At 72.1% G+C, this 54,795-nt stretch carries 57 protein-coding genes (1 of these 57 cut by a window edge); 27 read left to right on the top strand and 30 right to left on the bottom strand.

The annotated features are described in order from the left end of the window. Positions 1-279 precede the first annotated feature (279 nt). The gene (locus ACFY0I_RS17405; RefSeq protein WP_388896029.1) at positions 280-951 is read left to right on the top strand and encodes a DUF461 domain-containing protein; all 672 of its coding nucleotides are present in this window, start codon (positions 280-282) and stop codon (positions 949-951) included. A gap of 151 nt (positions 952-1,102) precedes the next feature. Here the strand turns inward: ACFY0I_RS17405 and ACFY0I_RS17410 are convergent, their stop codons facing one another. Both ACFY0I_RS17410 and ACFY0I_RS17415 read right to left on the bottom strand, forming a co-directional pair. Next, positions 1,103-1,783 carry a response regulator transcription factor gene (locus tag ACFY0I_RS17410; protein ID WP_037795450.1) on the bottom strand — a complete coding sequence of 227 codons (681 nt, stop codon included), beginning with the start codon at positions 1,781-1,783 and terminating at the stop codon, positions 1,103-1,105. Further along, positions 1,780-3,018 (bottom strand): sensor histidine kinase, encoded by a 1,239-nt coding sequence (locus ACFY0I_RS17415; RefSeq protein WP_388896031.1) that lies wholly within the window; start codon positions 3,016-3,018, stop codon positions 1,780-1,782. The genes ACFY0I_RS17410 and ACFY0I_RS17415 overlap by 4 nt, the downstream gene beginning before the upstream one ends. 197 nt (positions 3,019-3,215) lie before the next feature. Between ACFY0I_RS17415 and phoU the strand changes: the two genes are divergently transcribed. Beyond that, entirely contained in the window at positions 3,216-3,893 is a 678-nt protein-coding gene (gene phoU / locus ACFY0I_RS17420; RefSeq protein WP_042813786.1) for a phosphate signaling complex protein PhoU, read from the top strand. 158 nt (positions 3,894-4,051) lie between these two features. After that, a complete protein-coding gene (locus tag ACFY0I_RS17425; protein WP_167344738.1) occupies positions 4,052-4,201 on the top strand; it encodes a hypothetical protein in 150 nt (49 codons plus the stop codon). Positions 4,202-4,351: 150 nt separating this feature from the next. Here ACFY0I_RS17425 and ACFY0I_RS17430 read toward each other — a convergent pair whose 3' ends face one another. Together ACFY0I_RS17430 and ACFY0I_RS17435 are read right to left on the bottom strand one after the other, a co-directional pair. After that, positions 4,352-4,819 (bottom strand): hypothetical protein, encoded by a 468-nt coding sequence (locus ACFY0I_RS17430; RefSeq protein WP_388896033.1) that lies wholly within the window; start codon positions 4,817-4,819, stop codon positions 4,352-4,354. Between the two features lie 224 nt (positions 4,820-5,043). Continuing rightward, complete coding sequence (locus tag ACFY0I_RS17435; RefSeq protein WP_281203648.1) at positions 5,044-5,805, bottom strand: phosphoglyceromutase; 762 nt, start codon at positions 5,803-5,805, stop codon at positions 5,044-5,046. A 153-nt stretch (positions 5,806-5,958) separates the two neighbouring features. On the opposite strand from ACFY0I_RS17435, the gene ACFY0I_RS17440 reads away from it, so the two are divergent. Then, positions 5,959-7,362: an MDR family MFS transporter gene (locus ACFY0I_RS17440; protein ID WP_388896035.1), complete on the top strand. Its 1,404-nt coding sequence runs from the start codon at positions 5,959-5,961 to the stop codon at positions 7,360-7,362. Positions 7,363-7,413: 51 nt separating this feature from the next. Here the strand turns inward: ACFY0I_RS17440 and ACFY0I_RS17445 are convergent, their stop codons facing one another. Together ACFY0I_RS17445 and mshA are read right to left on the bottom strand one after the other, a co-directional pair. Then, positions 7,414-7,908 carry a YbjN domain-containing protein gene (locus tag ACFY0I_RS17445; RefSeq protein ID WP_388896038.1) on the bottom strand — a complete coding sequence of 165 codons (495 nt, stop codon included), beginning with the start codon at positions 7,906-7,908 and terminating at the stop codon, positions 7,414-7,416. Beyond that, on the bottom strand, positions 7,901-9,283 hold the full coding sequence (gene mshA / locus ACFY0I_RS17450; RefSeq protein WP_388896040.1) for a D-inositol-3-phosphate glycosyltransferase: 1,383 nt from the start codon (positions 9,281-9,283) through the stop codon (positions 7,901-7,903). The genes ACFY0I_RS17445 and mshA overlap by 8 nt, the downstream gene beginning before the upstream one ends. A 217-nt stretch (positions 9,284-9,500) precedes the next feature. Here mshA and ACFY0I_RS17455 point away from each other — a divergent pair, with 217 nt between their 5' ends. The 3 genes from ACFY0I_RS17455 to ACFY0I_RS17465 all read left to right on the top strand — a co-directional run bounded on the left by ACFY0I_RS17455 (position 9,501) and on the right by ACFY0I_RS17465 (position 13,415). After that, on the top strand, positions 9,501-10,313 hold the full coding sequence (locus ACFY0I_RS17455; protein ID WP_388896042.1) for a class I SAM-dependent methyltransferase: 813 nt from the start codon (positions 9,501-9,503) through the stop codon (positions 10,311-10,313). Between the two features lie 240 nt (positions 10,314-10,553). Then, positions 10,554-11,681, top strand: a complete 1,128-nt coding sequence (locus ACFY0I_RS17460; RefSeq protein WP_388896045.1) for an NlpC/P60 family protein — start codon at positions 10,554-10,556, stop codon at positions 11,679-11,681. A gap of 390 nt (positions 11,682-12,071) precedes the next feature. Then, positions 12,072-13,415, top strand: a complete 1,344-nt coding sequence (locus ACFY0I_RS17465) for a PP2C family protein-serine/threonine phosphatase (protein WP_388896048.1) — start codon at positions 12,072-12,074, stop codon at positions 13,413-13,415. 87 nt (positions 13,416-13,502) lie between these two features. Here ACFY0I_RS17465 and ACFY0I_RS17470 read toward each other — a convergent pair whose 3' ends face one another. The 3 genes from ACFY0I_RS17470 to ACFY0I_RS17480 form a co-directional block, all read right to left on the bottom strand. Continuing rightward, positions 13,503-13,841 (bottom strand): DUF2516 family protein, encoded by a 339-nt coding sequence (locus ACFY0I_RS17470; RefSeq protein ID WP_388896050.1) that lies wholly within the window; start codon positions 13,839-13,841, stop codon positions 13,503-13,505. Between the two features lie 115 nt (positions 13,842-13,956). Next, a complete protein-coding gene (locus tag ACFY0I_RS17475; protein ID WP_388896052.1) occupies positions 13,957-14,595 on the bottom strand; it encodes a hypothetical protein in 639 nt (212 codons plus the stop codon). Positions 14,596-14,618: 23 nt separating this feature from the next. Beyond that, positions 14,619-15,053, bottom strand: a complete 435-nt coding sequence (locus ACFY0I_RS17480; protein WP_388896055.1) for a helix-turn-helix domain-containing protein — start codon at positions 15,051-15,053, stop codon at positions 14,619-14,621. Between the two features lie 96 nt (positions 15,054-15,149). Between ACFY0I_RS17480 and ACFY0I_RS17485 the strand changes: the two genes are divergently transcribed. Together ACFY0I_RS17485 and ACFY0I_RS17490 are read left to right on the top strand one after the other, a co-directional pair. Then, the gene (locus ACFY0I_RS17485; protein ID WP_388896058.1) at positions 15,150-15,587 is read left to right on the top strand and encodes a helix-turn-helix transcriptional regulator; all 438 of its coding nucleotides are present in this window, start codon (positions 15,150-15,152) and stop codon (positions 15,585-15,587) included. A gap of 10 nt (positions 15,588-15,597) precedes the next feature. After that, complete coding sequence (locus tag ACFY0I_RS17490) at positions 15,598-16,014, top strand: VOC family protein (protein WP_385578154.1); 417 nt, start codon at positions 15,598-15,600, stop codon at positions 16,012-16,014. 207 nt (positions 16,015-16,221) lie between these two features. Here the strand turns inward: ACFY0I_RS17490 and ACFY0I_RS17495 are convergent, their stop codons facing one another. Further along, a complete protein-coding gene (locus ACFY0I_RS17495; RefSeq protein ID WP_388896061.1) occupies positions 16,222-16,581 on the bottom strand; it encodes a winged helix-turn-helix transcriptional regulator in 360 nt (119 codons plus the stop codon). Positions 16,582-16,638: 57 nt separating this feature from the next. Here ACFY0I_RS17495 and ACFY0I_RS17500 point away from each other — a divergent pair, with 57 nt between their 5' ends. Then, positions 16,639-17,538, top strand: coding sequence for an NAD(P)-dependent oxidoreductase (locus ACFY0I_RS17500; RefSeq protein ID WP_388896064.1), 900 nt, complete (start codon positions 16,639-16,641; stop codon positions 17,536-17,538). A 65-nt stretch (positions 17,539-17,603) separates the two neighbouring features. Here ACFY0I_RS17500 and ACFY0I_RS17505 read toward each other — a convergent pair whose 3' ends face one another. The 4 genes from ACFY0I_RS17505 to ACFY0I_RS17520 all read right to left on the bottom strand — a co-directional run bounded on the left by ACFY0I_RS17505 (position 17,604) and on the right by ACFY0I_RS17520 (position 21,465). After that, the gene (locus tag ACFY0I_RS17505) at positions 17,604-18,503 is read right to left on the bottom strand and encodes a sigma-70 family RNA polymerase sigma factor (RefSeq protein ID WP_388896067.1); all 900 of its coding nucleotides are present in this window, start codon (positions 18,501-18,503) and stop codon (positions 17,604-17,606) included. A gap of 134 nt (positions 18,504-18,637) precedes the next feature. Then, on the bottom strand, positions 18,638-19,408 hold the full coding sequence (locus ACFY0I_RS17510; protein ID WP_388896069.1) for a putative protein N(5)-glutamine methyltransferase: 771 nt from the start codon (positions 19,406-19,408) through the stop codon (positions 18,638-18,640). 95 nt (positions 19,409-19,503) lie between these two features. Beyond that, positions 19,504-20,748: a GNAT family N-acetyltransferase gene (locus ACFY0I_RS17515; protein WP_388896071.1), complete on the bottom strand. Its 1,245-nt coding sequence runs from the start codon at positions 20,746-20,748 to the stop codon at positions 19,504-19,506. Positions 20,749-20,880: 132 nt separating this feature from the next. Beyond that, positions 20,881-21,465 carry an AmfC protein gene (locus ACFY0I_RS17520; protein ID WP_388896074.1) on the bottom strand — a complete coding sequence of 195 codons (585 nt, stop codon included), beginning with the start codon at positions 21,463-21,465 and terminating at the stop codon, positions 20,881-20,883. A 131-nt stretch (positions 21,466-21,596) separates the two neighbouring features. On the opposite strand from ACFY0I_RS17520, the gene dtd reads away from it, so the two are divergent. Further along, positions 21,597-22,022 carry a D-aminoacyl-tRNA deacylase gene (gene dtd, locus ACFY0I_RS17525; protein WP_388896077.1) on the top strand — a complete coding sequence of 142 codons (426 nt, stop codon included), beginning with the start codon at positions 21,597-21,599 and terminating at the stop codon, positions 22,020-22,022. A 29-nt stretch (positions 22,023-22,051) separates the two neighbouring features. Here the strand turns inward: dtd and ACFY0I_RS17530 are convergent, their stop codons facing one another. The 13 genes from ACFY0I_RS17530 to ACFY0I_RS17590 all read right to left on the bottom strand — a co-directional run bounded on the left by ACFY0I_RS17530 (position 22,052) and on the right by ACFY0I_RS17590 (position 32,228). Continuing rightward, positions 22,052-23,020, bottom strand: coding sequence for a YgfZ/GcvT domain-containing protein (locus ACFY0I_RS17530; RefSeq protein ID WP_388896079.1), 969 nt, complete (start codon positions 23,018-23,020; stop codon positions 22,052-22,054). Positions 23,021-23,072: 52 nt separating this feature from the next. Continuing rightward, on the bottom strand, positions 23,073-23,522 hold the full coding sequence (locus ACFY0I_RS17535; protein WP_388896081.1) for a Fur family transcriptional regulator: 450 nt from the start codon (positions 23,520-23,522) through the stop codon (positions 23,073-23,075). A gap of 107 nt (positions 23,523-23,629) precedes the next feature. Continuing rightward, positions 23,630-24,202, bottom strand: coding sequence for an FABP family protein (locus tag ACFY0I_RS17540; RefSeq protein WP_281203667.1), 573 nt, complete (start codon positions 24,200-24,202; stop codon positions 23,630-23,632). A 267-nt stretch (positions 24,203-24,469) separates the two neighbouring features. Further along, on the bottom strand, positions 24,470-25,375 hold the full coding sequence (locus ACFY0I_RS17545; RefSeq protein WP_388896084.1) for a hypothetical protein: 906 nt from the start codon (positions 25,373-25,375) through the stop codon (positions 24,470-24,472). Further along, on the bottom strand, positions 25,372-26,226 hold the full coding sequence (locus ACFY0I_RS17550; protein WP_388896087.1) for a hypothetical protein: 855 nt from the start codon (positions 26,224-26,226) through the stop codon (positions 25,372-25,374). The genes ACFY0I_RS17545 and ACFY0I_RS17550 overlap by 4 nt, the downstream gene beginning before the upstream one ends. Beyond that, positions 26,223-26,981 (bottom strand): hypothetical protein, encoded by a 759-nt coding sequence (locus ACFY0I_RS17555; RefSeq protein WP_388896089.1) that lies wholly within the window; start codon positions 26,979-26,981, stop codon positions 26,223-26,225. Before ACFY0I_RS17555 ends, ACFY0I_RS17550 begins: the two co-directional genes overlap by 4 nt. A 196-nt stretch (positions 26,982-27,177) precedes the next feature. Beyond that, on the bottom strand, positions 27,178-27,441 hold the full coding sequence (locus tag ACFY0I_RS17560; protein ID WP_388896092.1) for a DUF3099 domain-containing protein: 264 nt from the start codon (positions 27,439-27,441) through the stop codon (positions 27,178-27,180). 143 nt (positions 27,442-27,584) lie between these two features. After that, entirely contained in the window at positions 27,585-27,875 is a 291-nt protein-coding gene (locus ACFY0I_RS17565) for a DUF1416 domain-containing protein (protein WP_388896095.1), read from the bottom strand. 67 nt (positions 27,876-27,942) lie between these two features. Continuing rightward, positions 27,943-28,788 carry a sulfurtransferase gene (locus ACFY0I_RS17570; protein WP_388896097.1) on the bottom strand — a complete coding sequence of 282 codons (846 nt, stop codon included), beginning with the start codon at positions 28,786-28,788 and terminating at the stop codon, positions 27,943-27,945. Positions 28,789-28,978: 190 nt separating this feature from the next. Then, the gene (locus ACFY0I_RS17575; RefSeq protein ID WP_353962230.1) at positions 28,979-29,068 is read right to left on the bottom strand and encodes an Ms5788A family Cys-rich leader peptide; all 90 of its coding nucleotides are present in this window, start codon (positions 29,066-29,068) and stop codon (positions 28,979-28,981) included. Positions 29,069-29,223: 155 nt separating this feature from the next. Beyond that, a complete protein-coding gene (locus tag ACFY0I_RS17580; RefSeq protein WP_388896100.1) occupies positions 29,224-29,937 on the bottom strand; it encodes a DUF2993 domain-containing protein in 714 nt (237 codons plus the stop codon). Between the two features lie 100 nt (positions 29,938-30,037). Next, entirely contained in the window at positions 30,038-31,963 is a 1,926-nt protein-coding gene (locus tag ACFY0I_RS17585) for a hypothetical protein (protein ID WP_388896103.1), read from the bottom strand. A 10-nt stretch (positions 31,964-31,973) separates the two neighbouring features. Then, entirely contained in the window at positions 31,974-32,228 is a 255-nt protein-coding gene (locus ACFY0I_RS17590; protein WP_164325115.1) for a MoaD/ThiS family protein, read from the bottom strand. Between the two features lie 463 nt (positions 32,229-32,691). On the opposite strand from ACFY0I_RS17590, the gene ACFY0I_RS17595 reads away from it, so the two are divergent. The 5 genes from ACFY0I_RS17595 to ACFY0I_RS17615 all read left to right on the top strand — a co-directional run bounded on the left by ACFY0I_RS17595 (position 32,692) and on the right by ACFY0I_RS17615 (position 38,263). Next, complete coding sequence (locus ACFY0I_RS17595) at positions 32,692-33,507, top strand: winged helix-turn-helix domain-containing protein (RefSeq protein ID WP_388896106.1); 816 nt, start codon at positions 32,692-32,694, stop codon at positions 33,505-33,507. A 24-nt stretch (positions 33,508-33,531) separates the two neighbouring features. Then, positions 33,532-34,554, top strand: a complete 1,023-nt coding sequence (locus ACFY0I_RS17600; RefSeq protein ID WP_388896109.1) for a LacI family DNA-binding transcriptional regulator — start codon at positions 33,532-33,534, stop codon at positions 34,552-34,554. 161 nt (positions 34,555-34,715) lie between these two features. Further along, on the top strand, positions 34,716-35,930 hold the full coding sequence (locus tag ACFY0I_RS17605) for a S1C family serine protease (protein ID WP_388896112.1): 1,215 nt from the start codon (positions 34,716-34,718) through the stop codon (positions 35,928-35,930). Positions 35,931-36,095: 165 nt separating this feature from the next. Further along, on the top strand, positions 36,096-36,833 hold the full coding sequence (locus ACFY0I_RS17610) for a response regulator transcription factor (RefSeq protein WP_388896115.1): 738 nt from the start codon (positions 36,096-36,098) through the stop codon (positions 36,831-36,833). Continuing rightward, positions 36,830-38,263: a sensor histidine kinase gene (locus ACFY0I_RS17615; RefSeq protein WP_388896118.1), complete on the top strand. Its 1,434-nt coding sequence runs from the start codon at positions 36,830-36,832 to the stop codon at positions 38,261-38,263. Before ACFY0I_RS17610 ends, ACFY0I_RS17615 begins: the two co-directional genes overlap by 4 nt. On the opposite strand, the gene ACFY0I_RS17620 is transcribed toward ACFY0I_RS17615, so the two are convergent. Together ACFY0I_RS17620 and ACFY0I_RS17625 are read right to left on the bottom strand one after the other, a co-directional pair. Next, positions 38,243-39,127 (bottom strand): phosphatidylinositol-specific phospholipase C, encoded by an 885-nt coding sequence (locus ACFY0I_RS17620; protein ID WP_388896121.1) that lies wholly within the window; start codon positions 39,125-39,127, stop codon positions 38,243-38,245. The genes ACFY0I_RS17615 and ACFY0I_RS17620 overlap by 21 nt on opposite strands. Before the next feature lie 60 nt (positions 39,128-39,187). After that, on the bottom strand, positions 39,188-39,775 hold the full coding sequence (locus ACFY0I_RS17625; RefSeq protein ID WP_388896124.1) for a TetR/AcrR family transcriptional regulator: 588 nt from the start codon (positions 39,773-39,775) through the stop codon (positions 39,188-39,190). A gap of 121 nt (positions 39,776-39,896) precedes the next feature. On the opposite strand from ACFY0I_RS17625, the gene ACFY0I_RS17630 reads away from it, so the two are divergent. Beyond that, a complete protein-coding gene (locus tag ACFY0I_RS17630) occupies positions 39,897-40,682 on the top strand; it encodes an alpha/beta fold hydrolase (RefSeq protein ID WP_388896127.1) in 786 nt (261 codons plus the stop codon). Between the two features lie 80 nt (positions 40,683-40,762). Here the strand turns inward: ACFY0I_RS17630 and ACFY0I_RS17635 are convergent, their stop codons facing one another. Continuing rightward, on the bottom strand, positions 40,763-42,580 hold the full coding sequence (locus ACFY0I_RS17635) for a bifunctional metallophosphatase/5'-nucleotidase (protein ID WP_388896130.1): 1,818 nt from the start codon (positions 42,578-42,580) through the stop codon (positions 40,763-40,765). A 183-nt stretch (positions 42,581-42,763) separates the two neighbouring features. On the opposite strand from ACFY0I_RS17635, the gene mshD reads away from it, so the two are divergent. The 10 genes from mshD to ACFY0I_RS17685 all read left to right on the top strand — a co-directional run. Continuing rightward, positions 42,764-43,690, top strand: coding sequence for a mycothiol synthase (gene mshD, locus ACFY0I_RS17640; protein WP_388896133.1), 927 nt, complete (start codon positions 42,764-42,766; stop codon positions 43,688-43,690). 233 nt (positions 43,691-43,923) lie between these two features. Next, entirely contained in the window at positions 43,924-46,176 is a 2,253-nt protein-coding gene (locus ACFY0I_RS17645) for an RNA degradosome polyphosphate kinase (RefSeq protein WP_388896136.1), read from the top strand. Then, positions 46,157-47,101: a CHAD domain-containing protein gene (locus ACFY0I_RS17650; protein ID WP_388896139.1), complete on the top strand. Its 945-nt coding sequence runs from the start codon at positions 46,157-46,159 to the stop codon at positions 47,099-47,101. The genes ACFY0I_RS17645 and ACFY0I_RS17650 overlap by 20 nt, the downstream gene beginning before the upstream one ends. A gap of 137 nt (positions 47,102-47,238) precedes the next feature. Then, positions 47,239-48,210, top strand: coding sequence for a hypothetical protein (locus ACFY0I_RS17655; RefSeq protein ID WP_388896142.1), 972 nt, complete (start codon positions 47,239-47,241; stop codon positions 48,208-48,210). Positions 48,211-48,659: 449 nt separating this feature from the next. Continuing rightward, entirely contained in the window at positions 48,660-49,838 is a 1,179-nt protein-coding gene (locus ACFY0I_RS17660) for a conjugal transfer protein (RefSeq protein ID WP_388896145.1), read from the top strand. 86 nt (positions 49,839-49,924) lie between these two features. Further along, a complete protein-coding gene (locus ACFY0I_RS17665; protein WP_388896147.1) occupies positions 49,925-50,182 on the top strand; it encodes a TcpD family membrane protein in 258 nt (85 codons plus the stop codon). Beyond that, positions 50,182-50,751 carry a hypothetical protein gene (locus ACFY0I_RS17670; protein WP_388896150.1) on the top strand — a complete coding sequence of 190 codons (570 nt, stop codon included), beginning with the start codon at positions 50,182-50,184 and terminating at the stop codon, positions 50,749-50,751. Before ACFY0I_RS17665 ends, ACFY0I_RS17670 begins: the two co-directional genes overlap by 1 nt. Then, positions 50,748-53,303 carry an ATP-binding protein gene (locus ACFY0I_RS17675; RefSeq protein ID WP_388896152.1) on the top strand — a complete coding sequence of 852 codons (2,556 nt, stop codon included), beginning with the start codon at positions 50,748-50,750 and terminating at the stop codon, positions 53,301-53,303. The genes ACFY0I_RS17670 and ACFY0I_RS17675 overlap by 4 nt, the downstream gene beginning before the upstream one ends. Next, a complete protein-coding gene (locus ACFY0I_RS17680) occupies positions 53,300-53,839 on the top strand; it encodes a hypothetical protein (RefSeq protein WP_388896155.1) in 540 nt (179 codons plus the stop codon). The genes ACFY0I_RS17675 and ACFY0I_RS17680 overlap by 4 nt, the downstream gene beginning before the upstream one ends. A 61-nt stretch (positions 53,840-53,900) precedes the next feature. Continuing rightward, positions 53,901-54,795, top strand: the start of a protein-coding gene (locus ACFY0I_RS17685; RefSeq protein WP_388896157.1) for a hypothetical protein. The gene runs 1,106 nt beyond the window's last position; the window shows 895 of its 2,001 coding nt (coding positions 1-895); it begins with the start codon at positions 53,901-53,903; the stop codon falls past the right edge of the window.

Raw genomic sequence — 54,795 nt, forward strand, 5'->3', positions numbered from 1 at the left:
GCCACCCGTACGGAGCGGGTTCCGGCCCAATCCGAAATTGATCACGGAGCCACGTTCGACGGAATCCCGGAATTGATCACCGGGCGGCCCGCCGGCGATATCCGGAATGCAAGATCGCCGGAGCCGTCCAGGGCGGTACGCCCGCTGCGGAGGGTCGGGTGCGGGGCCGGGGCGGCGGCTCGGTAACCTAAGCGCGCTGACACACCCTTAGGGCGGCTTTACCTCGGCCGTCCCGAGCGTCCACCCTTCCGTCCGTACGTCCTAGGAGTTGCCGCCGCCGTGAGCCGCAGCCTTCGACGCGGCGCCCTCGCCGCTTCTGCCGTCGTGTTCTCGATCGCTTCGCTCGCCGCGTGCGGTGCGGGCAACGACGCGCAGACTCTCCAGATCAAGCCGGACAACGCCGCCACCACCAAGGGCGACGTCCAGATCCAGAACGCCTTGGTGATCACCCAGGCGGAGAAGGACAAGAAGGGCCCGGCCGTCGTCTCCGCGACCGTCTTCAACAACGGCACGAAGCCGCAGACCCTGGAGGGCATCACCCTCACGGGTGGCAAGTCCAAGGTCGTCCTGAAGGCCGCCGAGGGCTCCGGCAAGATCACCGTGCCGGCCGGCGGCTCCGTGGTGCTGGGCGGCAAGGGCAACGCCTCCGCCGTGATCGAGGGCGGTCGCACCGCCGTCGAGGACGGCAACGTGCAGGAGGTCGTCTTCGACCTGAGCAGCACCGGCGACGTCGCCCTCCAGGCGTTCATCGTGCCCGCCTCCGGCATGTACGCCGGCTACGGGCCGACCGAGGCCCCCGCGGCCCCGTCCGCCAGCCCGTCCGGTTCCCCGTCGGGCGCGGCCTCCGGGACGCCCTCGCCCTCGGGCGCGCCGTCCGGTTCGCCGTCGGGTGCCGCGGGCGCGCCGTCGGGCAAGCCGTCCGGCTCCGCCTCGCACAGCGCCGGTCACTGAGGCCCGACCGCGCGAAGCGACGTACGTACACGGGGAAGGCCCCCAGCCGATGCGGCTGGGGGCCTTCCCCGTGGTCGGTGCGGGCCGCCGGACCCGACCGCCGTTCGCGGCAGTGCGCGCGCGTCGCCTCGCGGCGGCGCGACGCCGCGGTTTACGGCTCGAACTTGTAGCCCAGGCCGCGGACCGTCACCAGGTAGCGCGGCGCGCCCGGGTCGGGCTCGATCTTGGCGCGCAGGCGCTTGACGTGGACGTCGAGGGTCTTGGTGTCACCGACGTAGTCGGCGCCCCAGACCCGGTCGATGAGCTGCATGCGGGTCAGCACGCGGCCCGCGTTGCGCAGCAGCATCTCCAGCAGGTCGAACTCCTTCAGCGGGAGGTCCACCTTCCCGCCGCCGACGGTGACCACGTGGCGGTCGACGTCCATCCGTACCGGACCGGCCTCCAGGGCCGCCGGGGTGACCTCCTCCGGCTCGCCGCGGCGGCGCAGGACCGCGCGGATGCGGGCGACCAGCTCCCGCGAGGAGAAGGGCTTGGTGACGTAGTCGTCGGCTCCTATCTCCAGCCCGACGACCTTGTCGATCTCGCTGTCCTTGGCGGTCACCATGATCACGGGAACGTTGGAACGGCCGCGCAGCTGCCGGCAGACCTCGGTGCCGGGCAGGCCGGGCAGCATCAGGTCGAGGAGGACGAGGTCGGCGCCGTTGCGCTCGAACTCGTCGAGCCCGTCGGGCCCGGTCGCCGCGATCGCGACCTCGAAGCCTTCCTTGCGGAGCATGTAGGACAGGGCGTCGCTGAAGGATTCCTCATCCTCGACGACGAGCACTCGGGTCACGGAAGGACCTCCGGGGCAGGGATGACTGGTTCTGGTTCGGGCAGGGGTCGGACGGGTACGGGGGCCGGCGCGGGCGCCGGCGCGGGTGCCTCGGGGAGCCGCAGGGTGAACGTGGAGCCCTGGCCCTCCGAGCTCCAAACCGACACCTCCCCGCCGTGCGAGGCGGCCACGTGCTTCACGATCGCGAGGCCGAGGCCGGTGCCTCCCGTGGCGCGGGAGCGGGCCGGGTCCACGCGGTAGAAGCGCTCGAAGACGCGCTCGCGGTCCTTTTCCGGGATGCCGATGCCCTGGTCGGTCACGGCTATCTCGATCAAGTCTCCACCCGGCGCGGTCACCCGGCGCGCGGCGATGCCGACGCGGGTGCGGGCCGGACTGTAGTTGACGGCGTTCTCCACCAGGTTCCCGAGGGCGGCGGCCAACTGCCCCCGGTGCCCCCATACCCGCAGGTCGGCGGTACCGCCGGCGGCCATGGTGATCTGCTTGGAGGTGGCCGTGTGGCGGCAGCGGTCGATGGCCTCGGCCACCAACGTGTCCACGCGTACGGGCTCGGCGTCCTCCAGGGCCTCGTCGTTCTGCACCCGGGAGAGGTCGATCAGTTCCTGTACGAGGTTGATCAGGCGGGCGGACTCGATCTGCATGCGGCCCGCGAAGCGGCTGACCGCCTCCGGGTCGTCGGAGGCGTCCATGACCGCTTCGGAGAGCAGGGAGATCGCTCCGACGGGGGTCTTCAGTTCGTGCGACACGTTCGCGACGAAGTCACGGCGCACCGCCTCGATCCGGCGGGCCTCCGTGAGGTCCTCGACGAGCAGCAGCACGAGCCGGGAGCCCAGCGGGGCGACGCGCGCCGAGACCGCGAGGGCCTCGCCGCGGCCGGTGCCGCGCCTCGGGAGGTCGAGTTCGATCTGGCGTATCTCTCCGTCCCTGCGGGTGTCGCGGGCCATGTGGAGCATCGGTTCCACGGCGAGCTTCCCGCCGCGGACCAGTCCGAGGGCGTACGCCGCCGAACTGGCCTTGACCACCGCGTCCCCCTCGTCGAGGACGACGGCGGAGGAGCGGAGCACGGAGAGGACCGTGTCCACGCCGGGCGGGAGTACCGCGTTGATGTCGGGGCGCATGGAGCTCCTGGTGGGGCGGGCTTGGTCGCGCTCGCTCCAGCGGAACGCCAGCATCGCGATCACACCGGTGCAAAGACCGGCGATCGCTGCAGCTGCGGCGACCGCCGCGTTCACGTCCATGCATCCAGGTTAAGCAGGCACGACGCCACTTCCACAGCCGTTCGGGTGGCACCTCGAACAGTCGTCGCCCAGAGTTCACCCTGGCGACGGGGTTGATTCACTTGTGATGCCGGAGTCGGACGCGTTCAGGGCCGAACGTGTCAACGTGAGGCAAGAAGCCACGCAGCAGTAGGCGAGTCGGCGAGAGAGGGACACCCATGCGGGACGCGTACCACGAGGAACTGGACTCGATCGGAGAAAGCCTGGTCGAGATGGCCCGGCTCGTCGGTTCCGCGATCGGGCGGGCCACCACCTCCATGCTCGACGCCGATCTGAAGCTCGCGGAGAGCGTCATCGCCGCCGACCAGAAGGTGGACGACCTCCAGCACGACCTGGAGGCCCGCGCCATCGCACTGCTGGCCCGGCAACAGCCGGTCGCCACCGACCTGCGCATCGTCGTCACCTCGCTGCGGATGAGCGCCGACCTGGAGCGCTCGGGCGACCTCGCCCAGCACGTGGCGAAGCTGGCGCGGCTGCGCTTCCCGGACCGCGCGGTGCCGCGCGACCTGCACGCGACCATCCTGGAGATGGGGCAGCTGGCGCAGCGGCTGATGGCGAAGGCGGCCGAGGTCATCATCACGAAGGACGTCGACCTGGCGCTCCAGCTGGAGCAGGACGACGACGAGATGGACCAGCTGCACCGCACGCTGTTCCAGCACCTGATGGACGACCGTTGGAAGCACGGCATCGAGACGGCGGTCGACGTGACGCTGCTGGGCCGCTACTACGAGCGCTTCGCGGACCACGCGGTGTCGGTGGCCAAGCGCGTCGTGTACCTGGTGACGGGCGAACACGCGGACGAGTTGCAGCAGCCGACGCAGGTCGACGGGGTCTGAGGGCCGGGGCGCGGGGTGGCGGCGGATTCGTTCGACCCCCGTGTGCGGCGGCTCGCTTCAATGCGCCGTTGACGCGCCCGTGCGGCTGGGCATGAATGAGGGCGAAGGCAACCGCGTACTCGTACGACCTGCCGTGCGTGCCCCCACGAGGAGGATCCATGCCCGATTCCCCCGTCCCCATCACCCCGGAACAGGAGCAGCCGCCGCGGCCCGAGCCACTGCGCCTGCCCCTGCTCGCGGCCTGCGGCTGCGGATCGGGCTGCGGCTGCGGCTGCCAGTCCGGTGCGCCCTGCCAGTGCGGCGGCTGAACCCCGTCCGACGCTGAACCCCCCGTCCGACCGTGAAGGGCCCCTTCCCGCGATGCGGTTGGGGCCCTTCGCCTTGCCGCGCGGCCTTTCCCCGCGGGGCCTTGCCGCGGGGTCGTGACGGGGGACGGTGACGGGGGGCCGTGACGGGGATCAGTCGCCGGTGTTGGTCGCCCAGACCGGTCGGCCGCCCGCGTCGTAGACGACGACGTTGCCGTCGTCCTGGACGGCGAGGTAGCGGCCCTTGTGCCAGGTGCCGGCCGCCCAGACGGGGTTGCCGGAGCGGTCGTAGACGACGAAGTTGCCGTCCTCCTGCATGACGGCGGTCTCGGCCTTGGGCCACACGTCGGGGGCCTGCCAGGCGGGGTTGCCGTCCTTGTAGAGGACGAAGTTCCCGTCGCCCTGCACGCGCAGGACGGCCCGGCCGTTGCCGGAGGTCCACGCCTGGTTCTTGCGGAGGGTGGCGGGGGCGTGGAAGTGGGCGTCGCTGCGCGCGACACCGGGCCCGGCGGGGGCGGCGGGCGCCGTGGGGGCGGCGTCGGCGGCCGGTACGGAGGCCATGACGGGCAGCAGCGCGAGGGCGAGCGCGGGCAGTCCGCGCCGCACGAAGTTCTTGATCATGACCGAGGTTCTAGCCCCGATCCGAGCCCCCGGCCCAGCGCAGAAACGAATCGATCACCCGTACGGCCGATCAACTTCAACGCCGAAACGGCACTTCAACCGAGAGGCTCGGGCCGTCACCTTTTGACCACCGCTTCTCCTCCTGGCCGGTACGGCCGGCCCGGACCGTGAAAACGCCTCCCGGCCCGCGCCGTGCGCGCGGGTGGGAGGCGTGATCGCGGGGGTTACTTCTTCTTGCCCTGGTTCTTGACGGCCTCGATGGCGGCCGCGGCGGCGTCCGGGTCGAGGTAGGTGCCGCCCGGGTTCAGGGGCTTGAAGGCGGCGTCCAGTTCGTAGGCCAGGGGGATGCCGGTCGGGATGTTCAGGCCGGCGATGGCCTCGTCGGAGATGCCGTCCAGGTGCTTGACCAGGGCGCGCAGGCTGTTGCCGTGGGCGGCGACCAGGACGGTGCGGCCCGCGAGGAGGTCCGGGACGATGCCGTCGTACCAGTACGGCAGCATGCGGACGACGACGTCCTTGAGGCACTCCGTGCGCGGGCGCAGCTCCGGCGGGATCGTCGCGTAGCGCGGGTCGCCGGACTGGGAGAACTCCGTGCCGTCCTCGAGGGCCGGCGGCGGGGTGTCGTACGAGCGACGCCACAGCATGAACTGCTCCTCGCCGAACTCGGCGAGGGTCTGGGCCTTGTCCTTGCCCTGGAGGGCTCCGTAGTGGCGCTCGTTCAGGCGCCAGGAGCGGTGCACGGGGATCCAGTGGCGGTCGGCGGCCTCCAGCGCGAGCTGGGAGGTGCGGATCGCGCGCTTCTGGAGCGAGGTGTGCACCACGTCGGGGAGCAGGCCGGCGTCCTTGAGCAACTCACCGCCGCGGACCGCCTCCTTCTCGCCCTTTTCGTTGAGGTTGACGTCCACCCAGCCGGTGAACAGGTTCTTCGCGTTCCACTCGCTCTCGCCGTGACGGAGCAGGATCAGCTTGTACGGTGCGTCGGCCATGCGTACGAGCCTAATGGACTCCCCGGGGCGCTCGCGCGCGGTGTGGGCGGCCTCCGATTGACGGATGGTGACAATCCAGTGGCCCTCCGGGGATCCCGGATCGTAATGTGCGGAGGTCGGTAGGGACACTTACACATCCCCGGGGGGATCCTTATGTCCGTTGAAAGTCTGAGACGGGCTGCCCGGGAGAGCGTGTCGGGTCTGCCGAAGGCGTTCTGGTGGCTCTGGGCGAGCACGCTGGTGAACCGGCTCGGGGCCTTCGTCGCCACTTTCATGACCTTGTACCTGACCTTGGACAGGGGCTACTCGGCCACCTTCGCGGGGCTGGTGGTCGCCCTTCACGGGCTCGGCGGGGTGATCTCGTCGCTCGTCGCGGGGGTGATGACCGACCGGCTGGGTCGGCGTCCGACGCTGCTGGTGGCGCAGGCGTCGACCGCGTTCTCGGTGGCGCTGCTGGGGTTCATGGAGCACCCGGCGGCGATCGCCGCGGCGGCCCTGCTGGTCGGGATGACCTCGAACGCCTCGCGGCCGGCGGTCTCGGCGATGATGGCGGACATCGTCCGGCCCGAGGACCGGGTACGGGCCTTCGCGCTGAACTACTGGGCGATCAACCTCGGTTTCGGGATCAGCGCGGCGGTGGCGGGTCTGGTCGCGCAGTACAGCTACCTGGCGGGTTTCCTGGGCGAGGCGGCCCTGACGTTGGCGTGCGCGGTGCTGGTGTACGTGAAGCTGCCGGAGTCGCGGCCGGAGCGGCCGGGGCGGGCCGGGGCGGGCTCCGACGGCAAGGGGTTCGTCCCCGAGCCGGAGGTGGGGATGGGGACGGTGCTGCGGGACGGGCGGTTCATGGGGGTCGTCGGCCTGTCGTTCGTCATTTCGCTGATCTTCACGCAGGGCTCGGTGGGGCTGCCGGCGGCGATGGGCGCGGCCGGCTTCTCGCCGGCCGAGTACGGCCTGGTCATCGCGGCCAACGGGCTGCTGATCGTGGTCCTCCAGATCCCGGTGACGCGGTTCATCGAGCACCGGGACCCGCGCAAGCTGCTGGTCGCCTCGGCGCTGCTGGCCGGGTACGGGTTCGCGATGACGGCGTTCGCGGGGCCGCTGTGGGCGTACGCGCTGACGGTGTGCGTGTGGACGCTGGCGGAGATCGTGAACTCGCCGACGCAGATGGGACTCGTCGTCCGGCTGTCGCCGGTGCACGGGCGGGGGCGCTACCAGGGGATGTACACGATGTCCTGGGCGGTGGCCTCGCTGGTGGCCCCGCTGATGGCCGGGGTGGTGCTGGACCGGCTGGGCGCGGACTGGCTGTGGGGCGCCACGGGGGTGCTGGGAACGGTGGCGGCCGCGGGGTACTGGGTACTCATGCGGAACCTGCCGGACGAGGCGGACGCGGAGTCCGGCGGCACGGGCCGGCGGGCCGGCGGCGGAACGGGCGGCCGGGCCGTCGCGAGCGGGACCTTCACGGTCGAGGTCGATGGGGCCGATGTGATCCATGTGGTCGATGTCGAGGTCGCGGGCACGGGCGGCGCGAAGCCCGTCGCGACGGCTCCGGCGGCGTAGCACCGGTCGACGCGTACCGGCCGGCGGGGCCCCGTCCTCGGGGCTCCGCCGTCAGCCTTCCCGTGACGGCTGCGTCAGGTGCTTGAAGGCGTCCAGGTTGCGGGTCGATTCGCCGCGCGAGACGCGCCACTCGTACTCGCGGCGGATCGCGCCCGCGAAGCCGAGCTCCAGCAGGGAGTTGAAGGCACCGTCGGCGGCCTCCAGGACGGTGCCCAGCAGCCGGTCGAGGTCGTCGGGGGTGATGACGGACAGCGGGAGGCGGCCCGTCAGGTAGACGTCGCCGAGCGGGTCGACGGCGTAGGCCATCCCGTACAGCTTGAGGTTGCGCTCCAGCAGCCAGCGGTGGACGCCGGCCTCGTTCTCGTCCGGGTGGCGGATCACGAAGGCGTTGACGGAGAGGGAGTGCCGGCCGACGCGCAGGGAGCAGGTGGTGCTCAGCTTGCGCGTGCCGGGGAGCTGGACGACGTACGAGCCCGGTTGCGGGCTCTCCCAGCTCAGCTCGGCGTCGGTCAGGACGCCCTCGATGATCGCGGCGGTGTCAGCCATGGTGGGAGCGTACGCGACGCCGATGATCATGCATGGCGGCGGTGTAGACGTCGGCGGTGCCGCCTGCGGCGGTGTCCCAGCCGAAGAACTGCGCGTGCCGCGCGGCCTGCCCGCCCATCCGATCGGCCAGCCCCGGCTCGTCGACGAAACGTCGCAGCTCACGGGCGTAGTCGACGGGGTCGTGGCCGGGTACGAGGATGCCCGTGACCCCGTCGTTGACGGCGACGGGCAGCCCGCCGACGGCGGCCGCGAGGACCGGCGTACCGGCGGCCTGGGCCTCGATGGCGACGAGCCCGAACGACTCGTTGTACGACGGCATGACCAGCACGGACGCGGCGCGGAACCAGTCGGCGAGCCGGTCCTGGTCGACGGGCGGGTGGAAGTGCACGAGGTCGGTGATGCCGAGCTTCGCGGCGAGCTTCTGCAGCCCCTCCGGCTTGGCGAGGCCGCTGCCGGAGGGCCCGCCGACGACGGGGACGAACAGCCGGCGGCGCAGCGACGGGTCCTGCGCGACCAGCTCCGCGACGGCCCGCAGCAGGATGTCCGGGGCCTTCAGCGGCTGGATGCGGCCGGCGAAGAGGGGGATCACGGCGTCCTGCGGGAGGCCGAGGCGGGCGCGCGCGGCGGCCCGGCCGTCACCGACGGTGAAGCGGTCGAGGTTGACGCCGGGGTGGACGACGGCGACCTTGCCGGGGTCGGCCTCGTAGTGCCGTACGAGCTCGTCGGCCTCCTCGGCGGTGTTCGCGATGAGGCGGTCGGCGGCGGAGACGATCTGGGTCTCGCCGATGACGCGGGCGGCGGGCTCGGGGGTGTCGCCGACGGCGAGCGCGGCGTTCTTGACCTTGGCCATGGTGTGCATCGCGTGGACGAGCGGGACGCCCCAGCGTTCGGCGGCGAGCCAGCCGACGTGGCCGGAGAGCCAGTAGTGGGAGTGGACGAGGTCGTAGTAGCCGGGGCGGTGACCGGCCCAGGCCTGCATGACGCCGTGGGTGAAGGCGCAGAGCTGGGCGGGCAGCTCCTCCTTGGCGAGGCCCTCGTACGGGCCGGCGTCCACGTGGCGTACGAGGACCCCGGGCGCGAGCTCGACGGCGGGCGGCAGGCCGCCGGTGGTGGCCCGGGTGAAGATCTCGACCTCGACGTTGATCGCGGCGAGGCGCTTGGCGAGCTCGACGATGTACACGTTCATGCCGCCGGCGTCGCCGGTGCCGGGCTGGTGCAGCGGTGAGGTGTGCACGCTGAGCATGGCGACGCGGCGCGGCTTGCGGTGGTGCCCGACGGCCGGCAGGCGCAGTCGCGGCGTGTCGTTGCGGGTGCCGCGCGCGGCGGCGAGGCGTCCGCTGATGCTGCCGCCGAGACGGGACACGTACTGGCTCAAGGGAGCAGTTCCTCTCGCTCGGACGACGCGCTGGACGACGCGCACGGACGGTGGTGGCGGGCCGCCCCGTGGGGCGGCATGACTGCGGGGACGCTGTGGGGCGCCCTGCAAGGAGTGCAACCCGGACGGGCGCCGCCCGCATTCCGGGGCGGGCGGACTTTCCTTCGCTGTTTGCCGGTTTTTTATCCGGCCTGGGCCCTCCGCTTAGGCTCGGCGCATGGCTTCCCGCAGCACTCCACCGCCCCCGAAGCGCCCTGTGGGCACCGTGACGCGGGGAACGACGAACCCGAACCGGCTCCGCCGCATGGACCGCTGGATCGCGGCGGCGCACGGGGCCGCGCTGCGCCGCGCGGACGCGCCGGTGGCGGTGGACCTCGGGTACGGGGCGGCTCCCTGGACGGCGGTGGAGTTGCTGGCGCGGCTGCGGGAAGCGGCGCCGGCGGTGCGGGTGGTCGGCATCGAGATCGAGCCCGCGCGGGTGGCGGGGGCCAAACCGTACGAGCGGGACGGGCTGAGCTTCCGGCACGGCGGCTTCGAGGTGCCGTTGGACGGGGGCGAGCGGCCGGCGCTGATCCGCGCGGCGAACGTGTTGCGCCAGTACGACGAGGAGCAGGTCGCGCAGGTGTGGGAGCGGCTCCGCGCGCGGTTGGCCCCGGGCGGGTTGCTCGTGGAGGGGACGTGCGACGAGATCGGTCGGCGGCACGTGTGGGTGGCGCTGGGGCCGGAGGGGCCGCGCACGGTGACCTTCGCGACGCGGCTGGGCTCCCTGGAGCGTCCGTCCGACCTGGCGGAGCGGCTGCCGAAGGCGCTGATCCACCGGAACGTGCCGGGTGAGCCGGTGCACGCGTTCCTGCGGGACTTCGACCGGGCGTGGGCGGCGTCGGCCCCGTACGCCTCGTACGGGGCGCGGCAGCGCTGGATCCGGACGGCGCGGGCGCTGTCCGCGGACTGGCCCCTGGCGGACGGTCCGGCGCGCTGGAGGCAGGGGGAACTGACGGTGCGGTGGGAGGCGTTGCGTCCGGTGGGGTGACGCGCACGCGATGGGGTGAACCTCGCGCGGTGGGGAACCGGCTTCGGGGGCGGCCCGTTGAGTCGGCAGGGGTGGGCGGGGCGTGGCCGGTCATGATCGGACCGTGACCCGCAAGGGTGTTGGAATTCACCGAGTCGTGGCACCATCCCGGAGACAGTGACAAGTTACTGATGAATAGTCAGATCTGATGTCGGGTGAGGCACCTGTCGTCCGGTCGGACTCGGGGCGCCTGGGGGAGCCATGGGGACCGCGAAGCGAGCGTCGCGTCGGCACGGGGCATCGGCCCTGACACTGCTGTGCGCGATGGCGATACTGACGGCCCCCGCGATCGCGGGGGGCACCGCGTACGCGGCTCCGGCCGCGCCGGTCCCGTCCCCGGCGCCCTCGGCGCCGACCGCGACACCCGGGTCGCCCGCGACCGCGGCCCCCGGGGCGAAGTCGCTGGAGCAGATCCGCAAGGACATAGAGGGGCTGTACCGGCAGGCCGGCAGCGCGACGGACGCGTACAACCTCGCGGAGAGCGAGACCAAGGCCCAGTCCGAGCGGATCGTGGAAATCGCGAAGCTGGTCGTGGCGGGCCAGGACCGGATCTCCGGCCTGAAGTCCCGCGCGGGCGCCGCGGCGCGCGCCCAGTACCGCTCGGGCGGCCTGCCGCCGGGCGCGCAGCTGGCGTTGAGCGACAGCCCGGGCCAGTTCCTCGACGGGGCGAACCGGTTGCGGCAGGGCGAGAAGGCCACCACGGACCTGCTGTCCGAACTGAACCGGACCCAGAGCGACTTGGAGCGGTACGCGAAGGACGCGGGCGCGCTCTGGCAGAAGATGGAGGAGAACCGGGCCAAGCAGGAAGCCGCCAAGAAGGAGATCGAGGGGAAGATCAAGGCGGCGGAGGAGCTGGAGAACAAGCTGGAGGCCGAGGAGAAGGCCCGGCTGATCCAGCTGGAGCAGGAAGCCCAGTACAAGGCCCAGACGCAGTGGCTGTCGACGGGCGCGTTGAAGGACGCGAAGGGCTCGGCGACGGACGCCGGGAAGCGGGCGGTGCAGTTCGCGACGGCGCAGATCGGAAAGCCGTACGTGTGGGGCGCCACCGGGCCGAACTCGTACGACTGCTCCGGTCTGACCTCGCAGGCCTGGTTGGCGGCCGGCAAGGGCATCCCGCGCACCTCGCAGGAGCAGCTGCGCCTGCTGCCGAAGGTGGCGATGAAGGACATACGACCGGGTGACCTGATCATCTACTGGGACGACGCGAGCCACGTCGCCATGTACGTCGGGGACGGCGCGATGGTCCACTCGCCCCGTCCCGGGCGGAGCGTGACGATGGCGGGCGTCGGCTCGATGCCGATCAAGGCCGTGGTCCGCCCCGACGCGTAGGCACCGGCCCAGCGGGTGTCCGTCGACGGGGTCGGGGACGGGGTCGGGGCGCGGCGTCGGTCGGGCCCGTGCGCAAGGGTCCGGCCGCGTGAGGGTGTTCGGTGTCACGCGTGCGGGGTTCCGCGGACCCCGGCGGGCCGGGGGTGTGCAGCATCACGCGCGAAGGTGGTGGGGTGCGGCCGGGGCCCGGGTGTGCGACGTCACGTACGGGGGCCCGACAGGGGCTTCCGCGGTGGGGCGCGGGGCCTCGGCGAGCGGGACGGGGTTGTGGGGGTTCCGTGACGTTGGTCATCCATCGGCCCGCTTATCCCCCGCGATAACGGCATATGACGGAGGCCCTCCCCCGGACCGCCATTCCGTTCGTCGCCACCCTCCCGCTAGGGTCGGCCCATGAGCGCACCCTCGGGGGGAGGGAAGGAACCGGAGACGATGTCCGTACCCGTACCGCGGCAGCGGGACACCCCGCCCCTGGAAAGCGGTCCGGCGGTTCTTTCCGTCACCCCCGCGACGCCCGGACCGGGCCCCGCACCCCTTCCGGCCCCCGCACCCGCCCCGGCACCGCAGACGTCACTGACCCTGCTGGTGATCGAGGACGACCCCGCGGGCGGACTCACCGTCCCCGAGATCCTCGACGCCGACGGCCACCGCATCCGGCTGCGCAGCGCCCGCAACCTCACCGAGGCCGCGCGACTGCTCACCCCCGACGTGCACTGCGTACTGCTCGACCTCTCGCTCCCGGGCACGGGCGCGGACGCCGAGGACGGTCTCGCGACCCTGCGCCAGGTGCTGCGGCTGGCCCCGCGTCACGCGGTCCTCGTCCTGACCTCCGAGGCCGACGCCGAGCGCGCCGCCGAGGCGGTCCGCGTCGGCGCCCAGGACTTCCTCTTCCGCGACGAGCTCGACGGCAGGCTGCTCAGCCGCGCCATCCGCTACGCCGTGGAGAGAAAGCGGGCGGACATCGCCCAGTACAAGCTTGCAGAATCGAAACTGCGGGCCCAGGAGAACGCCCGTCTGGAACGCGGTCTGCTCCCCACGCCCCTCCTGGAGGGCTCGGACCTCCGCTTCGCCGCCCGCTACCGGCCCGGCCGCAGTCGGGCCCTGCTCGGCGGGGACTTCTACGACACGGTGCGCACCCCCGACGGCACCGTCCACGCGATGATCGGCGACGTCTGCGGCCACGGCCCGGACGAGGCGGCCCTCGGCGTCGAGCTGCGCATCGCCTGGCGCGCCCTGACCCTGGCCGGCCTGTGCGGGGACGACCTGCTCTCCACCCTTCAGGAAGTGCTCGAAGTGGAGCGCCCCTGCGAGGAGATCTTCGCGACGCTGTGCACGGTCGACATCGCCCCGGACGGCCGCCGGGCGGGCCTGTGCCTGGCCGGGCACCCGGCCCCGCTGATATCCCGGCCGGGCCGACCGGCGCGGCTCCTGCCGTACGAGAACAGCGGCCCGGCGCTCGGCCTGCTGCCCCGGGCCCGCTGGCCCCGCCGCCAGGTCGAACTGGGCGGCGCCTGGAGCCTGATGCTCTACACCGACGGCCTGATCGAGGGCCACATCGGTGAGGGCAAGGAGCGCCTCGGGCAGGACGGCATGGTCGAGATGATCAACCGTCATCTGGACCGGGGACTGACCGGCGAGGCACTCCTGGAGGCTTCCGTCACGGAGGCCCGCCGCCTCAACGGCGGCGAACTCACCGACGACGTCGCCGTGGTCCTGCTCTCCCGCAACGCGGGCTGAGCCGGAGCCCGGCCGGCGACGACGCCCACCGGACCACCGGCTACGGACCACCGGCTACGGACCACCGGCCGCCGTTGTACGGCCGGATCACCGGCCGCCGTTGTACGGCCCGTACGGGCCGTCGCTGCTGCTGCCGCGGCGCTTGCCGCCGCCGCCCGTGACCTGCTTGAGCGCCGGGCGGACGTCGACGAGGAAGACGATGGTGGCCACCAGGCCCGCGATCTGCAGGAAGAGCATCGCCAGGAAGAAGTCCACCACCACGGTGACGCCGAGGATGACCAACCAGAAGGTCTTGGTCTGCTTGTCGGCCGCCGTGTAGGCCTGCGCGCTCGGCATCACCGCCATCACGAACGCCACGACGGCGAGCGCCAGCATGGCGTAGCCGAACAGCGGGAGCACCCCGTTGTCGAACCCCTGCATCAGCATCGTCTCAACCGCCCTTTTCCCGTTCGGCACGCCTGACTCCACGCTACCGCCGGAGCCGTCTTCCCAAACGAGAACGAACCGGGCACCGCTCAGGTGCCCGGTCCGATCCCGTCGATCAGGCCTCGCCGCCGGTCGTGGCGGCGGTCTTCTTGGCCGTGCTCTTACGGGCCGTGGTCTTGCGCGCGGCCGGCTTCGCCTCGGCGGTACCCTCCGCCGCGTCGGAACCGTCCGCCGTGTCGGAGGTCGCCGTGTCCGAGGTCGCCGCGTCGGCAGCCGCGGCGTCGGTCGTCGCGGACTCCTGCGCCGGCTTCGCCTTCGGGTCGGGCTCCACGACGTCGGCCAGGTCCACGATGTCGTCGGAGATCTCGCCGCGCCACGCCCGTACGGCCTGCTCGCCGTGCTCGGCGACCTTGTCGTAGGTCTCCTTGGCGCGCACCGCGTACTCGGCGGCCACGCCGACGCCGCGCAGCGCCAGGTCCTGGGCGGTCTCGCCCAGCTTCTTCGGGTCGATCGCCCCGAAGACCTCGGCGACCTTGGCGGTGACCGCCTCCTGCGCCTCCTTGGCCTTCCCCTGGACGACCTTCGGGTCGGTGTTCACGACGGCGTCGATCCGCGCGGGGGCCTCGGCGCGCAGCTGCTCGATGAGGCCGGGCACCTTCTTGGCCTGCTGTACGGCCAGGTCGGCGGTGCCCGCGGCGAAGTAGAGGGGGGTGGGGTCGGTGAGGGTCTTCTTCAGGTCATCGGCGATGGCCATGTGCTGGTCCTCCCGGATCACAGTCAGTTCGTAGGGGGCAGGTCCCCGTCGTCGGCAATGGCACCACCGGAGTCCGCGGCCGGACCGGAGGCGGCGTCGGCGGCCGCCTCGTCCTGCGCGTTCTCCTTGCGGAACGAGTCGTAGATCTGGAGCAGCACCTGCTTCTGCCGCTCGTTGATCGACGGGTCGGAGAGGATGACGGCTCGCGTCTCCACCTCGTCGCGGTCCCGTTCGTCCAGGATTCCGGCCTGCACGTACAGCGTCTCCGCGGAGATCCTCAGCGCCTTGGCCAGCTGCTGGAGGATGTCCGCGCTCGGCTTGCGCAGCCCGCGCTCGATCTGGCTCAGGTACGGATTCGACACCCCCGCCGCGTCGGCCAACTGCCGCAGGGACAGTTGAGCCTGCCGCCGCTGGTCGCGGAGGTACTCGCCGAGGTTTCCGACGTTGAGCGATGCCATGCCCCGATCCTGCCGCACCCCGCTAACTTTTGCAAGCAGCTGCTTGCAAAAGCGCGCACCCCGGCCCGGGGCAGGGGCGCGTGGGATGCTGGGGGCGTGAATCTGGAGGACCTCGTACGGCTGCGGCGGGCTCGGGACGCCATGGACCGGGACTACGCGCAGCCGCTCGACGTGCCGGCGTTGGCGCGGGTCGCCCTGATGTCCTCCGGGCACTTCTCCCGCAGCTTTCGGGCCGCCTACGGCGAGACGCCGTACGGGTACCTGATGACGCGCCGCATCGAGCGGGCGAAGGCGCTGCTGCGGCGCGGGGACCTGAGCGTGACGGAAGTCTGCTTCGAGGTCGGCTGCACCTCGCTCGGGTCGTTCAGCTCGCGCTTCACCGAGCTGGTCGGCGAGACGCCGAGCGCGTACCGGGCCCGCGGCCACGAGGCGGGCGCCGCGATCCCGGCCTGCGTGGCCAAGGTGTCCACGCGCCCGCTCAGGAACCCGGAACCGGTCAGGAACGGAGAAGCGGGAACGGGCGACGGCTCGTAACGTCGAGGGCATGACCATCAAGCTCTCGCAGTGCTTCATCGCAGTCGACGACCACGACAAGGCGCTCGCCTTCTACCGCGACGTCCTCGGCATGGAGGTCCGCAACGACGTCGGCTTCGAGGGGATGCGTTGGGTGACCGTCGGGTCCCCCGCGCAGCCGGACGTGGAGATCGTCCTCGAACCGCCGCTCGCCGACCCCAACGCCTCCGCCGCCGACAAGCAGGCCATGGCGGAACTGCTGGCCAAGGGCATGCTGCGGGGCGTCATCTTCGCCACCGACGACGTCGACGCCACCTTCGAGCGGGTCCGGGCCGCCGGCGGCGAGGTCCTCCAGGAACCGGTCGACCAGCCGTACGGAGTCCGCGACTGCGCCTTCCGCGACCCGGCGGGCAACATGCTCCGCTTCAACCAGCCCCGCAAGCGGTAGCCGACCCCACCGACCCCAACCCCACCGGCGACGGCCCTTCCCAGGGGGCCGGCCGCCGGTTCCGCAGACCCGGGAGCCGGGGCACCCGTACCCACCTTTTAGTGGGTACTTGGCATGCCCCCGCGCCCGGGCCAGGCTTGTTCCGGGCGGCCGAGGGGCCGCCCGGAAACGGGTCGGGAGGGGCGGGGGTGGGCAGGTGGGCGTACGTCAGGAGGCCGGGCGTTCCTCGCCGACGCCGGTGAGCCGCTCCAGGCGGCGGTGGCCCCAGTCGGAGACCGGGCCCAGGGCCGTGGAGAGGTCGCGGCCGAAGTCCGTCAGGGAGTACTCGGTCTTCAGCGGCAGCACGTCGTGCACCTGCCGGTGCACGAGGCCGTCCGCCTCCATCTCGCGCAGGGCCTGAGTCAGCACCTTCTCGCTCAGGCCCGGCAACTGCCGGCGCAGCTCGCCCGGGCGGTGCGGGCCCGATTCCAGCAGCCACAGCAGCGCGGTCTTCCACTTGCCGTCGATCACCGCGATCGCAGCCGTCACTCCGCAGACCTCCGTGTCCTGCGCCCGACCGCGCGTCATCCCCGCCCCGTTCCCGATCCGTAGTCGTCGCGTCGTTCTCTTACTGGGAGTTGAACCATGTCCACGTCCACCCCCGCGTCCTTCGAACAGTCTGCCGTCACCGTGCTCGGTCTGGGGCCCATGGGCCGGGCCCTGGCCGGCGCCTTCCTCGACGCCGGGCTGCGCACCACCGTCTGGAACCGCACCCCGGGTCGGGAGCGCGAGCTCGTCGGGCGCGGGGCGGTCGTCGCCGCGACGGCCGAGGAGGCCGTCGCCGCGAGCCCGTTGACCGTGGTGTGCGTGGTGAACTACGACGCGGTGGACTCCGTACTGCGCCCCGAGGCGGTCGCCTCGGCGCTCGAGGGCCGCGCCCTGGTGAACCTCACCGCCGACACCCCCGAGCGGGCCCGGGACACCGCGCGGTGGGCGGAGCGGCACGGCATCCGCTACCTGGACGGCGCGATCATGACGCCGAACACCACCATCGGCACGGACCACGCGGTGTTCCTGCACAGCGGTCCGCAGGACCTGTACGAGGAACTCCGTCCCGTGCTCCACACGTTGGGCGGCGCCCACACCCACCTCGGGACGGACACCGGCCGCGCGGCGGCGTACGACATCGCGCTGCTGGACGTCTTCTGGACGGCGATGGCCGGCTGGGCGCACGCCCTGGCGGTGGCCCGGGCCGAGGGCATCACGGCGCGGGAACTGGCCCCGTTCGCCGCGGGCATCGGGGCGATCCTGCCGCCCCTCTTCGAGGAGACCGCGGCGGAGGTGGACGACGGCACCTTCTCCGGCGAGGACAACCCCCTCACCTCGGCGGTGTCGTCCATGGCCCACATCGTGCACGCCTCGGAGGCGCACGGCATCGACGCGGGCGTGATGCGCGCCGCCGAGGGCATGGCCCGCCGCGCCGTCGGGCTCGGCCACGGGACGGACGGGTTCGTCCGGATCGCCGAGGTCCTCGGCCGCCGCTGAGGGAACCGCCGACGCCCCCGCCGCCACCCCGTCAGCAGGCGGGCGCGGCGGCGGGCCCGGGCGGCTCAGCCCTCCAGGGCCGTCAGGTCGAGCTCCGCCAGGCGCTGCGGGTCGGACAGCACGTCGATCGCCACGATCCTCCCGTCGACGACGGTGAAGGCCATCACGGAGACCGCGCGGGCCTGCGGGACCACGACCACGCCCGCGGCTCCGTTGATCAGCGCCGGGCGGGTGAACGGCGCGAGCGGGCCGAAGGTGACCGCCCGACTCGCCACGGTCCGGGCCCCGGTGAGCACGACGGTGTGCCGGCCGCCGATGCCGCCGTCCGAGCGGAGCACCACGTTCGGATCGAGGACGGCGACGAGCGCCTCGAACTCCCCGTCCCGCGCCGCGGCGAAGAAGGCGTCGACGGCCTCGCGCTGGCGGGCCGGGTCGGCGTCGGGCGCGGGCGCCTGCCCCCGCACCTTGCGGCGGGCGCGGCTCGCGAGCTGCCGGGTCGCCGGGGCCGTCTTCTCGATCAGCGGGGCGATCTCGTCGAACGGCACGGCGAACATGTCGTGCAGGACGAAGGCCAGCCGCTCGGCCGGCGCCAGCGACTCCATCACCACCATCAGCGCCAGTCCCACCGAGTCCGCGAGCAGCACCTCCTGCTCGGGATCGACGCCCCGCTCGGGGCTGATGACCGGGTCGGGCATCCGGATGTCGGCGCCCTCGACCGGCTCCATGGGCTCCTCACGGCGCTGCGCGCGCGAGCGCAGCATGTTCAGGCACACCCGCGCGGTGACCGTCGTCAGCCAGCCGCCGAGGTTCTCGATGCCGCTCGGGTCGGTGCGGCTCAGCCGCAGCCAGGTCTCCTGGAGGGCGTCGTCCGTCTCGCTGAGCGAGCCGAGCATCCGGTAGGCCACCGCCCCGAGGTGCGCCTTGTGTTCCTCGAAACGCTCCGTCGGTGAAGAACTCTCGTCCACCTGTCACATCCCTTCCCCCGTGCCGCACCCGTCCGTACGGAAGATCAACTTGCCGGGTCGGGCAGGCGGAGGAAAGGGCTCCGCAGCCGCCCGCGCCCTCCGGTCCCGTACGGGGCGACGGGCCCGGGCCGGACCTACGCCACCGGCGCCCGCCCGATCACCACCGTCGCGTACAGCTCCTCCGAGCTGACCGCCCGGACCGCGAGGCCGCCCGCCGTCAGGGCGGAGGCCGTCACCGGCGACTGCCGGGCGCTGGTCTCGATGAGCAGGTGCCCGCCCGGGGCCAGCCACCGCACGGCCTCGGCGGCGACCCGCCGGTGGACGTCCAGACCGTCCGCGCCCCCGTCGAGGGAGACGAGCGGCTCGTGGTCGCGGGCCTCCGGCGGCATGAAGCCGATCTCCTCCGTCGGCACGTACGGGGCGTTGACCACGAGCACGTCCACCCGGCCCCGCAGCTCCGCCGGGAGCGCCGCGTACAGGTCGCCCTGCCAGACCGAGCCCCCGTACGGGGCCACGTTGCGCCGCGCGTACTCCAGCGCCGCCGGGTCGATGTCGGCCGCGTGCAGCTCGACGCCGCCGGGGACCTGGGAGGCCACCGCCGCGCCGAGGGCTCCGACCCCGCAGCACAGGTCCAGTACGACCGCGCCGGGCCGGGTCAGTCCGACCGCCTCCTGCACCAGGAACTCGGTGCGCCGGCGCGGTACGAACGCCCCCGCGCCGACCCGCACGCGCAGTCCGCCGAACTCCGCCCAGCCCACGACGTGCTCCAGCGGTTCCCCGGCGACGCGGCGGGCGACCATGCCGGCCAGGTGTCCGTCGTCGTCGGCGGCAGACACCAGTAGGTCCGCCTCCTCCTCAGCGAAGACGCAGCCGGCCGCGCGCAGGCGTTCCACGATCGATGCCACGGGTGATTCGGTCCTCTTCGGTCGTCGGGGGTCGGGTCGTCGGGGGGGCGGGTCGTCGGGCAATCGGGTCGTCGGGGGACGCGCGCCCCCGGCCGTCAGAAGACGTCCGGGCACCACGGCCGGCGCGCGGTGCGCAGCACCGCGTCCGCGAGGGCCACCGCCCCGGGCCGCAGCTCCGTCACCTCGCCCAGCGCCGCCAGCCGTACGGCCGAGGCGTCGCCGAGGTAGAGGGCGCCGAGCCCGGCCGCGTCGAGCCGCAGGTCGGCCGGATCCTCCGTACGGGAACAGGTGCCGGCGCCCGCGTCGAGGCGGTAGCGGCCCTCCGCCGGACCGTCGGGGTCGGTGACCTCCAGGACGAGCACGCCGGGGACCTCGTACGTCCGCGCGGCCAGCGCCCGTACGACGTCCAGCACCCGCACCCACAGGAAGTCGGCGGCGGTCACCAGCGCGGCCGCGCGCGGGTCGGGCAGCAGCTGCGGGAGGAGGTCGTCGGGGGCGCGGTAGCCGGTGCGGACCTTGGTGACCCAGTCGACGGAACACAGGAAGTGCCACAGCGCCCGCTCGGCGGCGGGGGTCGGCGCGATCAGGTCGCGCACGCGCAGGGTGTTCCGGGGGGTCTTCGCGTCGGTCCAGTGCTCGTCGACGCCGTAGATCACCAGACCGGCGATCTCGCCCCCGGCGCTCCGGTACACGGCGTGGAACTTCTCCTTGTACGGCGCGTGCGACATCTCCCGCGCGCCCGTCAGCACGTCCCACCAGCGCGCGTCCCGGTCGATCATGCCGGGCTTGCCGGCCCGCATCCGCTCGTGCAGCGCGGGACCGACCCGCCGGACCTCGGCGGCGTCCACCAGGTCGATCCGGCCGCCGTCGGCGGGGACCGGCAGGCGGCGGTCGAGGCCGGTGCGCGGTACGTCGATCTCCCACTCGGCGACGGAGCTCGCGGGGCCGAAGCCGTAGCGCCCGTAGATCGGGTACTCGGCGGCGATCAGGGTGGCCAGGACGTCCCCGCGCTCCCGGCAGGCCGTCAGCTCGGCGGCCATCATCCGGGTCAGCAGGCCCTGGCGGCGATGGGTGGGCAGCACGGCGACGGAGGAGATCGCGCTGCACGGGACGACGGCCCCGCCCGGGACGGTCAGCTCCTGGGCGAAGGAACGGAAGCTCGCGACGCAGCGGCCGGTGTCCCGGTCGAAGGCGCCTTGGAGGCGGGCGAGGTCGGTGGTCCCGGCCCGAAGGGCCACATCGGAGTCCGTCACCCGGTTCGGGGTGAGGAAGCCGGTGTTCAGGGCTTGCAACCAGTCGAGGATCTCGGACGCGGTGATCGGGCGGACATCGGCGCTCATAACGGCTCACGCTAATCGCCCGGACGGCCCGGGTCGCCCGAATTTCGCGCCGCCCGCCCGCCGCCCGCCCGGTGCCCGCCCGCGCTGCCGCACTGCCGCGCCACCGCGCTGTCGGCCGGGTCGGGCCGGGCCCTAGGCCAGCAGGTCGTCCACCTGCGCCTCGCCCTCCCGGTAACGACGGGTGATCTCCGCGCTGGAGTCGTCCGCCAGTCGCTGGAGCTGCTGCCGGCGCCGCGAGACCTGCTGCTCGTAGCGGACCAGTCGGCCCATCGCGTCGTGCAGTTCCGCGTCGGTGCGGGCGTCCAGGTCGGACAGCTCCACCTCGGAGAGCATCTCGGCCGCCAGCAGCCGGAACTCCTCGTTGTGCGGGGTCCCGAGCGTGACGTGGCGGGCGGACGGCCTGCGGCTGGACGGCGCGTCGGCGAGGATCTCGGAGAGCCGGTCCACCACCGGCGCCTCGGGGTCCGTCCGGCGGGCGAGTTCGGCGCGCAGGATGTCGATGCGGCCCTGCAGGAGTCTGCGTACGTAGCTCAGGTCGGCCTCGTCGCGCTGCGCGTCGCGGCGCAGCGCGCGCAGCTCCGGCAGGCCGAGGGCGGTGGCGGCGGTGGCCAGGGGGCTCGTGCCCTGGGCCTCGCCGGTGCGCTGTGCGGGCGGTCGCCCGGTGGCGGGCGACGCGGGTGACGCGGGTGCAGGTGCGGAGGTACCAGAGGTGTTCATCGTTCGTATCCGTCCCCTCGACCGGTGCTGGGGGCACCGCCTGCGTGCATCGTGCCACTCTCCGTGGTGCCGACGCAGTCCCACTGCACCCGATCGGCCCCGGACGGGTGCACGCCTGGTACACAGGTGGTATGCGAGCAGTGGTGCAGAGGGTGGACGGCGCGAGCGTGGTCGTGGCCGGTGAGACGGTCGGCGAGATCGTCGGCGAGGGATTGTGCGTCCTGGTGGGGGTGACCCACGACGACACTCCGGAGAAGGCGGCGCTGTTGGCGCGCAAACTGTGGTCCGTGCGGATCCTGGAGGCGGAGAAGTCGTGCAGCGACATCGACGCCCCACTGCTGGTGATCTCCCAGTTCACGCTCTACGGGGACGCCCGCAAGGGCCGCCGCCCCACCTGGAACGCGGCCGCGCCCGGCCCGGTCGCCGAGCCGCTGGTCGACGAGGTCGTGGCGCAACTGCGGGCGCTGGGCGCGACGGTGGAGACGGGCCGGTTCGGCGCGGACATGCGCGTCTCGCTGACCAACCACGGCCCGTTCACCATCGTCATCGACATCTAGGCCGACCCATCCGGATCGGCGTCGGGGCGCTACGGCGCCACGACGACCTCCTGCGCGGCGGCGGTGGTCCCGACGAGCAGCGGCGCGTCCACGGGGACGTTCCGCTTGACCAGGGCGAGGGCGATCGGGCCCAGCTCGTGGTGGCGCACGGCGGTGGTCACGAAGCCGAGTTGGCGGCCCTCCTCCCCGTCCGCGGCGAGCCGTACGGGCGTGCCGTGCGCGGGGAGCAGCACCTCGGAGCCGTCCAGGTGCAGGAAGACCAGCCGGCGCGGCGGCTTCCCCAGGTTGTGGACGCGGGCGACGGTCTCCTGTCCCCGGTAGCAGCCCTTCTGGAGGTGGACGGCGGTGCCGATCCAGCCCAGCTCGTGCGGGATGGTGCGGTGGTCGGTCTCCATGCCGACGCGCGGGCGGTGCGCCTCGACGCGCAGGGCCTCGTAGGCGAGCAGGCCGGCGGCCGGGCCGTGCGCGGCGGCGAAGGCCTCCAGCTCGGCGCGGGGGAGGAAGACGTCGCGGCCGTGCGGGGTCTCGCGTACGGCGAGGTCCTTGGCGACCTCGGTGATCGAGCCGGCGGGGAGGTGGACGACGGCGAAGTCCGCGGTGCGGTCGGCGACTTCGACGCGGTAGAAGAACTTCATCGCCTCCAGGTAGCCGATCAGGGCCTCCTGGGTGCCGGGCTCGACGTGCGCCCAGACCGTCTCCCCGTCGTCGACGAGGTAGAGGGCGTGCTCGATGTGCCCGTTGGCGGAGAGGATCAGCGCCTCGGTCGCCCGGCCGGCGGGGAGGTCGGTGACGTGCTGGGTGATCAGCAGGTGCAGCCAGCCGAGCCGGTCCGCCCCGGTGACGGTGACGACTCCGCGGTGGGAGAGGTCGACGAAGCCTCGGCCGTCGGCGAGGGAGCGTTGTTCGCCGTAGAGCTCTCCGTAGTGGGCGGCGACGCCCTCGTCACGGCCTTCGGCCTGTACGGCGCCGGGGAGATGGAGCAAAGGGCTGCTGGTCATGCCACCAAGCGTACGACCCCGGCGGCGCGGCGCCCGGGGCGCTCCCCCGGGGTCAGGACAGCTCGGGGGAGGCGTCCGCCGCGCGGCGGGCGGCGCACTCCCGGCACAGCCCGAAGATCGCGAAGTGCTTCATGTCGGTCTCGAAGCCGAAGTCGGCCCGCAGTTTCGCCGTGAACTCGGCGGCGACGTCCAGGTCCGCCTCGATGACCTCGGTGCAGTCCCGGCACACCAGGTGGATGTGGTGGTGCCGGTCGGCGAGGTGGTAGGTGGGGGCGCCGTGCCCGAGGTGCGCGTGCGAGACCAGGCCCAGCTCCTCCAGGAGCTCCAGGGTCCGGTAGACCGTCGAGATGTTCACCCCGGAGGCCGTCCTGCGGACCTCGACGAGGATCTCGTCGGGGGTGGCGTGCTCCAGGGCGTCGACCGCCTCCAGCACAAGCTGTCGCTGCGGTGTCAGCCGGTATCCGCGCTGCCGCAGGTCGCTCTTCCAGTCGGTGCTCACCACCCGGCCAGTGTAAGCGCGCGAAGGGGACCGCGGTCGAGTCCGCGGTCCCCTTCGTTTCGTACGACTGTCCGCCCGACCGTCCGCTCGGCGGACGGTCGGCCGTCGGCTCAGCGGAAGAAGGCGATGCCGTCCTCCGGGAGCTCCGGCAGGTTGCGCGCCATGTCGGCGATCTCCTCCGGGGTGACGACCTTCTTCAGCTGCGCCGACATGTACGGGCGCAGCTCGACGTCGGGCGTGGCCTTCTCGCCGACCCACATGAGGTCGCTCTTCACGTACCCGTAGAGGCGCTTGCCGCCGCTGTACGGGCCGGAGGCGGCCGTACGGGCCACCGCGTCGGTCACGACGTCGATCTGCGGCTTCTGGTGGGCGAGGTCGCCGTACCAGACCTCGACGACGCCCTGGTCGCGGACCATGACGATCTCGACCTTGCGGTCCGCGTCGATGCGCCAGTAGCCCGACTCGGACTCCAGCGGGCGCACCTTGTTGCCCTCGGCGTCGAGGACCCACGTGTGGGAGGTGTACTCCAGGAAGTCCCGGCCGTCGTGGCTGAAGACGACTTCCTGGCCGAAGTTGCACTTCTCCTCGCCGGGGAAGTCGAAGACGCCCGCGCCCTCCCAGTTTCCGAGGAGGAAGGCGAGGGGGACGAGGCCCGGGTTCAGGTCGGAGGGGATCTGGATCATGGTTGGCTGCTCAGGCGATCTGTTCGAGGGGTTCCGGGGTGGACGGCTGCGCGCAAGCTCAGCGCTGACCCTGGTACAGCTTCTTGACGGCCAGGACCGTGAAGGCCATGACGCCGACGCAGACCAGGACCAGCAGGGAGGTGAAGACTGCCTCAAGCACGGGGTGCTCCTCGGGAGGATTCGATGGCGGGGTACGGGCCGGTCCCCAAGCGTACTGGCCCGGGGACCGGCGCACTCTGCGAGGTGGGCCGTACGCCGTCCGGCGGGTCAGCCGAGCAGCTGGTGCTGGAGGATCACCGTCTGGTGGAGCGGCACGGCGGGCACCTCTCCCTTGCGCGTCTGAAGGATCACGGCCTGGACGTCACCGGACTGCACGCAGGCGGCCCGGACCTGTTCGTCACCGATCGGAGCGGATTCCTCCATCACGGTCACGCCGGTGGTGTCGGGGGCCTTCTGGTCGACCTTGGCCTTGCCCCAGACCGCGTCCGCCTCGATGCGGTTGACGCCGCTCAGGTTCATGTCGGCGCCGCAGCCCGCGAAGGCGTCGGCGAAGCCGGAGGAGTGGAATCGCAGCAGGTAGACGCGGGTGCGGGTGCCGTCGGGCATGGTCCAGCCGCGGCCCACGATCTGGCGCAGGCCGTTGCCCGCGAGCCCTTCCTTCAGCTTCTCGCGCGCGGCGCCCTCGTACTCCTCCATGAGGGTGTCCACGGTGACGACGGAGTCCTTCTCCAGCTTCAGGCCCGGGTCCGGTACGGAGCCCTTCGGCGCGGGCAGCAGCAGCTGGGTCAGGCCGGCGTAGTGGGTGCCGTCCTCGTTGTCCTTGGCGAAGGGCAGCGGGGCGCCCGGCGGCAGGGTGGGCTTGGCCAGCACCGGGTACGCCCAGCGGCCGTCGTCGAGCGTGGCGAGCCCGGGAAGGTCGGTGCGCTCGGGCTGCACGACGCCGTACGCGGCGCCCGCGCCGGCGGCCGCGAAGACGAGGACGGCGGCGCTCCGGCGCAGCACCGTGAACAGCTTGCGGCGGTCCTTGGGGGGCGCGGGGGCGGCGGGGGACGCGGCGGCGGCCGGGGCCGTGGGGGCGGCCGGGGGCGCGGGCTCGGGGGGCGACGGGTCCGTGGGGGCCGGTGCCGGGACGGCCTGCGGAATCGTTTCCGCCGGGGTGTGCTGCTCGGTCACGCGGACTCCCCCGGGGACTTCAGGTGGCGCAGCTGGTTCTTGAGGAAGTCGACCGCGTCCGTGGCGTAGAAGCCGGACTTGGGGCCGTAGGCACGGAAGTCGACCATCACGTCCCCTTCGACGGCGACGCAGTACATGGACTCGATCTTCTCCTTCTTCTCCTCGCCCACGGCCAGCAGCGCGCACTTGGCGTCCGGGTAGCCCTCGACCTTCGGCGCCTCGCGCTTGTCGCCGACGATCTCCAGGAACGTCTTCGAGGCCCCGGCGAAGGAGTTCACGGCCTTCGGGTCGGCCTGCATGATCCTGACCTCGACGGTCAGGTTCCCGGCCCACTTCGTGTAGGTGCGTCCCGCCTGACCCTTGAGGTCGAGTTCGGCCAGCATCTCGTCGCGCTTCTTGCGCTCCGAGGTGGACAGGCCCTTGCGGATCTCCTTGAGACCCTCGACGGCCTTGTCCCCCGAGACGACGAAGTCGTTGCCCTCGACGCCGAAGTCGGGTCCGAGCTCGTAGCTCGACGGCACCGGGAGCAGCTTGGCCGACACCGCGTTCTCGGGCACGCTCGGCGGCTCGGGCGCCTTCTGCGGCTCCTCGCCGGCGGCGGCCCAGTAGGCGGTGGGCGCGGTGCGGTCGGCGTCCTCGACGGTGGCGGACGCCCAGACCCCGGAGCCCACCAGGACGGCCAGGCTCAGCACACCGACCACCAGCGGGCCGGCCTTGACGCGGCTCCCGGTCGGGGCGGCGGGGGCGGCCGGTGCGACCGGAACCGGTCCGGGCGCCGTCGCCGCGGGGGCGGCGGCGGAGGCGGCGGGGGCGGCCGGATCCGTCGTCGTGTCGTTCGTCGGCTCGGTCACAGTCGCTCCAGCTGTCGCTTGGCCAGGTCGATGACGTTCGATTCGGCGATGTTTCCGCCCCGGTTGTCGTCGTAGAAGATCTCCAGGACCACGTCACCGCGCCGTACGAGGGCCCGCGAGCTGCGGTACGGCTCGTAGCCGGGCTCCTGCCGCGCCTTCGAGTCCACCCAGGCGTGACCGAGGTCGTCGGGCACTCCGGGAACGGACACGCCGGGATTGCCGGCGCGTTTCGCGCTCGGCATGCCCGCGCTGTAACCCTTCTGGTACTCGTCCGCGCCTTCGCGATCCCCGAACTGGATGAGCCGGACGGTGACGTGATACCGGTCGTTCGTGGACCACGAGGTCAGCGCGACCCTGCGGAGACCGCCCGTGACGAAGTCCCGCAGGGCCCCTTCCGGGTTCTCGTAATCGGCCGCGAAGAAGTCGAGGGACTCGTAGCCCGGCGATTCCTCCACCTTCGCCCCCGACGGCGGCTCCAGCAGCAGCTTCGTCAGGTCGTCGTCGGTCTTGTGCCAGCGGTTGGCGTTGATCGACTTGAGCGTCGTCGCGCCGTCCGCGGCCAGCGGCTTCGGCGCGTCCAACTTCTGCTGCGCCAGCGGGGGCAGGGGGGTCGGTTCGCGGTGGTACTGGATCGCGTAACCGGTGACCGTGCCGGCCAGGGCGCCGAGTACGAGGGCGGCGGCGATCAGGAGCGTCGTACGCCCACGCCGTCGGCGACTCGGGGCGATTTCGGCGGGCGCGCCATCCGAATTCACGGACGGAAACTCCGGAGTGCCCGATTCCGGCGCGTTCTCCGCCGGTTTGGGCAACTCGGGCACGGTCTGTTCTTTTTCCAAGGGAGGTCCCCCCACAGGACTGGAGGCGCCGGGTGATTACCCGCGCACAGCCAAGACGGACCTCGACCGGAAGTAGTTGTACCGAACCCTTATTACGTTTTTATATAGGCGGGTTTCATTCGTCCCGACGCCGCTTTCCGTCCAGTTCGTCCCACCATTCGTCCGATTTCCGATCGCCGGAGGGGTCGTCCCACCACCGGTCGTCGGGGCCGCGCCGGTTCGCGACCATCGCGGCGACCGGCGGGATCACCATGGCGACCACACAGAGGGCCACCGCGGCCTCCACCGACCACAGGCGCACGAAGGACCAGGCGGAGACGAACAGGAACAGGCATCCGCCCATGAGCAGGAAGTAGGCGCGTCGGCGCCGGGCGTACATACGTCCAGGGTAGGTCCGTGGAGACCCGAACGGCCCGGGACGGGACGACCCCGGACGGCACGAAGGGCCGCACCCCGTTCCAGTGGCGTCCAACCCCCGGGGGTGCGGCCCTTCGGCCGGTCAATCGCTGCGGTGTGCGGTGCTCAGACCGCGATCGCGACGTCCGTCACGCCGCCGACCTCGGCGACCACGACGTTGCGGTCGGCCGTGGCGCCCGGCACGAGCGCGCGCAGGGTCCAGGAGCCGGTGGCGGCGTAGAAACGGAACTGGCCGGTCGCCGAGGTCGGGACCTCGGCGGTGAACTCACCGGTCGAATCCAGCAGGCGGACGTAGCCGGACACCGGCTCGCCGCCCTGGGTGATCTGGCCCTGGATGGCCGTTTCACCGGGCTTCAGCGTCGCGAGGTCGGGCCCGCCGATCTGTGCTCCACACATGTTCTCTGTCCTGTCCTGGAGAGGTCGTACTGCTACTGGCTACTGGTGCCCTGCGCGCCCGGCAGGGTTACTTGTTGGGGCCGAGCTCGATCGGCACGCCGACCAGCGAGCCGTACTCGGTCCACGAGCCGTCGTAGTTCTTGACGTTCTCCTGGCCCAGGAGCTCGTGCAGCACGAACCACGTGAGCGCGGAGCGCTCACCGATGCGGCAGTAGGCGATGGTGTCCTTCGCCAGGTCGACCTGCTCGGCCTGGTAGAGGGCGGTCAGCTCGTCGTCCGACTTGAAGGTGCCGTCGTCGTTGGCGTTCTTCGACCACGGGATGTTGCGGGCGCTCGGGATGTGGCCCGGGCGCTGCGACTGCTCCTGCGGGAGGTGCGCCGGCGCGAGCAGCTTGCCGGAGAACTCGTCGGGCGAACGGACGTCGACCAGGTTCTTGGTGCCGATCGCGGCGACGGCGTCGTCGCGGAAGGCGCGGATCGAGGTGTCCTGGGCCTTGGCCTTGTACGAGGTGGCCGGGCGGTTCGGGACGTCCTTGCCGTCGACCAGGTCGCGGGAGTCGAGCTCCCACTTCTTGCGGCCGCCGTCGAGGAGGCGGACGTCCTGGTGGCCGTAGAGCTTGAAGTACCAGTAGGCGTAGGACGCGAACCAGTTGTTGTTGCCGCCGTAGAGGACGACGGTGTCGTCGTTGGAGATGCCCTTGGCGGAGAGGAGCTTCTCGAAGCCCTCCTGGTCCACGAAGTCACGGCGGACCGGGTCCTGGAGGTCGCTCTTCCAGTCGATCCGGACGGCGTTGGTGATGTGGTTCTTGTCGTAGGCGGACGTGTCCTCGTCCACCTCGACGATGACGACGTTGGCGTCGTTCAGGTGGGCCTCGACCCAGTCGGCGTCTACGAGGACGTCACTGCGGCTCATGGTGTTCTCCTCCGGGGCAGTGTGCGGCGGGGTGGTGCTGGTGCTGCTGCGGGGCTGGCAGTGCGGTTGCGCGCCGTTCCGGATGTCACGCTCGAACCCTGCGCGGGGAGGCGCCAGGGGGGCGGGAGGCAGGTGCGGTCACGCGGCTGAAGGGCCGTCGTCCGGCCGGTGGAGCGGAAGGCTCACACCGCTACATGGAGCGACAGAGCATGGCGGCGACGCGACACAGGTCTACTGCCCGCCGCTTCGTGAGGTCCGCCTGCTGATGCTTCATAGGCATGGATCGTAGGGACGAATCGGCCGCCCTGTCACCGTTGTGTCATATGTCGAGACAGGATCGTCCGAATGGTGGGACGAGAAAGCCCCGGCGGGCCGCCGCGCGGCCCCCGGGGCTCCTCGTACGGCCCGTTCATCTGCGGATCGGACCGCGCCGTCTCACGATCCGGCCAGCGTCACGTCCGTGCCCGTCAGCGTGAGGTGCACACCGGCCTCGTCGGCGGTCAGCGCGGACAGGCCGAGCCCGGCCGGCAGGCCGCCGTCGACGGTGCGGTCGAAGTCGGTGCGCTTGCGGACCTCGCGCTCGATCCCGGGAATGCCCTCACCCGGGACCTCGTCGGCGCGCACCCGGACGATCTTGCCCTTGCCGTCCTTCGCGTCGACGAGGGTCACGGTCGACACCACGTGCCGGGTCAGGGACTGGCCGAGGAACTCCAGCGTCGCGGTCACCTTGACCTTGCCGGGCGTCCCGCCGTAGGTCAGGACCACGCCGTTCTGGGAGGCCTGGGTGAGGTCCGCGTAGGAGATCAGCGCGGTGCCCTCGGCCCGTCGGGCCGTGCCGCCGGTGTAATCGCCGTTCAACTTCACCTCGCGGAAGCTCGCGTCGATCTGCGAGAGGCGCGTCTTGCGGCCGTCCGCGGTGGCCTCGACGCCGGTCAGCTTCAGGTTGACCCGGTCCAGGTCGTGGCTGAGGGCCTGCGTCAGGAACGGGAAGCCCTCTATCTCGACCTCCGCCTTGCCGCCGGCCCCCTGCCGCGCCTGGATGCGTTCGGCCAACCGCTCCTCGGCGTAGCCGACCGCCCAGCGGTCCGCGCCCACGAACAAGGCCCCCAGGACCACTCCGATGATCAAGACGACGCGCAGGAAACGCACGTGCCCTCCCCCTACTAGTCGGTACGTGCGTTCTAGTGGACCATGAACGGCCGTGGGGGCGGCGTGAGACCGCCCCCGGGCCGTGGCCGGCGTCGGGCCGTCAGCCCACCACCCGGCCGATCAGGTAGACGGCGGGCGCCGCGACGGCCAGCGGAAGCGCGACACCGGCCGTCATGTGGACGAACTTCGACGGGTAGTCGTACGCCGCCACCCGCAGGCCGATCAGCGCGCAGACCCCGGCGGCCAGGCCGATCAGGGCCCCGCCCGTGCCGGTGCCGGTGACGGTGCCGACCGCGATGCCCGCACCGGCCGCCGCGCCCAGCGACACGGCGACGGAGGGCAGGGTGGGCAGCGGCAGCGCCCGCGTGAACACGGCCACGGCGACGGCCGCCGCGCCCACGCTCACGGCCTTGCCGTCGGCCGCGAGGAAGCCCGCACAGGCGATGGCCAGGGCGGCGGAGGCCACCGAGGCCATCAGCCCGTACATCCGCTCGTCGGGGTCGGCGTGGCTGCGCAGCTGGAGGACCAGCGTGAGCAGCACCCAGGCACCGAGGGTGCCGATGATCGCGCCGGGGCCGTACGTACTGTCCACGGCGAGCACCGCCGCGTCCGCGACGAGGGCTCCGAGGAAGGCGAGGGCGATGCCCTGACGGGCGGGCCACATGCCGTTCAGGCGGAACCAGCCGGCCGCGGTGAGGGCCTGGAGGGCGATCAGCGGGACCAACAGGGCGAAGTCCCCGAACGCGGCGGCCACGGCCAGCAGCAGCCCGAGGGCGGCGGTCAGTATGGCCGGCTGCGGACCGGGGTCGATGATCGGCGAGCGGCCCTCGGCGCGGGCCTGGGCGGGGTCGACGGCGCGGATGGTGTTGCCGCCCAGGGTCGGGGGGGAGTACTCGGCGGCGGGTCCCCCGGCCGCCGGTACGGGACCGGCCGCGGGCGCCGCGGGAGCCGCCTCGGCGGCCCCGGGACCCGGGTAGGGCGGCAGGTACGCCGTCTGCTCGGCAGCGCCCTCACGAACCGGCGGCAGGTACGCCGTCTGCTCGGCAGCACCCTCACGAACCGGCGGCAGGTACGCCGTCTGCTCGGCGGCACCCTCACGAACCGGCGGCAGGTACGCCGTCTGCTCGGCAGCACCCTCACGAACCGGCGGCAGGTACGCCGTCTGCTCGGCGGCGGCGTCGGGCACGGGCGCGGGCGCGGGCTGCTGGGGCGGCAGGTACGCGGTGGACTCGGCGTCCCAGGACTGCGGCTCCGCGTGGCGGGGCTGCGCATGGCGCGGCCCGGCGTGCCGGGGCTGCTGCTGCGGGGCCTCCTCGCGGAACCACCCGTCGGGCGCGGCCGGCTGCGGCTGCTGCTGCGCGGCCTGCGCGGCCCCGGGACCGGGGTACGGCGGCAGGTACGCCGTCTGCTCGGCGGCGACGCCGTCACCACCGGAACCGGCGCCGGCACCGAAGCCGGTCCCATCGGACGTGCGCGGGTCGGCGGGCCACGGAGCGGCCTGCGGCGCACTCCAGCCCTGCTGCGACTGCTGAGCCTGCTGCTGCGGGGCGGGGGCGGCCTCCTCGCGGAACCACCCCTCCGGCGCCACCGGCTGCTGCTGAGCCCGCGGGTCGGCCGGCCCCGGGTAGGGCGGCAGGTACGCCGTCTGCTCGGCGACGGGCTCCGAGGGCCACGGCGTGGCGGCGGCCTGCGGCACCCCCCAATCCTGCTGCGGCTGCTGCCGGGGCTGTGACTGCTCCTGGTACTGCGGCTGGTACTGAGCCTGCTGCGGCGCCTGCTGCGCCGGGCGCTGCTCCTGCTGCTGCGGCTCCTGCGGGGCCGCCTCCTCGCGGAACCACCCCTCCGGCGCCACCGGCTGCCCGGGCACCGAGCCCAGCGGCGGCTGCACCGGCTGGTAGCTGGTGTCCCAGGTCTCGCCCTGCCAGGTCTGGGTCCACGGATCCTGCGGGGAGGCGTCGCCCTGCTGTTGCGGCGGCGACTGCTGTTGCTGTCGCTGCCGGCGCTGCTGTTCTTCCGGAGTGCTCATCGGTTCCCGTTCACCCGCCCGCGAAGGGCGGGAGCACCTCTACGGTGCCCCCCTCGGTCAGCGGGACGCCGTCGTGCGGACGCTTGCCCACGGGCTCTTCGTTCACGAGGAAGGAGCAGCGCAGCAGGACCCGTGTCAGCTCTCCCGGGTGGCGTTCCCGCACGGCGTCGAGCGCCTCGGCCAGTGTGCGTGCCGAGTACGGCTCCTCCGCCGTCCCGGCCGCGGCCTTGGCCGCCGCCCAGTAGCGGATGGTTCCGGTTGCCACTGCAGCTCCTATCGTCGCCCCGTCGGCTCTCTACCGTCGGCCTCCATGATGACCCCTCCGGCCGTGACCCCCGGCGTACCCCGACGCGCCCCGTGTGCGCCCCGGTTCCCGTGCGGGGGTCCACCGATCCGGTGAAACCGGGGCATACGAGGGAGGAAGGCGTGGCGGGAACCACAGAACGCGGTGTGGGCGATACCTCGGCCCCCAATGGGCCGGTGGGCTATTCTGGCGGCGTAGAGGATCCGGGCAACGTAGCCCCCGGGTCCTTTTGTGCTTTCAGCACGTTGAACGGACCGAGAACAGTGGTATCCATCCGGACCCCAGGGCGCGGGGGCGGGCGGCCGCCAGGCAGACGTACGAAGCAGTACCACGCACGTCCTCGACGGGACCGAGGAGGAACCGACGTGATGGACCAGCGAACCGTGCACGTGCACGACCACCGGAGCTGGGCAGGTGGTCGAGCATGAGTTCCCTCCTGCTGCTGACCAACGCCCTGCAGCCGTCGTCCGAAGTGCTGCCCGCACTCGGCCTGCTGCTGCACAACGTCCGGGTCGCACCGGCCGAGGGCCCCGCTCTGGTGGACACCCCCGGGGCCGACGTGATCCTCGTCGACGGCCGCCGCGACCTCCCGCAGGTGAGGTCGCTGTGCCAGTTGCTCCGCTCCACCGGACCGGGCTGTCCGTTGATCCTCGTCGTCACGGAGGGCGGCCTCGCGGCCGTCACCGCCGACTGGGGCATCGACGACGTCCTCCTCGACACCGCCGGGCCCGCCGAGGTCGAGGCCCGGCTGCGGCTGGCCACCGGGCGCCGGCAGCTGGGCTCGGACGACTCCCCGATGGAGATCCGCAACGGCGACCTGTCGGTCGACGAGGCGACGTACAGCGCGAAGCTGAAGGGTCGGGTCCTGGACCTGACCTTCAAGGAGTTCGAGCTGCTGAAGTACCTCGCCCAGCACCCGGGCCGGGTCTTCACGCGCGCGCAGCTCCTCCAGGAGGTTTGGGGGTACGACTACTTCGGCGGCACCCGCACCGTCGACGTCCACGTACGGCGCCTGCGGGCCAAGCTCGGGCCCGAGCACGAGTCGCTGATCGGCACGGTCCGCAACGTCGGCTACCGCTTCGTCACCCCGGAGAAGGTCGAGCGGGCGGCGGCGGAGGCCGCCGCGAAGGCGGCCGCCGGGCCGGTCTCCGCGACGGACCCCGCCGAGCGGTCGGACCTCCCCCGGATGGAGGAACCGGCTGTGAGCATCCACTCGGCAGGACGGCCTGCCCAGAGGTAGGTCACCCCGCGTAGACTGCCGCGCGTGGCCAAGGTGACGCGGGATGACGTGGCGAGACTTGCGGGTACCTCTACCGCCGTCGTGAGCTACGTCATCAACAACGGACCCCGGCCGGTTGCCCCGGCCACGCGCGAGCGTGTCCTCGCCGCGATCAAGGACCTGGGCTACCGCCCGGACCGGGTCGCGCAGGCGATGGCGTCCCGGCGCACCGACCTCATAGGCATGATCGTGCCGGATGCGCGCCAGCCGTTCTTCGCGGAGATGGCGCACGCCGTCGAGCAGGCCGCCGCCGAGCGCGGAAAGATGGTGCTGGTCGGGAACTCCGACTACCGCGACGAGCGCGAGGTCCACTACCTGCGGGCCTTCCTCGGCATGCGGGTCTCCGGGCTGATCCTGGTCAGCCAGGGCATGAGCGAGCGCGCGGCCTCCGAGATCGAGGCGTGGGACGCGCGGATCGTGCTGCTGCACGAGCGTCCCGAGGCCATCGACGACGTCGCCGTGGTCACCGACGACATCGGCGGCGCGCAGCTCGCCACCCGTCACCTGCTGGAGCACGGGCACCCGTACGTCGCCTGCCTGGGCGGGGTGGAGAACACCCCCGAGGTCGGTGACCCGGTGGCCGACCACGTCGAGGGCTGGCGCCGGGCCATGCTCGAATCCGGCCGTTCGGTGGAGGGCCGGCTGTTCCAGGCCCCGTACAACCGCTACGACGCGTACCGGGTCGCCCTGGAGGTCCTGTCGGGGCCGGACCGCCCGCCGGCGATCTTCTGCGCCACCGACGACCAGGCCATCGGCGTCCTGCGAGCCGCCCGCGAGCTGCGCATCGACGTGCCCGGGGAGCTGGCGGTGGCCGGCTTCGACGACGTGAAGGAGGCGGCGCTGACGGACCCGCCGCTGACCACGATCGCCTCGGACCGGCCGGCGATGGCCCGCGCGGCGGTGGACCTCGTGCTGGACGACGCGCTGCGCGTGACCGGCTCGCGCCGCGAGCGGCTGAAGCAGTTCCCCTCGGCGCTGGTCGTGCGCCGCTCCTGCGGCTGTCGCTGAGCGGTGTCGCGGCCGTAGGCCGCCCCCGCCCTGAGCCCCGACCTGACTCCCGTCCCGAGTCCCGACCCGCGCCCGGGCCTTATATCGGGCATACGAGGTTCTGTCGGGCTTCTCAGCCGGGACTCAGGAAGCTCTCATGATCCGCGGGGACAGTCGGAGACATGACCGACAGCTTCCGCCGCGAAGGCGAGTACCCGCAGGAGAACAGCCCGGGCCAGTACCCGCCGTTCGGCGAGGACTGGCAGCGGGGTCGTGAGCGCATGGCGCAGGACGTCGGGGCGGGTGGCTACCCGCCGCCGCCCGCGTACCCGCCGCCCGGCGCGCCCGGTTGGCACGAGGCGCACCAGCCGCCGGTCATCCAGGGCGAGACGGTGGCGCCCACCACCGGCTGGGCCGACCCGGAAGCCGTCCCGCAGGGTGGTCCCGCGCACGCCGCCCGCGCCAAGCGGCCGGTCGCGCTGCTGGTCGCCGTCGCCCTGGCGGCGGCCGTGATCGGCGGCGGGACGGCCACGGTCGTGCAGCAGTTCCTGGCCGGGGGCGGCGCGGGTTCCGGCGGGGTGAACGCCTCCAACGTGTCGCGGTCCGACACCGGCACCGTCACCGGGGTCGCCGAGCAGGTCAGCCCGTCCGTCGTACGGATCGACACCCGTACCGGGTCGGGTCAGGGCACCGGCTCCGGCATCGTGATCACCGCGGACGGCGAGATCGTCACCAACAACCACGTCATCGACGGCGCCTCCGAGATCCAGGTGACGATGAGCGACGGCAAGAAGTACGCCGCCAAGACCGTCGGCACGGATCCCGACAAGGACCTCGCCCTGATCAAGCTCCAGGGCGCGAGCGGCCTCAAGCCCGCCTCGCTCGGCAACTCCGACCGGCTGAAGGTCGGCGACGAGGTCGTCGCCATCGGTTCCCCGGACCGCCTGACCGGCACCGTCACCAGCGGGATCGTTTCCGCTCTGGGTCGCGAGGTGAACGTCCCGAAGTCCGAGCGGCAGCAGTCCCCGCAGCGCGGGCAGGGCGGCTGGCCGTTCTCGTACGACGGTCAGCAGTTCAACGGGGACACCGGCTCGAACACCACCTCGTACAAGGCCATCCAGACGGACGCCTCGCTGAACCCGGGCAACTCCGGCGGCGCGCTGGTCAACATGAACGGCGAGATCGTCGGCATGCCGTCCGCGATCTACTCCCCCTCCTCGGACAGTTCGAGCGCCGGCAGCGTCGGCCTGGGCTTCGCGATCCCGGTCAACACCATCAAGGCCGACCTCGACTCGCTGCGCGGCGGCGGCAGCGGGACCGGTACCGGCTCGGGCGGCAACAGCACCGGCAACGGCTCGGGCAGCACCGGCGGCGACGGCTTCGGCACCTCCTTCTGAGCCGACCACCGACGTACCCGCCGTACCCCGACACCCACCGACGCCCCCGACGACCGCCGACGTCCATCGGTCTTCCGGGACCTCCACCGGCCGGCCCGTGCGACGCTGGGAAGCGCCGTCACGCACCGCATTCCATGGCCGACCACCACCCCTGGGGGACCCGAGATGAACGCCGCCGAAGGCGACCAGCAGCGCATCCTCGTCGTCGACGACGAGCCGGCCGTACGCGAGGCCCTGCGCCGCAGCCTCGCCTTCGAGGGGTACGACGTCCAGACCGCGGTGGACGGCCTCGACGCGCTGGAGCGGGCCGACGCCTACGCCCCGGACCTGATCGTCCTCGACATCCAGATGCCCCGCATGGACGGACTGACGGCGGCCCGCCGACTGCGCGCCGCCGGCGGCGTCACGCCGATCCTGATGCTCACCGCCCGCGACACCGTCGGCGACCGCGTCACCGGCCTGGACGCGGGCGCCGACGACTACCTCGTCAAGCCGTTCGAGCTGGACGAGCTGTTCGCCCGCGTCCGCGCCCTGCTGCGCCGCAGCGCGTACGCCGCGCCGCGGCCGGGCGGGGGCGGCGACCACGAGGACGCGTTGGTCTTCGGCGACCTGCGCATGGACCTCGCGACCCGCGAGGTCGTCCGGGGCGGGCGGCCGGTCGAGCTGACCCGTACCGAGTTCACGCTGCTGGAGATGTTCCTCGCGCACCCGCGCCAGGTCCTGACCCGCGAGCAGATCCTCAAGACCGTCTGGGGCTTCGACTTCGAACCCAGCTCCAACTCCCTGGACGTGTACGTGATGTACCTGCGCCGCAAGACCGAGGCGGGCGGCGAGCCCCGCCTCGTGCACACCGTGCGCGGGGTGGGCTACGTGCTGCGCCAGGGCGACGGCGGTCCCGAGTGACGCCGGCCGCCCGGTTCCGCGCCCTGCCGCTGCGCTCCCGGATCGCGCTGCTGGTGACGGTGGCGGTGGCGGTGGCCGTCGCGGCCGTCGCCGGCGTGTCCTGGGTGATGGTGAAGTCGCAGCTCAGCGAGCAGCTCGACCGTTCGCTGATGGCGACGGACGTGAGCGCCGAGGTGGGCCGGACGCTGCGCGACGGCTGCGTGACCCGGGTGCGGCAGCCGGAGCAGCAGGTCGCCGAGAACCTGGGCGCGACCGTACAGCTCGTGCTGGCCGACGGCACCCGCTGCTGGGTGAGCGGACGGACCGGGCTGCCGGTCACCGCCATCGACAAGGAGATCGCGGCGGGCGTGCGGGAGGAGACCCTGCACGACGTGACGACCGGTGACGGCGTCGAGATGCGCGTCCTGACCCTCAAGCGGCAGACGCCCGCCGGCCAGTACTTCGGGATCTCCATCGCCAAGCCGGCCGCGGACGTGGACGATCCGCTGTCGACGCTCGCCTGGATCCTGCTCGTCGTGTCGGGCATCGGCATCGTGGGCGCGGGCGCGGCCGGCCTGTGGGTGGCCCGTACGGGGCTGCGGCCGGTCGACGAGCTGACCGCGGCCGTCGAGCACGTCGCCCGGACCGAGGACCTCACCGTACGGATCCCGGACGAGGGTGACGACGAGATCGCCCGGCTGTCGCGGTCCTTCAACTCGATGACGGCGGCGCTGGCCTCCTCCCAGGAGCGGCAGGCCCAACTGATCGCCGACGCCGGGCACGAGCTGCGTACGCCCCTCACCTCGCTGCGCACGAACATCGAGCTGCTGGCCCGCAGCGAGAACACCGGCCGGGCCATCCCGCCCGAGGACCGGCGCGAGCTGCTGGCCTCGGTGAAGGCGCAGATGACGGAGCTGGCCGCGCTGATCGGGGACCTCCAGGAGCTGTCCCGGCCGGACGCGGCCCCGCACGCCCCGCTCGGGGTGGTGGCCCTGCACGACATCGCCGGTACCGCGCTGTCCCGGGCCCGGCTGCGCGGTCCGGAGCTGCGGTTCGGCTCCGACCTGGAGCCCTGGTACGTGCGGGGCGAGGCGGCGGCGCTGGAGCGGGCGGTGGTCAACGTGCTGGACAACGCGGTGAAGTTCAGCCCGCCGGGCGGCGCGGTCGAGGTGTCGCTGCGCGCGGGCGTGCTGACGGTGCGGGACCACGGGCCGGGCATCCCGGCGGAGGACCTGCCCCACGTCTTCGAACGGTTCTGGCGCTCCCCGTCGGCCCGCGCACTGCCCGGCAGCGGTCTGGGCCTGTCGATCGTGGCCCGTACGGTCCACCGTGCGGGCGGCACCGCCGAGTTGCGGGCGGCGGCCGACGGCGGACCCGGTACGGAGGCGGTCCTGCGCGTCCCGGGGGCACCGGTGCCGCCGCCCGACGCGTCAGTTGTGCCGGATCAGTGATTCGACCAGGCCGGACCGGGTGTTGGGGAAGTCCATCGGGACGATCCCGAGGCCGGTCCGGCCGGCCAGTTCGCCGCCGTCGACGAAGCCGTGGACCTGCGGGTTCAGCCGGTCGGAGTTCCAGCGCGGCGGCATGTAGGCCGCGGTGCTGACGTAGTTCACGAACAGCTTGCCGGGCTGCTGCACGGCCCGCCGGAAGTGGTTCTCGATCTTGCCGCGCTTGGCGAAGGGCTCGGCGTTCCATTCGTCCTGGACGTCGAAGACGTTGCCGTCGGCGTACCGCAGGCCGGGCAGTCCGCCGTTGTCGGCGAGGAGCACCACCTTGCCGCGGGCGGCGCCGAGCGAGGTCGGCAGCGCGTCGGAGATCCGGAACAGCGAACGCCAGCCGCGGTTGTCGAGGTAGTCGTCGAAGATCGCGCGGAACGTGGCGTCGCTGTCGCCGGAGTACTCCTGCTTGACCCGCATCAGGACGGTCTCGGAGGGGTGCGCGGCGAGGAAGTTCCAGCAGGCGACGAGCACGTCACCGAACATCAGGTCCTGGAAGAACGATCCGTGGTGGATGGCGAACGACCCGCCCGTGACCCGACAGCGGACGTCGAGGAAGCGGATGCCGGCGTCGAGCTGCTGGGCGATCGAGGTGTTCTGGCAGGCGACGTAGAGGCCGCCCTTGCGGGCGCCGGAGTCGTGCGTGCCGGGGATGGTCATCCGCTGGAGCGGGGTGGAGTCGGCGAGGGCGGCCATCCAGTCCGAGGTGCCGAGGGCGCGGGCGGAGGCGGGCGCCGCCGTCCCCAGCCCTGCGGCGGCCACTGCCGCCAGTGCCCCCGCCCCGGTCAGGAAGGTCCGCCGGTCCAGTGCCACGCCCATGTCCACCCCTTTGTCGACCCGGTGATGGGACGGGATTATGGCGTGCCGGAGGCGCGTTTGCTACCCGTCGGTAGATACGGGTTCGTCGAGCAACTCGGCCATTCTGCGCAGGCCTTGGGCGAGCGCGCGCCCGTCGGGGGCGTGCTCCGGGTCGGTGAGGGCCTGCACCATCACCCCGCTGAGCAGCGCGAGGTGCACCGAGCCGAGGCCGCGTACGTCCTCCTCGGCGACGGCCTCCTCGGCCACCCCGGCCAGCGCCGCGGCCACCATCCGCCGGGAGCGGCGCTGGCCCTCGGCGAGCGCCGCGAGCAGTTCGGGCGAGGACTGGGCGTGGACGAAGGCCTCGATGTTGGCGATCCAGAGCCAGCGCAGCTCGCCGAAGTCCCGGATCTTGCGGTCCCAGGTGTCGACGTACCGCTCCTCGGCGGTGTCGCCCTCACCGGCGAGCCGGCCCGAGCCGGCCGCCCAGTCGTCCATGGCGGCGAAGAGGGCCTGGTTGAGGAGGGCCTCGCGGGATCCGTAGTGGTAGCCGATCGCGGCCATGCTCACCTGCGCCGCCGAGGCGATGTCGCGCACGGTCGTGCGCAGGTAGCCCTTCTCCTCCAGGCAGCGCCGGGCTCCGGCCAGCAGGTCCTCGCGATTTCCCATGTCGGGATCGTAGCCGCGTCCCGATTTGGGCAAGCGCCCTACACGTACGTATTGCACGCTTGCCCAATTCCTGGCAGGCTGCTGTCATCGAAAGATCCACCGGCCACGGAAGGCACCGACCATGCGTCACGAGCTGAAGATCGACGACCGCACGCTCTCCTACCGGGACTTCGGCGGCCCCGGCCGCCCGCTGCTCGCGCTGCACGGGGGCATGTCCGAGGGAATCGCCTTCAGGGCCCTCGCCGAGGAACTCGGCGACCGGTGGCGGGTCATCGCCCCCGACCAGCGCGGCCACGGCGACTCCGACCGGGCCCCCGTCTACGACCGCGAGGGCTACGTCGCCGACGCCGTCGCCCTCCTCGACCACCTCGGGCTCGACGAGCCCGTGGCGCTGCTCGGCTACTCCGTCGGCGGGCTGAACGCCTACCACCTGGCCGCCCGCCACCCCACCCGGATCCACGCCCTCATCAACGTCGACGCCGCCGTCGAGGTCCAACCCGGTGAGTCGCAGTGGTTCTCCTTCCTCGAAGGCCTCCCCTACACCGCGCCGACCACCGGGGAACTCCTGGCCGCGGCGGGGCCGGTGGGCGGCCAGATCGTCGGCGCCGCGCTGCGCAGGCTGCCCGACGACGCCGGCTGGCGGATGCCGTTCCACCCCCAGGACGCGCTCGACTCGATCGAAGGCTGCCGCGGCGACCACTGGGACGCCTGGCTCGGCAGCAGCTGCCCGGCGCTCCTCATCCACGCCAAGCAGAGCCAGGCCCTGCCCCAGGAGCAGGCCGACGCCATGGTGGCCCGGCGGCCCGGGACCTCGTACACCCCGCTGGACGGGGACCACTTCGTCCCGTTCAGCGACCCGCAGGGCTTCCACCGGGCCGTCGCGGAGTACTTGGACGGCCTGCGCTGACGCCGCGCGGCCCGCGGTAACGCCGGAGGGGCGGCGGGCCACCGGCCCACCGCCCCTCACAGGCGCACTGCGTGCGGGAACTACTTGATGACGGTGATCCGGTTCGCCGCCGGCGGGGCGATCGGGGACGCCTCGGAGGAGTTGTTCGCCAGGTAGGCGTTGAAGCAGTCCAGGTCGGACGCGCCCACCAGCTTGTTCTTGTGCTCCTTCAGGACGGTGAAGCCGTCACCGCCGCCCGCGAGGAACTCGTTCATCGCGACGCGGTAGGTGCGCGCCGGGTCGATCGGCGCACCGTTCAGCCGCACCGAGTCGAGGACGATGCGGTCCGCGCCCGCCTTCGTCATGTCGAGGGTGTAGGTGAAGCCCTTCGAGACCTGGAGGATCTTCGGGTTGGGGCCGTTGACCGCACCGGTGACCTGCTGCTGGAGCGCGGTGACGAGCTGCGCGCCGGTCAGGTCGACCACGTTCATCATGTTGGTGAACGGCTGGACCGTGAAGGACTCCCCGTACGTCACCACGCCGTCGCCCTCGGCCCCGGAGGCCTTGTGGGCGAGGTCGGCGCGGATGCCGCCCGGGTTCATGATCGCCAGCTCCGCGCCGCCCTTGTCGGCGGGGGCCAGCGCTTCCAGCTGCGCGTCGGCGATCAGGTCGCCGAGCGGCTTCTCGAACTCCGGCGAACCGCGACCCGGGATGTCCGCGGAGATGAAGCCCTGCGGACGGTCGGCGACCGGGGCCGCCAGCTCGTTCCAGCGCCGGATCAGCTCGGTCATGTCGGCGGCCTTGGGCTGCTCGCGGGTGACGAGCTTGTTGACCGGCTTCGGCGCCGCGACCGGCGTGCGGACGATGTCCTTGGTCTGCCGGTCGTAGGTCAGCGTGGTGTCCGTGTACAGCCGGCCGAGCGAGGCGGCCGAGGTGACCGTGCGCGGGTTGCCCGCCGGGTCCGGGATGTTGCAGCTGTAGGCCTGGTGCGTGTGGCCGGTCACCAGCGCGTCGACCTTCGCGTCGACGTTCTTGGCGATGTCGACGATGGCACCCGAGATGCCGGCGCCGGCGCCCGGCGCGTCGCAGTCGTAGTTGTACGCGCCGTTCGCGGGCAGACCGCCCTCGTGGATCAGCGCCACGATGGACTTCACGCCCTGCTTGTTCAGCTCGGCGGCGTACTTGTTGATCGTCTCGACCTCGTCGCCGAACGTCAGGCCCTTGACGCCCTCGGCGGTGACGACGTCCGGCGTGCCCTCCAGGGTGACGCCGATGAAGCCGATCTTCACGTCCCCCTTCTTCCACACGAAGGTGGGGGACATCATCGGACGCTTGGTCTTGTCGTCCGTCACGTTGGCGGCGAGGTACTGGAACTCCGCTCCGGTGAACGTCTTGCCGTACTCGAAGCAGCCCTCGACCGGGTGGCAGCCGCCGTACCCCATGCGGCGCAGCTCGGTGCGGCCCTCGTCGAACTCGTGGTTACCGACGCTGGACACGTCCAGGCCGATCTTGTTCAGCGCCTCGATGCTCGGCTCGTCGTGGAAGAGCCCGGACAGCATCGGGCTGCCGCCGATCATGTCACCGGCCGCGGCCGTGACGGAGTACTCGTGGCCCTTGCGGGCCTCGCGCAGGCTGGTCGCGAGGTACTCCACGCCGCCTGCCGGTATGGCCTTGGTGGTGCCGTCCGCCTGTCGTTCGCTCACCGTGCCCGAGGAGCCCTGCGGGGGCTCCAGCGTGCCGTGGAAGTCGTTGAACGACAGCATCTGCACGTCGACGGTCCGGCTCTTGGCCGCACCGCCACCACTCGCGGCCCCGGCCGGCAGTGCGGCGGCGACCATGGCTCCGGCACCGGCCGTGAGGGCGAGTGCGGTGAGGGTCAACCGGCGGGCCGTGCGGGGCCGTTGTGGCGTCGCTGACATTTAGTCCCCTTTGTGGACAGCGAGACAAGTTGGGAGGTCCGCCGCAGCTTATTGTCAACGCGCGTAGCACGACAGGGGGTAACGGGTTGCGAGCTGGTTACGCGCGGGCGTTCCGGAGCCGGTGGGAGCACGGGCCGGACCCGCGGGACACGCAACCGCGGGCCGCGGTCGTAGGCTCGTCGCATGACTGACGCAGCAGCGGCCCTGGAGCCGGGACGGCAGATTCAGACCCTCGACGAGCTGACGGAGGAACAGGCCGGCTCCGTGCTGGAGCTGATCGCGGAGGCGGCCCGCGCCGACGGCACCACCGCGGTGTCCGAACAGGGGCGGCTCCAGCTCCGCGGCGGACCGCGCGAGGGCATCCGGCACTTCCTCCTGAGCGACGGCACCCGGCTCGCCGCGTACGGGCAGTTGGAGGACACCGACCCGGTGGAGGCACCCGCCGCCGAGCTCGTCGTGCACCCCGCGCTGCGCGGCCGGGGCCACGGCCGGGCCCTCGGCTCGGCGCTCCTGAACGCCTCCGGCAAGCGGATCCGGGTGTGGGCCCACGGCGGCAAGTCCGCCGCCCGGCACTTGGCCCAAGTACTCGGACTGACCCTCTTCCGCGAGCTGCGCCAACTCCGCCGCCCCCTCACCACCGGCGACCCGCTGCCCGATCCGGCCCTGCCGGTCGGCGTGACGGTGCGCACCTTCGTCCCGGGTGCGGACGACGCGGCCTGGCTCGCCGCGAACGCGGCGGCCTTCGCCCACCACCCCGAGCAGGGGTCACTGACCCAGCGGGACCTGAACGACCGGATCGCGCAGCCGTGGTTCGACCCGAAGGGGTTCTTCCTCGCCGAGCGCGGGGGCGAGCTGGTCGGCTTCCACTGGACGAAGGTCCACGAGGCTGAGCGGCTCGGCGAGGTCTACGTCGTCGGGGTTCGGCCGGGCGCCCAGGGCGGCGGCCTGGGCAAGGCCCTGACCGCCATCGGCCTGCGCCACCTGGCGGCATCGGGCCTGCCCACCGCGATGCTCTACGTCGACGCCGACAATCCGGCCGCCCTGGCCGTGTACGAGGGCCTCGGCTTCACCACCCACGAGGTCGACCTGATGTACCGCACCGAGAGCTGACCGGGCGGGCCGCCGGGGGCCGCAGCCCGGCGCGCGGGCCCCGACGGCCCGGTGCGCCGGTCCGTGAGCCCCCCGAACGGCCCAAGGCGCCTCCGGAAAGAGACTGGAAGCCATACGCCATTAACCGGGCATTCAAACGCGCTTGCCAGTCTCCGGTCATGCAGCCCCGACTCCGACTGACAGCAGACGCGTCCGACGCGCCTGTCCTGCCTCGTGCGCGGAAGAATGGAGGCATGAGCCAGAAGCCCAGCGCAGGCCCCAGCGAGGTCCCCGCCCAGCACCCCTCCCACCCGTCCGCGAACAGCGCCGCCGCGGTGAAGGCACGCCTGGGTTCCATAGCCGCCCACCGCCCCGGCGGCCTGGATCCGGACCTGGACGCCGACCTCGACGCGTACGAGGACAAGGACGGTACGGGCGAACTGCCCGCGAACCGGTTCCTCGACCGGGAGCGCAGCTGGCTCGCCTTCAACGAGCGGGTGCTGGAGCTCGCGGAGGACCCGAACACCCCGCTCCTGGAGCGCGCGAACTTCCTGGCGATCTTCGCGAGCAACCTCGACGAGTTCTTCATGGTCCGCGTCGCCGGCCTGAAGCGGCGCATCGCGACGGGCGTCGCCACCCGTTCGGCCTCAGGCCTGCAACCCCGTGAGGTCCTGGACCTGATCTGGACCCGCTCGCGCGAGCTCATGGCCCGGCACGCCGCCTGCTACCAGCAGGACATCGCCCCGCAGCTGGCCGAGGAGGGCATCCACCTCATCCGGTGGCCCGACCTCACCGAGAAGGAGCAGGCCCGCCTCTTCACCCTGTTCCGCAACCACATCTTCCCGGTGCTGACGCCGCTGGCCGTGGACCCCGCGCACCCCTTCCCGTACATCTCCGGCCTCTCCCTGAACCTGGCCGTCGTCGTCCGGAACCCGGTCAGCGGACACCGCCACTTCGCCCGGGTCAAGGTCCCGCCGCTCCTCTCCCGCTTCCTGGAGGCCTCCCCGCAGCGCTACGTCCCGCTGGAGGACGTCATCGCCGCGCACCTGGAGGAGCTGTTCCCCGGCATGGAGGTGCTCGCGCACCACATGTTCCGGGTGACCCGCAACGAGGACCTGGAGGTCGAGGAGGACGACGCCGAGAACCTCCTCCAGGCCCTGGAGAAGGAGCTCATGCGGCGCCGCTTCGGGCCGCCCGTGCGCCTGGAGGTCGAGGAGTCCATCGACCCCGGCGTGCTGGACCTCCTCGTCCAGGAGCTGAAGGTGTCCGCCGCCGAGGTGTACCCGCTGCCCGGGCCGCTGGACCTGACCGCCCTCTTCGGGATCTCGTCCCTGGACCGGCCGGAGCTGAAGTACCCGAAGTTCGTCGCGGGCACGCACCGCGACCTCGCCGAGGTCGAGTCGGCGTCCGCGCCGGACATCTTCGCCGCGCTGCGCGAGCGGGACGTCCTGCTGCACCACCCGTACGACTCCTTCTCCACGTCCGTGCAGGCCTTCCTGGAACAGGCCGCCGCCGACCCGGACGTCCTCGCGATCAAGCAGACGCTGTACCGGACCTCCGGCGACTCCCCGATCGTCGACGCCCTGATCGACGCGGCCGAGTCCGGAAAGCAGGTCCTCGTACTCGTCGAGATCAAGGCCCGCTTCGACGAACAGGCCAACATCAAGTGGGCGCGCAAGCTGGAGGAGTCCGGCTGCCACGTCGTCTACGGCCTCGTCGGGCTCAAGACCCACTGCAAGCTCTCCCTCGTGGTCCGCCAGGAGGGCGACAACCTGCGCCGCTACTCCCACGTCGGCACCGGCAACTACCACCCCAAGACCGCCCGGCTGTACGAGGACCTCGGCCTGCTCACCGCCGACCCGCAGGTCGGCGCCGACCTCTCCGACCTCTTCAACCGGCTGTCCGGCTACTCGCGCCGCGAGACCTACCGCCGGCTGCTGACCGCCCCGAAGTCCCTGCGCGACGGATTGATCTCGCGCATCGACAAGGAGGCCGATCACCACCGCGCCGGCCGGCCCGCGTACGTCCGGCTGAAGATGAACTCGATCGTCGACGAGGCCCTCATCGACTCCCTCTACCGCGCCGCCCGGGCCGGTGTCCCCGTCGACATCTGGGTCCGCGGCATCTGCGCCGTGCGTCCCGGCGTCCCGGGGCTGTCGGAGAACATCCGGGTCCGCTCGATCCTCGGCCGCTTCCTGGAACACTCCCGCGTCTTCGCCTTCGCCAACGGCGGCGAACCGGAGGTGTGGATCGGCAGCGCCGACATGATGCACCGCAACCTCGACCGCCGCATCGAGGCCTTGGTGCGGGTCATCGACCCCGCACACCGCGCGGCACTGGACCGGATGCTGGAGACCGGCATGTCCGACGCCACCTCCTCCTGGCACCTGGGTCCGGACGGCGAGTGGACCCGGCACAGCACGGACGCCGAGGGACAGCCGCTGCAGCACGTCCAGGAGATGCTCATAGACGCCCGGAGGCGCCGGCGTGGCTCAGCCAAACCATGACCCGACCGCGGGGGACGTACTCGCCCCGTACCTGCGCTCCCAGGCCACCGCGTTCCTGCGCGCCCTGCGCCTGCACGAGGAGAGCACCGGGAGCGGCCCGGACTCCGCGGAGAGCGGGCAGGCGGCGCGCGGCCTGCGGGGGGCCGCGCGCCGCATCGCCGGCTCCCTGAGCACGTTCCGGGTGGTGACCGAGCCCGGCTGGGCCGACGGGCTGCGCACCGAGCTGGTGTGGCTGTCCTCGACCCTGGCCGACGAGCACGCGTACGCCGCCCGGCTGTCGCGCCTGTTGGACGCCCTCCAGCGACTGTCGGCAGCGCCCGAGGTCCCGGCGCCGCGCCGTGGCGTCGCCACGTCGGGGGCGCTCACGGTGGGCTCGGCGCGGGCGGGCGCGCTGCTGGAGCGCCAGCTCACGCTGGCGCGCACCCGCGCCCACTCCACCACCCTCCAGGCGCTGGGCTCGGCCCGCTTCCACGCGGTGGCCGACGCCGTGGCGGTCCTCGCCTCGGAGGTGCCGCTGGATCCGGTGGCGGCGCGCGGCCGGGTGACGGAGGTACTGGTGCCGCTCGCCGCCGTCACCGAGGGCCGGCTCGACGCGGCCGTCACCGCCCTGCCCACCACGCAGGAGACCCCGTACTCGGCCCACGAGGACGGCGCCTGGCACGAGGTGCGCCGCCTGCTGCGGGTCCACCGGTACGCCCGGGAGGCCCTCGGCGACGACGTGGCCCGGCTGGTGGCGGCGGGCGCGGCCCTGGACGTGCACCGCGACGCCTCCGACGCGGCCGCCGCCTCGGCGACGGCCGCCCGCACCCCTCGGATCGCCCCGGCGACGGCGTACGCCCTGGGGGTGCTGCACGCCGACCAGCGGCACGCGGCCCTGGCGGCCCGCCACACCTTCCACGCCGCCTGGCACCCCCTCCCGGCCTGAACCGACCCGACCCGCGCCCTCTCCCCCCGCCCGACGAAAACCCGTCGGGCGGGCGGTGGCGGGGAGGGCCCGCGCCCGCTCCGAAAGGGACGGCCTAGGGTGGCCTGGCTGATGATCGGATATCGGGGGAGCCGGACGTGTCGCTCTATCAAGCCGCCGCGTGGGAAGACCTGTCGGACCTGCCCGACTACCTGTTGCCGGGGGGAGGCGGCCTGCTGGCCGTGCTGGTGGCGGTCGCGTTCCTGGCGAGCGAGAAGAACAAGGGTTCCGGCGGGAAGAACAAACAGCTCAACGAGTCCATCGAACGTGCCGTCGGCGGCGTCGTGCGGGGCGTCGCACGCTTCGTCTCGGGGCGGGACCTGTTCGGAGGACCCCGCAGCACCGCGACCTGGTGGCGCTCGGGCGTCCTGCTGAAGAGCGACGAAGCACTGCTCACCGACCTCGCGGCGGTTCCGGAGCCACGTTCCGCTCCGGGGGCGCCACCGTGGGCGCCGCCCACCAAGGAGGCGCCCCGGCCCCCCGGTGTCGGCGTACCGGCGCCCTTGCGGGCGGTGTGGAACGTGGTCGCCAGTGTGGGCCGGGCACTGGGGGCGTGGGCGCGCTGGCCTCATGCCGCCCGGGCCCTGACCAGACTCGCGCCGTTCCTGATCGCGTGGGGGCTCTGGCGCGACCAGGAGCGGACCACGTGGGTGCTCGCCGTCGCCGCAGTGGAGCTGCTCCTGGTGGCCGTGACCGGCCCGGGCGGGCTGAAGTGGTGGAAGGTACGCGTTCCCGGCGCCGACGAGACGCTGGCCCCGGGTTGCTGGGTGGTCCTCCGCCAACTCCTGCGCCTCGACGAGACGGAGCGGCGCGAGAAGTGGCTGCGCATGGACCGGGACCTGTCGGCTCCGGGCGCCCGGATCGTGCTCCGCCTTCCTCCCGGCTGGACCGCGGGCAAGGAGTCGATGGACGAGCTCGTCCGAGCCGTCGAGACGCGCGTCCCCGGAGAATGGGTGGCCCGATGGGACCGGTCGGGCCCGGGGCAGTACCTGGAGTGGACGCCGAAACCGAAACCTCGAGAAGAAACCGGCGTCAACGGAGTTCTCGGAATTGGGAACATCCCGAAATAGCCGCCGTTCTCCGAATGGCGAACCGTGCGTACCCGTCGGTACGGAAGGGGCGGAAGTATCCGCATCCCAGCGGACGTTCGCACGACGGAAAGTGATCAATCGTCACCGAAATGCCGGTTGCCCTCGAGTAGGACCGAGAACGATCGTTCCCGATCCGCTCACGCCCTACATCCGACCCGTTCTCGGGCAACACCCTTGTCGACTTGGCGCCAATACGAACTTTTTTGACCACTGATCAGAAGCTGACCTATGGTCTGCGTCTGGTGGACGCGAGCAGCGTGCGCCTCACGGGGGACGCGACCGCAGCACCAAGGCGGTCGCGCGCAAGGATCTGCCGATCCAGTGGGCCGGGTGACCGGGACCCGCAGTTCGGGCAGCGGGGCCGAACAGGCCCCGGGCGGGGGAGGCACGGGGAAATGCCGTCGATTTCGACGATCGCGCGGAAGGTCATGGGACTTCCGGAACCGGAGGACCCCGACGCGCGCGGACTGACCGCAGGCGTGTCGCGGGAAAAGCAGAAGAAGGGCAAGAAGGGCAGGAAGGGGCAGGCTGCTCAGCCCGTCAATCCCTGGGAGGCGGCGGGCGCCGAACTCGCCGCCGGCAACCGCACCACCGGCCCGACCTCGAACCCGCTCCCGCCCTCCGCGGCCCCCTGGGCCCCCCAGGACGAGAGCTCCGGGATCGTCTTCGCCCGCCGGTTCGGCCGCGGGCTGCTGTGGACCGTCGTGATCCTGGCCGCCGTCACGGGCGTCCGGTCCTGGATCTTCCCGCCCAGCTCCCCGAGCGCCGCACCCCCCGCCGCCCAAAGCGCCCCGACGTACCCCACCGCTGAGGCGCAGGCCGTGGCCGCCCGCTTCGGCCGTGCCTACCTCGGTTGGGACGAGACCAAGAAGGAGGAACGCGCCGCGCTCCTCGCCTCGGTCCTGCCCGCGGGCTCCGAGACCACCATGGGCTGGGACGGAAAGGGTCGCCAGGAAGTACTGGCGGTGCAGGCCGGAACCGTCACGCCGGGCGGCCCGGGCGGCCGAGCGCTGGTCCGGGTGGACGTCCTGATCCGTCCCGTACGGTCGGCGGACGCCAACCCGAACCCGAGCACCACGCCGGCGCCCGCCCCCACGCCCGCCCCCACGCCCTCTCCCGCGCAACCTTCCTCTGCCGCGCAGCCTTCCGCTTCCGCGCAGCCGTCCGCCCAATGGGTCGGCCTGGACGTACCCGTCGCCGTCACCAACGGCCAGGCCGTCGTCACCGGCCGCCCCGGGCTCGTCGGTGTACCGGCCACCGGACCCAAGGTGTCCGAGCTCCCCGGCGTGCAGGGCGACGCGACCCTGAGCAACCAGACCAAGGACGTCGTGGCGAAGTTCTTCGCGGCCTACGCGGGCGGCGACACCGAAAGCGCCTCGGCCCCGGGTGCCCGCCTGGCGGCTCTCCCCCAGGGCGTCACGTTCAAGGGCCTGAACTCCTGGTCCGTCGATTCGTCGGGCGACACGGACCGGGCGGGCACGGCTCGGGTGCTCTGGGAACTCGGCGGAGCCCACGTCGAAATGTCCTACCGCGTCGAACTCACCAGGGTCTCCAGTTCCGACGCCCAGAGGTGGCAGGTCGCGGATCTCCGTGGCGGCGCCCTCTAACCCGTCCGCGGCCCCGGGCAAAAGCATCTGAATGCCCGTCACCAGGACAAGCCAACTCGCCGTACACATATCCAAGGGGGAAACCCGTGCTGCACCAAACCGCCGTCCAGACGCTCGCGCTCACCGAGGGCGCCGAGATCAAGGGCTGGATTCTTGCCGTCGTGGGCAATCTGTTCGCCGCCTTCCTCGGGGTACGCGCCCTCGGCCACTTCCTCAAGAAGGAGTGGGGCGAGATGGTGACCCTGTTCGTCGCCGCCGTGTTCGTCGCCGGAATCGTCTGGTTCCCGGACGGCGTCAAGAGCCTCCTCAGCGGCATATGGGGCAAGGTGGCGGGGTCGGCCTGATGCGAGTCGGCCACACGTACACCCGTCACCTCCAGCTCGAAACGAAGCAACACGAGCTCTTGGGCGTCGACCTGGGCGAGGGGGTACCGCGTCGGGCCCTCGTCATGGGCCTGTCCCTCTATGTGCTGTGGGCCGGCCCGCTCCTCCTCGTGTTCGGCGTTCCCTCCAAGATCACCTTCACGTTCTACTTCCTCCCCCCGCTCCTGACCGTGGTCTACGGAACCCAGAAGAACCGGTTGGTGGACCGAAGGTGGAACGTCACCCGCTGGTCCATCGGCATCCGCTACCTGGTCCTGGGCCACCGTCCGATCATCTGCGGCGGCCGCCGGGCCTCCACCCGCAGCGAATGGATCAGCCGGCGTGCCCGCTGGTCCGGCCGGACCGAGCTGCTCCTCGACAGCCCCCTCGGCGGGCCCATCGAGCGGTGGCTCGGCGCCGAGGAAGTGGCCCCCGTCGGGGCCGGAGCACCGATCCGCCTCGCCGCGCGCCCCCGCCTCTACGGCCCCGACGCCGTGGTGCGGGCGTACGGCCGCAGGGCAATGCAGCAGCAGGAGAGGAAGACGGCATGAAGCTCCTTCAGAAGGTGGGCACGTTCCTCGGGATCGGCGGGGACCGGTCCGCCGGTGCGCCCCAGTACGTCGCCCTCGCTGACGGACTGGTCATCACGGACAGCCACGCCGAGGCGTGGTTCACGCTGGCCTCGTCCAACACCGACCTGATGTCGGAGGGCGCGCGCGACGCCGAACTCGACGCGGCGGGCAGCGCCCTCGCCCGCACCCTCGCCGGGTTCGACTGCCACCTGCGCGTGATGTGGAGCCCGCTGCACGCCGAGGACTACCTCGCCGAGGCCGGCCACATGTTCACCCACGGGGACTGGCACGACTGGGCGGAACTCCGCGTCCGCAGACTCGAACAAATCGGGCTGCCCTCCCGCCACCTCCTGCTCGGCGTCCGACTGACCGAACGCAAGGGCGCGGCGCAGACCGCCGGCAAGCGGGGAGTCCAGGAGGGCCTCGGCCTCACCTCGACGAACATCTCCAGCCGCGAACTGAGCAAGCTCGACGCGCAGATGCGCCGCCTCGGCCGGCGCCTCGAAGCAAGCCCGTGGAAGGCGCAGCCCGCGACGGTCGAGATGATCGCGTGGATGATCTCCCGTGAGCAGCACCGCGCCGCAGCCCTCCCGGCCGCGACCGGGGGCGTCATCGCGGGCGCCAAACTGGCCACGCTGACCCGCGGCAGGATCCTGCCGCACCCCGACCACCTCCGGGTGGTGGACGCCAACGGACAGGTCGTCGCCTGGACGTCGGTGCTGAGCATGACCGGATTCCCCGAGGAGATGCAGAGCCCCGGCAACGGCGAATGGCTCCGCGTGCTGTCCGAGATCAACTACGTACCCGATGTCGACGAGGACGAACTCGACCCCGACATCGACCCCACCGCCCTGATCCTGCCGGTGTCCCCGGAGGCTTCCGTGCGCTTCCGGGTACAGCCGAAGCGCGACGCGCTGAAGCTCGTCGACGAGGCGCGGCGGCTCGCGAAGGAACAGAGGCGTTCTGCCGCGAAGCAGTCCGCGGAGGATCCCGGCCGGGACATCGAGGAGACCGAGCACGTCATGGCCGGCCTCACCCGCGACATGCGGCGCGAGGACCTCACCCTCGTCGAGGACCATCCCCGACTCGTGGTGACGAGCACGATCTCACTGGCCGACCTGCGCGACCGGGTCGACGCGGTGATCACCCACTACGGCGGCATCGGGATCGAGGTCGTCGTGGGCGAGGAGGAGCAGCGGGAGCTCTTCATCGAGACCCAGCCCGGCGATCAGCTCCGCGTACCCGACCTCGGACACGTCCGCGACGTGACCGCCCTCGCAGGCTCCTGGTGGTGGGGCGGCGCCCAGGTCGGCGACGACGTCGGCCCGATCGTCGGCTACATGACCGGCAGCACCCCCGGCGTGTTCCGCAACGACGTCACGTCCGGATCCGACCGCGGCGACGCCACCACGACCGCCTACGTAGGCCGTTCGGGCCGCGGCAAGACCGTCGCGATGATGCTGAGCATGTTGGACGCAGCCTTCCGGGGCGCCCACGAGATCGCCCTCGACTTCAAGGGCGACCTGGGCGGCGTGGTCGTCGCGGCCCGCCGTTACGGGCTCAACGCCCACCTCGTCGAGACCGGCCCGAAGTTCGCCGGCTCCTGCGACCTGTTCACCCTGTTGGCCGCCGATGGCATTGACGCCGCCCGCAGCGAGGTCCCGGCCCAGCTCAGCATCGCCGCCCCCGAGCACCTGCGCCAGCGTGGCGCCGAAACGCCCATCACGCACGCGGTCAACTCGGTGGTCAAGGCGGGTGAGCCGGCGACGTGGAAGGTGATCGAATACCTCCGCGGGATGGAGGACCCCCTCGCCCGGGAAACGGGTGAGGCCCTTCACGAACTCGCCCAAACCGCCCTCGGCGCACCGTTCATGGGCCGTCCGACCGGCGACGCGCCCCTGATCACCCCTGGTCCGGGCATCTGGGTCGTCCAGATGCCGGGCCTGAGCCTGCCCGGGGTGGAGGCCAGTCGCCACGAGTGGACCCCCACCCAGCGCCTGTCCGTCGCCCTCATGCACAGCATGCTCGCCTACGGGATCACCACCGCGGGCCGCCGCGACCTGCGACACCTCCGCAAGGCGGTGTGCGTACCCGAGGTCCACGTCCTGACCGCGACCCGTGAGGGCGCGAACTTCCTCCAGTACATCGCCCGTGTCGGCAGAGCTCTCGGTACGTCGCTCCTGTTGGACACCCAGGACCCCGAGAGCCTCGTCGAGCTCGTCGGAATTACCGAACAGCTCACCACCGTCGCCGGGTTCCAGCTGACGACCAAGGGACAGCAGGACGGGCTCGCCGAGCTCCTCGGCCTGCCGAAGGACGAGTACAGCCGTGCCCTGATCCGGTCGGTCGGCCTGCTGCCCGACGGCGAGATCAGGCACGGACACTGCATCATCCGCGACCGCCGCTTCAGTTGCGCGACGGTCCAGTGGGACGTCCCGTCCACGGAGCTCATGCAGCTCCTGGACACCTCCCCCAAGGCGGCGCCCCGACCGGACGACGTCGCCCTCGACATGGAGAAGGTGACGGTATGAACCGCCGGTCCCGCGGCGCCACCGTCCTCGCCGCCACCCTGCTGGCCGCCGGCTGCTCTTCGACCGAGCCGGGCGACAAGCCCGCGGGGAACCCCCATGAGGCCGTCCTGACCGTGGCCCGGACCTACATGGACGCGGCCAACCGGGATGACTGGAAGGTCGCGTGCGGGCTCATGTCCGCCCGGTACCGCCACGGGTCCGTCGACGACTGCGTCACGACCCACAACGACAAGGCGCCCGAAGCGTCCCCCTCCGCGGAGCCGGGTTCGGGGAGGGCGGACATCGATCCCGCCGAGGCCTCGACCGTCGTCGAGGTGCCGGCCGTCGACCCGCACCCCGCCGGGTACGGGGTCATGGTCACCTATGCGTACACGTGGCCCGGCAAGCCGGCCGAGAGCAGTCGGCTCGTCATGCGCCTGATCAGCGAGGGCGGGGCCTGGGTCGTGGACCAGCGCGAGAGCGTCCGCTCGAAGCACATGGCCCGCAACCCGGAACCGGCTTCGCTCGTCCGTTCCCTGCTGACGGCGGGGGGCTGAGGAGATGTTGTCACTCCACTCGCCGCGACTGCGGAACGTCGCGGTCCCCACGCTGTTCGCCGTGACCACCCTGATGGTGTTCGCGGGCCAGGCGCACGCGGAAGACATCAACCCGGTGGGAATCGGCGACCTCTTCTGGTCACCGGGCGGCCCGGACATCCCGGACAACGAAAGGACGATGTACGAAACCTACGAGCCGAACCGGTGGAAGATCGACGCCGACCTCAGCTTCTACGAGGGCATAGACGCCACCGGCTGGCTTGTCGTCAACTTCCTCATGGCCATCCTCATGGTCGTCGGTCTGGCCATGACCGTGATCACGGGATGGGTCTTCCGGTTCACCAGCATCCCGGAGCTGGAGGGCGCCATCTCCGGCATGATCGGGGGCGCGTCCCAGTCCTTGATGGAGTTCATCCTCCCCAGCTGCCTCGTCGTCGGCGGATTCGTCGCGTTCGTCCAGCACAAGAAGAACGGTGGGGGCGGAGGTCTCAACCAGATCGCCTGGGTCCTGATCTCCGGAGTGGTTTCGGTCTCGCTGCTCACCAGTCCTCAGACCTGGGTGAGCGGAATCGATTCGGCACGCCAGGTCGGCGCGAGCGTCACCATGACCGCGACCGCCGAGGGCCTGGGCGACGGAAGCAGCGACTACCCGTTCGCGCTCAAGCACACGCCGAAGTTCAACGGCAACGGACGCGACACCCTGCTCAGGAAGTCCCAGGACTCCGTGTGGCGCGGATTCGTCGCCACCCCCTGGTGCCTCGCCGAATTCGGCAGCATGGCCGTATGTGAGAAATTCGGCCGCCAAGTACTCGATCAGGGCACGAACGACGACAAGCGGGAGGACTACCTCGAGGACAACGTGACCGGTGGGGCGGTCGGAGAGGCCTCCGTCGAATGGTGGCAGGGGGACAGCGTCGTCGGACGCATCGTGGTGTTGATTCCGGCCATCGTCGTCG

Origin of the sequence: Streptomyces sp. NPDC001568, assembly GCF_042893755.1 — a bacterium.
Taxonomy (GTDB): Bacteria; Actinomycetota; Actinomycetes; order Streptomycetales; family Streptomycetaceae; genus Streptomyces.

Bases quoted from the DNA above. Each gene is read 5' to 3' on its own strand.
- ACFY0I_RS17495 (WP_388896061.1), bottom strand. From the start codon at position 16,581: ATGACGCGCGGTCGGGCGCAGGACACGGAGGTCTGCGGAGTGACGGCT.
- ACFY0I_RS17455 (WP_388896042.1), top strand. From the start codon at position 9,501: ATGGCTTCCCGCAGCACTCCACCGCCCCCGAAGCGCCCTGTGGGCACC.
- ACFY0I_RS17490 (WP_385578154.1), top strand. From the start codon at position 15,598: ATGACCATCAAGCTCTCGCAGTGCTTCATCGCAGTCGACGACCACGAC.
- ACFY0I_RS17620 (WP_388896121.1), bottom strand. From the start codon at position 39,127: ATGGGCGTGGCACTGGACCGGCGGACCTTCCTGACCGGGGCGGGGGCA.
- ACFY0I_RS17530 (WP_388896079.1), bottom strand. From the start codon at position 23,020: ATGACCAGCAGCCCTTTGCTCCATCTCCCCGGCGCCGTACAGGCCGAA.
- ACFY0I_RS17480 (WP_388896055.1), bottom strand. From the start codon at position 15,053: ATGGCATCGCTCAACGTCGGAAACCTCGGCGAGTACCTCCGCGACCAG.
- ACFY0I_RS17560 (WP_388896092.1), bottom strand. From the start codon at position 27,441: ATGTACGCCCGGCGCCGACGCGCCTACTTCCTGCTCATGGGCGGATGC.
- ACFY0I_RS17635 (WP_388896130.1), bottom strand. From the start codon at position 42,580: ATGTCAGCGACGCCACAACGGCCCCGCACGGCCCGCCGGTTGACCCTC.
- ACFY0I_RS17595 (WP_388896106.1), top strand. From the start codon at position 32,692: ATGAGTTCCCTCCTGCTGCTGACCAACGCCCTGCAGCCGTCGTCCGAA.
- ACFY0I_RS17460 (WP_388896045.1), top strand. From the start codon at position 10,554: ATGGGGACCGCGAAGCGAGCGTCGCGTCGGCACGGGGCATCGGCCCTG.
- ACFY0I_RS17585 (WP_388896103.1), bottom strand. From the start codon at position 31,963: ATGAGCACTCCGGAAGAACAGCAGCGCCGGCAGCGACAGCAACAGCAG.
- ACFY0I_RS17630 (WP_388896127.1), top strand. From the start codon at position 39,897: ATGCGTCACGAGCTGAAGATCGACGACCGCACGCTCTCCTACCGGGAC.
- ACFY0I_RS17645 (WP_388896136.1), top strand. From the start codon at position 43,924: ATGAGCCAGAAGCCCAGCGCAGGCCCCAGCGAGGTCCCCGCCCAGCAC.
- ACFY0I_RS17670 (WP_388896150.1), top strand. From the start codon at position 50,182: ATGCGAGTCGGCCACACGTACACCCGTCACCTCCAGCTCGAAACGAAG.
- ACFY0I_RS17445 (WP_388896038.1), bottom strand. From the start codon at position 7,908: ATGGCTGACACCGCCGCGATCATCGAGGGCGTCCTGACCGACGCCGAG.
- ACFY0I_RS17425 (WP_167344738.1), top strand. From the start codon at position 4,052: ATGCCCGATTCCCCCGTCCCCATCACCCCGGAACAGGAGCAGCCGCCG.
- dtd (WP_388896077.1), top strand. From the start codon at position 21,597: ATGCGAGCAGTGGTGCAGAGGGTGGACGGCGCGAGCGTGGTCGTGGCC.
- ACFY0I_RS17465 (WP_388896048.1), top strand. From the start codon at position 12,072: ATGAGCGCACCCTCGGGGGGAGGGAAGGAACCGGAGACGATGTCCGTA.
- ACFY0I_RS17660 (WP_388896145.1), top strand. From the start codon at position 48,660: ATGGGACTTCCGGAACCGGAGGACCCCGACGCGCGCGGACTGACCGCA.
- ACFY0I_RS17540 (WP_281203667.1), bottom strand. From the start codon at position 24,202: ATGATCCAGATCCCCTCCGACCTGAACCCGGGCCTCGTCCCCCTCGCC.
- ACFY0I_RS17570 (WP_388896097.1), bottom strand. From the start codon at position 28,788: ATGAGCCGCAGTGACGTCCTCGTAGACGCCGACTGGGTCGAGGCCCAC.
- ACFY0I_RS17440 (WP_388896035.1), top strand. From the start codon at position 5,959: ATGTCCGTTGAAAGTCTGAGACGGGCTGCCCGGGAGAGCGTGTCGGGT.
- ACFY0I_RS17675 (WP_388896152.1), top strand. From the start codon at position 50,748: ATGAAGCTCCTTCAGAAGGTGGGCACGTTCCTCGGGATCGGCGGGGAC.
- ACFY0I_RS17575 (WP_353962230.1), bottom strand. From the start codon at position 29,068: ATGCCTATGAAGCATCAGCAGGCGGACCTCACGAAGCGGCGGGCAGTA.
- ACFY0I_RS17430 (WP_388896033.1), bottom strand. From the start codon at position 4,819: ATGATCAAGAACTTCGTGCGGCGCGGACTGCCCGCGCTCGCCCTCGCG.
- ACFY0I_RS17520 (WP_388896074.1), bottom strand. From the start codon at position 21,465: ATGAACACCTCTGGTACCTCCGCACCTGCACCCGCGTCACCCGCGTCG.
- ACFY0I_RS17475 (WP_388896052.1), bottom strand. From the start codon at position 14,595: ATGGCCATCGCCGATGACCTGAAGAAGACCCTCACCGACCCCACCCCC.
- ACFY0I_RS17680 (WP_388896155.1), top strand. From the start codon at position 53,300: ATGAACCGCCGGTCCCGCGGCGCCACCGTCCTCGCCGCCACCCTGCTG.
- ACFY0I_RS17470 (WP_388896050.1), bottom strand. From the start codon at position 13,841: ATGCTGATGCAGGGGTTCGACAACGGGGTGCTCCCGCTGTTCGGCTAC.
- ACFY0I_RS17625 (WP_388896124.1), bottom strand. From the start codon at position 39,775: ATGGGAAATCGCGAGGACCTGCTGGCCGGAGCCCGGCGCTGCCTGGAG.
- phoU (WP_042813786.1), top strand. From the start codon at position 3,216: ATGCGGGACGCGTACCACGAGGAACTGGACTCGATCGGAGAAAGCCTG.
- ACFY0I_RS17500 (WP_388896064.1), top strand. From the start codon at position 16,639: ATGTCCACGTCCACCCCCGCGTCCTTCGAACAGTCTGCCGTCACCGTG.
- ACFY0I_RS17415 (WP_388896031.1), bottom strand. From the start codon at position 3,018: ATGGACGTGAACGCGGCGGTCGCCGCAGCTGCAGCGATCGCCGGTCTT.
- ACFY0I_RS17515 (WP_388896071.1), bottom strand. From the start codon at position 20,748: ATGAGCGCCGATGTCCGCCCGATCACCGCGTCCGAGATCCTCGACTGG.
- ACFY0I_RS17610 (WP_388896115.1), top strand. From the start codon at position 36,096: ATGAACGCCGCCGAAGGCGACCAGCAGCGCATCCTCGTCGTCGACGAC.
- ACFY0I_RS17435 (WP_281203648.1), bottom strand. From the start codon at position 5,805: ATGGCCGACGCACCGTACAAGCTGATCCTGCTCCGTCACGGCGAGAGC.
- mshD (WP_388896133.1), top strand. From the start codon at position 42,764: ATGACTGACGCAGCAGCGGCCCTGGAGCCGGGACGGCAGATTCAGACC.
- ACFY0I_RS17605 (WP_388896112.1), top strand. From the start codon at position 34,716: ATGACCGACAGCTTCCGCCGCGAAGGCGAGTACCCGCAGGAGAACAGC.
- ACFY0I_RS17565 (WP_388896095.1), bottom strand. From the start codon at position 27,875: ATGTGTGGAGCACAGATCGGCGGGCCCGACCTCGCGACGCTGAAGCCC.